Origin of the sequence: Mucilaginibacter sp. Bleaf8, from assembly GCF_018390515.1 — a bacterium.
In the GTDB taxonomy this organism is placed as follows: Bacteria; Bacteroidota; Bacteroidia; order Sphingobacteriales; family Sphingobacteriaceae; genus Mucilaginibacter.
In genome coordinates this window covers 1-57,671 of sequence record NZ_JAHBBK010000007.1, presented here as the reverse complement: position 1 = coordinate 57,671, position 57,671 = coordinate 1, and the positions used below count along the sequence as shown (strand labels likewise).

Below are 57,671 nucleotides of genomic sequence, written 5' to 3'. Positions count from 1 at the left end.
AAGCGGTGGATTGCAAAGCATCACGGCTTGATGAACTGATGATGCGCTTAGCGCCCGGGCGTACAAATTTGGAGAAATGGCCCAGATAATAATACATGTTGGTATAAATAAGCTGTTTGGTTTTGGTGTTGTAATGTACCGGCGCATAACAGAAATTGCCTACGTGGTTGGGGCCGCCCTGCTCATCTAGCAAAATGTTCCAGTCCGTCCATCCAACAGTCCCGTTATTAAAATCGTTGATAAGAGAGTTGCCGTAGCGTTCGCCGAGTGCCCAGCTGCCAATACTGTCTAACTTAAAGCTTTCCACACAACCCTCGGTAAACATCAGGTTAGTATTCGGGAATGCTTCTTTTACGAGCTTTTCATTTTCAAAACGCATAGCGCCGCCGGTCCAGGTTTCGTACCAGTGGTAACCTATGCCCCAAACGTATTTAGCAGCTTCAGGATCTTCCAATACGGTGCTTGCCCGCTGGTACATCAAATCGCGGTTGTGATCCCAGGCAATCAGCTTTTTGCCGGCCATACCTTCTTTTGTCAATGTTGGACCTAAATACTGTTTAATGAAATCACGTTCTTCTTCGGCGGTAAAGATGCACGATTCCCAGGTCTGCTTAGCCATAGGCTCATTTTGTACAGACAATCCCCAGATAGGAATGTTAAGCGCCTCATAAGCTTTAATAAACTTGATGGTGTGGTTGGCCCAAGACTGGCGGTATTGCGGCAGCAACTTACCTCCGCCCACCAGTTTGCCATTGTCTTTCATCCAGGCCGGTGGCGACCATGGCGACACAAACATGGTCAGCTTACCGCCCGCAGCAGCTATAGCAGCTTTAATAAACGGGATACGGTACTTCTTATCGTGATCGATGTTAAACGTTTTCAGCGCTGCATCATTTTCAGCAATGTAGCCGTAACTAGCGCTTGAAAAATCGCAACTGGCAATATTGGTACGACCAAGCGTATAGCCTATACCTTTTTGCGGATTGTAATATGCTGTTAAAAACTCCTGTTGCTGCGCCTTGGTCATTTTGGCAAAAACCTCGGCCGATGCATCAGTCAGGGCGCCGCCTATACCGAGCAGCGTCTGGAACTGTTTATCTGGGTCAACAAACACACTTACTTCCGATTCAACAGGCTGACTGTAATTTTTAAAGTCGATAGAACCCGTTTCAGAAAGGCGATATTCAGTATTTTGGGCTGTGGTGTAAACTTTCACTTGTTTGTTACCTGCATCAAAACTCTTTTTTACGGTAGTTTGTGCGGTGCTAACAAGGCTGCACGCAGTAAGCAATGCAAAGGTTAAATAGGTAATTTTCATCTCTCTATAAGTATCAATCTTTTATTACCAAACAAAGGTGGCCACAGCACCGGCAGGCAATGCAGGGCTTACTTGTTTGCCGTTAAATTTTATATTGAAGTTTTGGGTTGAAGATCCGCTGTTCAGCACAATCAGTACCTTTTTACCATCCGGATTTTTAAAGGCAACATTAGGCAGGCTACCGGTCAGGTTGGAAGCAATGCGCACAGAACCTGGTCTTACAAATTTAGAAGCATGGGCTATGATGTAATAAGCCACATTACGGGTAACTGAATTGCTGATGGTTAACGCACCTAAACAGTTGCTACAGCCCCCTTCGGTATGCGGGTTATAATTCGGGTCGGCTGCTAAGTTCCACTCCAGCACGTTACGGCTCCAGTTGCGGGTAGCGCCAATAATCAGGTTATTGACATGCCATTGCAAATCGCCGCCGAAATTGCCCGGGCCACCTACCCATTGCTCTGTAAAATAAACATTTTTGGCAGGGAAAGCATTGTGCACTTGCGACAAGGCGGATATATCGCCGGCATATAAATGGAAGGCCGAACCATCCACATAAGCATTAGCATCAGCATCACCCAGGATACTTAGCGGGTAATCAACACGGTCGGTATTGTGATCGTACAAAATAATTTTGGTATTGATACCAGCAGCCTTGAACTTTGGCCCCAGGTAACCTTTTATAAAAGAGCCCTGCTCGGCCGGCAGCATTAACATGCTTGGATTGTTGCCCGGGTGCAGCGGCTCATTTTGTGGCGTAATGGCATCAATGGTAATGCCTTCGGCCTTCATAGCCTGTATATATTTTACAAAATAGTTGGCGTATGCTTCATAATATTCAGGCTTTAAACTGCCGCCTTTGTAACTGCCATTGGTTTTCATCCAGATTGGTGCCGTCCAGGGGCAGGCCAGTACTTTTATATTCGGATTGATAGCTAATATCTTTTTCAGAACCGGGAGCAAATCTGTTCTTTCTTTATCTATGCTAAAGCTTTGCAGATTGATATCCGTTGCGGCAGTAGTCTCGTCATAAGTAAATGGAGCCGCGCTTAAATCGGATGCGCCAATACTTATACGGATGTAGCTTACGCCAATGTGGGTGCTATCCGTTGCAAAAAGCTCTTTAAGCAAGGCATCTTTGGTAGCGGCATTTAGGCCATTGATTAAAGTAGCGCTGCCACCGGTAAGGGTATAACCAAATCCATCAATGCTTTGGAAAGTTTGAGTGGTATCCACCTCAATAACCGGATTATTATTGTTTCCGGCGCTAAAGTTTAAAGCCACGTTCTGCTTCTGAAAAAGCACCGACTTATCGGAAGTAGTAAGCCAGTACGCAACCTCAGATTTTACAGGCGCGGTAACCACTGGATCAACAATTGGCAAAGATGGATCTGTTTTCTTTGAACTGCAATTTACAGCTGCTAAAGCTGCAAGCGGAACAAGTAATTTGAATACACTATTCATAGGGGATTTGAGTAGAGGAAATTTTAAAGCAAGTGGGCGTATGATAGCTTTATAAGCCTAAACTTGGTGTAGTGCAAAGCAATCAAAGATGGCCTTAAAAATAAAAGCCCTGCTCCCGATGATAAGGAGCAGGGCTTTATTAGGCTAAATTAATAGCCAGGATTTTGTACTAATTTAGTATTGTTAATATCTGCCAGCGGTATTGGTAATATTTCATGCTTACCTGCCTGAAAACCTTTAAAAGATAAAACAGATGCAGCACGTCCGGTTCTTACCAAATCGAACCAGCGATGGCCTTCGGTTGCCAGCTCTAAGCGACGCTCGTTATAAATATTATCTAAGGTTGCCGCTACACCAGGCAAGCCAACACGCGCACGTACAGCATTCAACAGTTGCCCGGCACGAGCTTGATCAGTACCCACCTGTACAAGGGCCTCAGCCTCCATCAAGTAAGTATCTGCTAAACGTATCTCAATATAATTATTAGGATAATTAAGCGCACTTTCACCAGTAGTTGACCTGTATTTCAGCAATGGGGCATACTTTTTAATGAAGTAACCTGTGTTTTGATAACTTGGATTATATTTTAAATTGTTTGCCTTTGTTAAGCTATCCATATTAACTACGGTATACCCATAACGAGGATCATTTTTTAAAGCATCTGCCAGTTGAGTTGTTACTGGATTAAAGCCCCAGCCACCGGCAAATACAGGTCCGCTATAATCTCTCGCACCAACCATATTTACATATAGGTTCGACTTGTATTGGTTCCAGTTACCCCAACCATAACCCTGATTACCAGTATGTGACAGTTCAAAAATTGACTCGCTGTTGAACTTATTATCTGGGCTAAAAATATTTCCAAAATTAGCTTGGAGCTTGTGGTTATATGGCCCGGCGCTTCCTGGAGTTTCTCCGTTTACTAATTTGAATTGAGCAGCCGCCTCAGCCCATTTCTTTTCATAAAGAAATACTTTACCTAATAGAGCAATTGCAGCAGGCTTTGTAGCTCGGCCATTCTCAGCAGCTACAACTGTTGCAGGCAAAACTTCAACTGCTGCTTTCAAGTCTGCTTCAATTAAAGCGTAAACTTCTTCTGGCTTTGCTTGTGTTTTTACATATACCTCGTCAACGCTAACTGGTTGGGTAAAAAGCGGTACATTTTTAAACAAACGTACTAAGTCGAAATAATAATGAGCTCTTAAAAACTGAGCTTCGGCAGTGTAGCGTTTCTGATCCGCCTCGGTTAAACCTGGTACATTTGGAAGTTTGGAAAGGATGGTATTGCAGCGGCTAACCCCCTTAAAGTTACTGCTCCAAAAGCCACCTTGAGGCCCAATGGCCGAATTTAAGCTATAATTATTCCAGTTCTGCCATGTTGGTACGTCATTAGGGCCCCCGCCGCCAGCAAAACAATCGTCAGATGCAGAGTTTAATGGCCCCAAAATGCCAGTATAGGCATTATTAATGCCGCCTGTCTCTGTAACCAGCGGATCATAAGCGGCAACCAAACCAGCAAATGCTTCAGATGGATTTGAATAGTAACTTTCTTCGAGTGCGCCGCCTGCCGGTTGCAACTCCAGGAATGACTTTTTACACGATACAAAACCAGCCACACCGGTTATAAGCAACGCTATGCCAAAATTAATATATCTTTTTTTCATGATAATCTTTCTTAAAACTTGTTTTACAGTGTAATATCAAGACCTACAAGGAATGAACGAGACTGTGGATATATACCTCTGTCTATACCGCCTACAATTTCCGGATCATAACCATTATATTTTGTAAATGTAGCCAGGTTATTGCTGCTCAAATAAACTCTTACACGCTGTATATCAAGCTTATTTAAAATATTTTTAGGCACTGTATAACCTATCTGCAAAGTTTTGATACGGAAATAAGCACCGCTTTGTAAATAAAAATCTGAAGTTGTTGAATAATTTTTATTTGGATCCTGATCGGTTACCCTTGGATAATTAGCACCTGTGTTAGTTGGGGTCCAACCATTTAATGCCTCAACAGGGTAGTTAGCCCCAGCTATATCCAAGCGTCTGTAACCCTGAAATATTTTGTTACCCCATGCACCCTGACCAAAAATTTTAAAATCAAATGCTTTATAGCTTGCACCAATGGTTGTACCATAAGTCCATGATGGTAATTGAGAACCTAAGAATTGGCGATCTGCTTCATCAATAACACCATTGTTATTAGTATCCTGAAACTTGATATCACCAGGCTTAGCATTAGGTTGAATTTTGTTACCATTTAAAGCATATGCATCAATCTCAGCCTGCGAATGGAAAATTCCCTGTGTTTTATAGCCGTAAAAAGATGCAACTGGTTGGCCAACCTGAGTTCTGAAAATTTCAGGAGCAATGTTTTGGAAACTACCGGTGTTTAAAAAAGGAGTAACCCCTAAAGCTTTAACTTCGTTATGGTTGTAGCCCATGTTAAATCCAAAATTGGTCTTCACATCGCCAAAGTTCTTGTTATAGCTTAGCTCGACCTCAATACCTTTGTTTTCTAAATCGCCAACGTTGGCACGCAAGTCACTATTATAACCTGCATAAACCGGCAGAGGTACGTTTTGCAGCATATCCTTTGTATACTTCCGGTATAAATCAACAGTTACGTTCAGACTTTTGAACAGTACCGCATCGAAACCGATATCAGTTGTTCTTGTTGATTCCCATTTCAAATTAGGGTTTGACGGCGAATTAGGGCTGTTACCAATTACTAACTGATTATTGCCAAAAACGGCGTTGTAACCGCTACCAATTACTGAAGTATACTGAAAATAGTCAAGTGATTGCTCATTACCCACTACGCCATAAGATGCACGAATCTTTAAGAAATCAACAAAACTGTTTTTAGGGAAGAAATCCTCACGTGTAACTACCCAGCCCAGCTGTGCTGTAGGGAAGGTTCCGTATAGATTATTTGAACCGAACTTTGATGAACCGTCACGTCTAACAATACCTGTGAACAAATACTTTTGATCATAATCATAAGTTAAACGGCCAAAGTAAGAGAACACGTGATAAGGTTGTGAATCACTTGAAAAACCAAAGCGTTGTTCTTGCGGAAGATTATAATTGAACGACAGCATAGTGTAATCAGATACCGGAATATTATTATAAGTAACACTCTGCTCCAGACCCTTTTGTTCGAAAGCACTGGTACCTGCTAAAACAGTGAAGTTATGCTTATCTATCGCGCGGCTATATGATATAGTATTATCCCAGTTCCAAGTTAGGTTACGATTGCTTGCTCTATAAGCACTTGGATTAGCCAAGTTATTAGCCTGATTGGCCAAATAGAACAAAGGAGAGTAAGACTGGCTGCCATAAAATGCTTGTTTACCGTTAATCTGAGTTCTTATTTTTAGTCCCTCAATAGGTGAAATTTCAGCGTATGCATTACCTAAAATATTGTGCGACCATCCGTAATTACCTCTCACCGTTTCCTGGTAGGCAATTGGATTAGAAATTTCCTGATTTACATAAGGAGAAACGCCATAAAACTGTCCGGCTGCATTTTTTACCAATGGGTTGTTACTTGCGTAAATTCCTGTGATTGGACCTGTATATATAACGGGCGTAATAGGGTCTAAATTCAATGATGAACTTAACGGACCTCCATACTCATTGTTGGTGTTGAAATTATTTTGGTCCCGAGTATAAGAATAATTAAAGTTTTCGCCGATAGTTAACCACTTTTTAACTTTAGAACTGCTGTTAACAACAAAATTATATCGCTTATAATTAGATAAATCCGGTAAAACTGTACCCTTTTGATTTAAATAAGCGAATGAGGTATATAATGTTGATTTTTCAGTACCAGCCTGAACGCTTAAACTATGGTTCTGAATCATTGCATTCTTAAAAATTTGATCCTGCCAATTAGTACCTACACCATAAGATGCAGGATCAGCAAAAGGTAATGTGGTGGAACCATCATTTGTAGCTGCCTGATTTCTTAAGGCAGCATATTGCGCCGCATTGGCAACTTTAACACGAGAAACCGGTTGTTGGAAACCGATATAACTGTTATAAGATAATACTGGAGCGCCTGACTTTCCTTTTTTGGTAGTAATTAAAATTACTCCGTTAGATGCACGTGAACCATAAATAGCAGCAGATGCGTCTTTTAATACCTCAAATGATTCTATATCATTCGGGTTAATATTCTCAATACCTCCGTTCAAAACCACAGCACCGTCCACTACGTACAAAGGCTCAGAGTTATTGATAGAGTTAACACCACGTATTCTGATTTGTGCACTTGCACCAGGAGCACCGGAGCTGTTTACTACAGTAACACCAGATGTTCTGCCTTGTAAAGCTTGGTTAACATTGATGACCTGTTGATCTTGAATATCTGATGCTTTTACCCGAGATATTGCTCCGGTAATCACACTCTTTTTCTGTGTACCGAAACCTACTACCACTACATCATTCAGGTTGTTGGTTTCTTCAGTTAATGTGATGTTAATTACACTACGATCACCTACTGCTATGGTTTGACCTGCAAAACCTACATAGGTAACTATTAGGCTTCCGTTGGGCTGTGCACTAATTGTATATTCACCACCTGCTCCAGTTACTGTACCCGTAGTAGTACCCTGAACTTTAATAGATACGCCAGGAAGTGGCTGGCCAGCCTTGTCTGTCACTTTGCCTTTTACAAGCCCTTGGGCAATGGCAAAGCTGATAGTACATAAGAGGAAAGAAATTAATAAAGTAAGTTTTTTTCTCATAAAATTTCAATTATTTGATATGGATGCGTTTTGGCCGGTAAACTGCATTGCAGCCGGCAATTCATATACGGACAACTGCACCGAGTTACCCGGACGGTAAATAAAGGTATATGTTCATGGTTATTTGTTAGGTTTAAATAAAGCCTATGGTTAAGCCCTATTTAATTGGTGCGGTAAAGTTAGGTAACAAACCCATATACAAACAAGAAAATTATTTATAACCTACTGATTTTTAACTAATTGAACAGTATTTGAAACGCTTTAAAAACAAGTTGCGATATAGCTATGTATACTGATAATCAATGAGTAAAGACACTTTCAACCTAAGCAAAAATTATTTTTGATACGCTATACTCCTCAATCACTTACAAACAACAAATGGCTATAAATGGGCAATAATAAAGCTAAATGCTGTAAATTCTTGTAATACAAAAAGGCTCTCAACAGCATAAAATGATAATATAATATATACATCTGGTAAATTTGAGCAGGAAAAGATGTGGTTATATTTTGTAAACCATATAGAGGTAAATCTTATTAAAAGCAGCCTCCCTCATACTATTTTAGCCTTTGTTTAGCGTATTGGCTTACCAAGCTACAAACAGTAAAAAATTATCCTTATTAATTCATTGTCAGCTTAATACGTATAGCCCTGTTTGCTGGCCAAGCGTATCAACACAAGCACAACAAATTGTATACGAGCAACTTAGCAGCCATCATACTTGCTTAATACAGCTTTTTTGAGCTAACTTTATCCCACATTAACCAATAACAACTTACTATATGCGTAAAAAAGCTTTACCTGCACTGCTATTTATATTATCGTGCAGTGGGTCTGTTTTTGCCCAACAAAATACTGGTGCTACAGATCCTATCGCACAAAAAGTAGAAGCCTTAATGGCTAAGATGACGCTGGAAGAAAAAATAGGTCAGCTAAATCAATATACCAGCGACAGGCTGGCAACCGGTCCGCTTACTCCTAACAGCAGCAAATACCAGGAAATAAAAGACGGTAAAGTAGGCTCTATGCTGAATGTTAAAGGCGCTAAAGAAACCCGCATGATCCAAGAAATGGCCATGCAATCGCGTCTCAAAATTCCCCTGCTGTTTGGCTTGGATGTAATACACGGTTACCGGGTTACCTTCCCTATTCCGCTGGCCGAAGCTGCTAGCTGGGATCTGAACGCTATTGAACTTTCAGCCCGTGTAGCCGGTAAAGAATCAGCCGCAGCAGGTGTGCACTGGACATTTGCCCCTATGGTTGATATTGCCCGCGACCCTCGCTGGGGCCGGGTAATGGAGGGTGCCGGCGAAGACACTTACTTAGGCTCACTCATTGCCAAAGCCCGCGTACGCGGCTTTCAGGGTAAAGGTTTGGGTAATTTAGATGCTATTATGGCCTGCGCCAAACACTTTGCGGCTTACGGTGCAGCCATTGCCGGCCGCGACTATAATACCGTTGATATGAGCGACCGCCAGCTTTGGGAAACCTACCTGCCGCCCTTTAAAGCCGCTGTAGATGCAGGCGCAGCAACCTTCATGAACTCTTTTAACGATCTGAACGGCATACCGGCCACCGGCAACGCCTACCTGCAACGTGATATTTTAAAAGACAAATGGAACTACCAGGGCTTTGTAGTGAGCGATTGGGGATCTATCAGTGAAATGGTTGCACACGGCTTTGCTAAAGACAACAAGGATGCTGCACGCCTGGCTATTCTGGCTGGCAGTGATATGGATATGGAGGGCCATGCTTATCTACCTAACTTAGTACAACTGGTGCAAGAAAAAAAGATTGATGTTGCCTTAATTAATGATGCGGTAAGACGTATTCTGCGCAAAAAGTTTGAGTTAGGCCTGTTTGATGATCCGTACCGTTTCAGTAACGAGAGCCGCGAAAAGAAGGTACTTAATGCAGCCGAGAACCGCAAAGCAGCACGTGAGGTAGCCGAAAAAAGTATCGTACTGCTGAAAAATGACAATCAACTATTGCCTTTGTCCAAATCCACTAAAAAAATTGCAGTGATTGGTCCGCTGGGTAAGTCCAGTGCAGACATGAAAGGCTTTTGGTCAGTAACCTGGGATAACGATCATCTGGTATCATTGTACGAAGGCTTACAAAATAAATTGGGTAAGCAAACGGAGCTACTGTACAGCGAGGGTTGTGGGATTAAAGACACCTCCCGTCAGCACTTTGCTGAGGCTGTGGCTACCGCCAAACAGGCCGACGTGGTAATTATGGCCGTAGGCGAAGCCTTTGATATGAGCGGTGAAGCCAAAAGCCGGTCGAACATTCACTTGCCTGGTGTACAGGAAGAGTTGATCAAAGCGGTACAAGCTACCGGCAAACCTGTAGTGGTACTGGTAATGGCAGGCCGCCCGCTTATATTTAACTGGACTGCCGATAATGCTAACGCTATTTTATATACCTGGTGGCTGGGCAGCGAGGCCGGTAATGCAATGGCTGATGTACTGTTTGGTGATTACAACCCTGCCGGTAAACTGCCTATGTCATTCCCGAGAGCAGAAGGCCAGATACCGGTATTTTATGCCAGCAAGAGCACAGGCCGCCCTGCACTGGATGAAAAAAATACCAACTACCGTTCTGCCTATCTGGATTTGCCTAACAGCCCACGTTATGCTTTTGGTTACGGTTTAAGCTATAGTAACTTTGATTTCAGTGATTTAAAGCTGAACAAAAGCAAGCTATCACAAAATGAAACGCTGCAAGTAAGCTTTACCTTAAAAAATACTGGCAAATATGCAGGTGAGGAAGTAGCTCAATTATACTTACAAGATGTGGCAGCCAGCGTTACACGCCCGGTTAAAGAGCTGAAAGACTTTCAAAAAGTGTTCTTAAAACCGGGTGAAAGCAAAACCATTAGCTTCACCATTGATAAAGAGAAGCTTTCTTTTTACGACCAGAAAATGACCTGGGGTGCCGAAGCTGGTGAGTTTAAACTCATGATCGGCAACTCATCCGACCATATACTGTTACAGGATAAGTTTGAGCTGGTTGATTAAAAATCCTACAATTCATCATTCTATATGCTAAGCAGGGGCACCGTTGGTGCTTCTGCTTTTTTTATGACATTTGGCCGTATCAAATTATCTATCTTTGTATGGTAACCGTAATAATAAATGTCATTATAATTGGTTATGATATTAAACAAGGCTTATATAGCTTAAAACAGTATTAAAACTGATGATCAAAAAGCTGAGCATATTACTATTGCTGGTGTTATACCTGGGTGTATCCACAGGTGCAACATTGCATTTCCAGTACTGCATGGGCAGGCTGGTTAAAGTAAGTATTGCGCACCATCATGATCTTAAATGCCACAAATGCGGCATGGCTAAAAAGGCTGCCAGCAAAAAGAAATGCTGCAGCGACCAGCATCAGCAGCTTAAAACTGATCAAAGCAGCCAGTTGGTAAAAGCCACTCTTAATTTTTCGGCGCCTGTAGTGCTGATTAACCATACCGGCTATCTCAATAATCAGATTTATAAGTATACGGCTCCTGCGCCGCATCCGGTTAGTCAGGCCCCGCCTTACACAACGGCCGTACCTGCATTTATTCGCAACTGCACCTTCCGGATCTGAATACAATATTTATATAATTGCCTGCCTCCTGTAAGGCAAGGCATTAAGCTATCCGTTTAATTTATTATATAACCACATTGCCTGCTGTATGCGGCAAACATTATTGTATTCAGAAAAATCATGAAAAATTTAAAATCTATACTGACTGCCTTATTCATCATGGCAGCAGCCATCACATCATACGCACAAACCTCAGCCGTTAATCAAGCCCTAACTGCTTATTACGAAGTTAAAAACAGCCTGTTTGCCGGCAACGCAGCCAAAGCGCATGATAAGTCTGCCGAACTGCTGACTGCTTTAAAAGTGGTTAATGCAAGCCAGTTAAGCACAGACGAAAAAACCACCTGGACCTCTTACGCCGGTAAGCTTGAAGCCGATGCCAAATTTATTTCCGAAAGCAATAATCTCAGCCAGCAGCGTGAGCACTTTTCTACCTTATCAAAAAACTTAATTGAGGTGGTAAAAAAGGTACATCCAAGCCAGGCAGCTGTTTATCAGCAATACTGCCCCATGAAAAAGGCTTACTGGCTTAATGAGGTAGCCACCATTCAAAACCCGTATTACGGTAGCCAGATGCCTACCTGCGGTAAAGTTGCCGAGGTTATTACCCCATCCAACTAATTGTTTAACGGCTTACCAGAGAGATTCCGGCAACATTCCATTTATGAAAGTTTTATTCTATCTGCTGGCATTTATGCTGGCTTTCCAGATATCCTTTGCGCAGCATGGGCATGGTAGCGGTGCCATGTCTATGCACAGCAAAGATAAACGTATGCCTTTCTTTACAGATAAAGGCCATACCAAAATCTATCATCTCTATGTGAACGATACCACGGTTAACTATACCGGTAAAACACGACCGGCTATGGCTATTAACGGCACCATTCCGGCGCCAACGCTCACTTTTACTGAGGGAGATACGGCCGTGATATACGTACATAACCTAATGATGATGGAAACCTCCATCCACTGGCACGGGCTTATTTTGCCCAACCGCTATGATGGCGTATCATACCTTACTACTACGCCTATTAAAGCGGGCGAAACGCATTTGTTTAAGTTTCCGCTGGTACAGCATGGCACCTACTGGTACCACTCACATACCATGACGCAGGAACAAAGCGGCATGTACGGCGCCTTCATCATCAAAGAAAAGCAGGAGCCGCCCATGAAAAGTTACACGCTGTTACTAAGCGACTGGACGGATGAAAACCCTGAACAAACGCAACGCTCGCTACACAATGCTACCGATTGGTATGGCATTCGCAAAGGTAGTACGCAAAACTACCTTCAGGCACTGCAAACCGGCCACCTCAAAACCAAACTGACTAATGAATGGAAACGGATGACCGCCATGGATGTAAGTGATGTGTACTACGACCGCTTTTTTACAAACGGTAAGGTTGAGGATGCCGCGCCGCAGTTCAAACCTGGCGAAAAGGTAAGATTGCGGGTAATTAACGGCAGCTCGTCTACCTACTTTTGGTTGCACTACGCAGGCGGCAAGCTTACTGCCGTAGCTAATGATGGGGAAGATGTGCAACCTGTAAGCGCCGACCGCATGATTATTGCCGTTGCCGAAACTTACGATGTAGTGGTTACCATACCGCGGGATGGCAGCTTTGAGTTTGTGGCTACTGCCGAAGACCGCACCAAGTATACCTCCGTGTGGCTGGGCAGCGGCCAGCGCCATGCGGCAACCAAGCTGCCCCGGCTTAAGTATTTTGAGGGCATGAAGATGATGAACGACATGATGGACATGCAGGGCAACATGAAAGAAATGGAAGGCATGGAAATGCACGACCAGATTATGGACATGAACACCGTAATGTATCCTGAAATAAACTATAGCATCACTACCCTTAAATATACCATGTTAAAGGCCGTTAAGCCTACCACACTACCAGCGGGGCCAACCAAGCTGCTAAATTTTGAACTGACCGGTAACATGAACCGCTATGTATGGAGCATCAACAACAAAACGGTATCCGAGTCGGATAAGATACTGATCAAAAAAGGAGAGAATGTACGCATCATATTGTATAACAATACTATGATGCGGCACCCTATGCACCTGCATGGTCACTACTTTAGGGTACTGAATGGGCAGGGCAAATACTCACCGCTAAAGAATACGCTTGATATTATGCCTATGGAGCGTGATACCATTGAATTTAGGGCGACAGAAAGCGGCGACTGGCTTTTCCATTGCCATATATTATACCACATGATGAGTGGTATGGGACGGGTATTTAGTTATGAAAACTCACCGCCCAACCCTGAGGTGCCCGACCCGGCCAAGGCTTACCGTATGGTACAGGCTGATGACCGCCACTTTTATGCCTCGGCTAAAATCGGGATTGAAAGCAACGGCAGCGATGGTACCGCCGCACTGGCCAACACCCGCTGGAAATTTTCGACTCTTTGGCATCTGGGCCTTAACAGTGCCGATGGCTACGAAAGCGAAACTATGGCTGGCCGTTACTTTGGCCGCATGCAGTGGCTGTATGGTTACGTGGGTTTTGATGTACACTACCGCCGCAATCACGAAGAAGAAAAGAATATGTTTGGGCAGATCAGCAACAAAAACAACCGTAAAACAGTAGTTGCCGGTATTGCTTACACTTTACCTATGCTACTAGTAGCCGATGCCCGTATTGACGGTAACGGCAAGGTAAGGCTGCAACTGGGCCGCGAAGATATACCGCTAACCAGCAGGCTGCGCTTAAACCTGATGGGCAACACTGATAAAGAATATGCTGCGGGTTTAAGGTACGCCCTAACCAAGTATATATCCGCATCGAGCCATTATGATAGTGATATGGGCCTGGGCGCAGGGTTAACCATCACCTACTAAAATGAAACAAAAATGGCTTCAGGAATATCCCTGAAGCCATTTTTGTTTAGAATTCTGTTTAGCTTATTGATGTAGCTTTTTAGCTTTCAAATACTCCAGCATCTGTTTCGGGCGATCTGTTTGCAGAATGGTTGCCCCATGTGCAATAAGCCAGTCCCAGCTATCTTTTTTGTTACCTTCTTCTACAGCCTTATCATCATCATGCCCGGCATTAAGCGAGGCCCACAATGAATTGAGCCATACTTTGGAACCGGTTTTGGTGATAAACTTATTATCGGCCAGTATGCTTGATGTATCCTGTTTAAAGTTCAGCTCAAATGCATAGGGCTTCATATTTTTCAGGTAATCTGTAATGATCTGCTTTGCATCGGGTTTATCCAAATTAACAATAGGCATGTAAGTAATGCGACCTATCAGTTCAGGATACTTTTCTTTTAGCTCTGCGTAGGTTGCCTCAGCTTTGAAAATAGCTTGATTAAGGGTGCCTGTTTCCTGCAAGATGGCAAAAGCTTCATGGTAATAATCATAACTTTTATCCAGATTCACTTTCACACCGGTGCCTTTAAGGGCCAGCATTACTTCTTTCAAGGTAGGGATATGATTGTTGGTTACACGGCCCAGGCCATTGCGTAAGCCAAACTTTTCAATCTCTTCAAATGTAAAGTCGGATGGCTTGCCATTGCCATTGGTGGTACGATCAATAGTACGATCGTGCATAATCACAATGACGCCATCTTTAGTTTTGCCTAAATCCAATTCAACAATATCAACACCCATAGCTGCTGCGTTTTTAAATGCCCATAAAGAATTTTCGGGTGCATTGCGCCAATCGCCGCGGTGGGCTGCTACCATTACCTTGTTTTGTGCTATCGTGATACTTGTTAAGGCCTGTAAAAGCAGCGCTGTAAATATTAGCTTTTTCATGTTTTAATTTTAATTGGGTTTAATTCATATCCATATTGGATATCCATTGATTTTGCGTTCCCCAAAGCTTATCAGGTTGTTCGGACGTAGTAATTACCAGCGTACCACCTTTCATAATCTCCTGGTGAGTAAGCCAGTTACGGGTGAGCGGTTTATTATTTAAAGTTACCGATTTGATGTACCGCCGGTTTTTAGCATAGTTGGCTACCTTGATGGTAAAATTTTTGCTACCCCAATCCAGCTTTACCTCCTCAAACAACGGTACGCTTAAATAATATACCGGCCAGCCGGTACAGGCCGGGAACAGGCCGGTTGCAGCAAACGTAAACCAGCCCGCCATAGCACCGGCATCATCATCCATGGTGCGTACGTAGGTATCGGGTTTATTTTGGTAAATCACATCTACAAAAGGATCTATACCACGGCTATTGTCATTGAAGTAATACTGCACCACGGTGTCTACCGCATACTTTTGCACCAAATACTGCGATTTCCAGGGCTGGGTGGTAGTGTTATACATCAGTGGCGCCTGTATATCGGGCTCATTGGCATGGTTATAATAATCATTGTCAAAAAATTCATCGAGCTGCTTGCGGTAGGTTTCCTCACCGCCGGTTAGTTCCATTAACCCTTTTAAATCAAAAGGCACCAGCCAACGATATTGCCATACAGTCCCCTGGTACATACCCCGGGCCGATACCTGGTCAACATCACGTTTGGTCAGGTCTTTAAAATCCTTGTTCCAGTATGATTTATAGTTAAGCGCTTTTTGCTTGTAACGGTTAGCAAGTTCCTTTTTACCCATGATACCGTAAATCTGCGACAAGGCCCAGGTATCATAGCTCGATTCGAGCGCTTTATCAGGATGTGAAAAATCCAGGCGATCAACCTCGGCCTGCAGCGAGTCGGCTATGCTTTTGAAATCAACCGGAAAACCCTTTCGGTAAGCATCCAGCAATACCACTATGGCATGCTCGGTGCGTACGGTATTGGATGGTTCGTGCTGGGTAGCATAATCTTTTTTACCGTACTTGTACAAATTGGCAATAGAGGTAGTAATATCCCTATAACGCTCGGGGTAAAGCACGGCCAGCATAGGGAGTTGCGTACGATAATTGTCCCAAATGGCCCAGCCATTGTACACACTGCTGCTGGTATGGGCAAGCTGGCCATTAGTTGCCCGGAAGCTGCCATCTTTTTCGGATACTACGTAAGGCGATTGCACTACACGGTACAGCAGTGAGTAAAACAACTTTTCGCGCTCTGCATCACCCTTCACTTTAATGCGGCCCAACACATCGTTCCAGCTGCGCTGGTTTTCTGCTTTCAGCTGATTAAGACTATTTGCATTTAAGTTTGCTTTGGCATGCGGCACATCAACCGACGAGAATGCGACATTAATTTGTACTTGCTCCACATTATCAGCAACCTGAGCCAGCAGGTGGTGATCGGCCGATGAGTGCAGTTGCACGGGCTTATCAAACCGGATGGCATAATACACACGGTAGGTGCCTACATTACATGTAGTACGTGAGTCTATCCAGCCGCTTAAGCCTTCGGCGTCAGTTTGGTGTTCTTCGGCCACAAAGCGGTTGGCCAGCGTATGGCTCAGGTCAATAAAGAAGCCTTTGTTTCCATTAGGAAAGGTGTATTGTTCTGCACCGGCATTGCCATTTACAACTATAGCTACTTTGATGCCGTTACTAAAATTTACGTTATAGTATCCGACACCCGCATTCTCGCTTGTTTTGCTTAATGTAGATGCCTGAGAATCGGCGCCGGTAAAAGGTTTTATCAATATATTACCGCCACTGCCCTGGCAGCCTACGCCCTCAAAACGGTTGTGCGTAAAACCTAAAAACGTTTTGGCTTTATATTCATATCCCATATGCAGCTTTGGGTAAGTATGCGGCCCTATACTAAGCATACTGAACGGCGACGAAGCAGCAGGCGACATTTGCCCATGATCGCCGGACGAGCCTAAAAATACATTAACCTTGCCGGCTGGCTGTGCTGCCAGATAACCACAGGTGCAAAGCATTAAAAATGTAAGCAGAAATTTCATGCAACGAAGAAAAGAAAAAAGGAGGAACTTACCGTTCCTCCATATATTGTATTCTGATTAATATCCTGGATTTTGGTACATTCTCTCGGGATTGAGCTTGTACTCATCAAACGGAATCGGGAAATAACGATCTTTCGATGTAAAGTTTGTCAGGCGTGCAATACCGAAATCAGCCTGATTTTTACTTCTGAAATAATTTACCAACTCATCGGTAGTGAAGGTACGCAGCAAATCAAACCAGCGATGATGCTCAAACGCAAGTTCTACGCGGCGCTCATGCAAAATGGCTAAGCGTAAGGTAGGATATTTACTGCTATAGGCAGAATTTTTCATTGATTCCGCATAACCTGGCATACCTGCACGGGCGCGTACCATATCCAAGTATTGGATGGCTGCACCATTATCACCTAAATAGTTGTGAACCTCAGCCAGCATTAATATTACATCGGCATAACGGATCAGTATCCAGTCGTTACCACCGTAACCCAGATTAGACGCTGCGGCACTGGCATCCCTAAATTTGGTAATGAAGTAATCTTTTACAACCGTATTATTAGCATATTTTACCGAAAAATCCATCCGTGAGTCGCCAGTTTCATAATCTTTTATCAGATCGGGCGTAACGTTAGCGCCAACGCCTGAAGCAGGTTTCAGTGAATTGATAGTTTCACCCTGTGCCTGGTTATTAGCCGCAATAGATGAGCTGTAATTGGGATCGCCCTGCTTATTCACAATCTGGAAGATCAGTTCCGGGCAGGTTGACTTTTTAGCTACATCAAATACATCTGTATACGGTATGCTGCTCAGCTCTCCAAACGTTCTCATATTATAGGCAGCAAGCAGATACGTTTTGGCATTGTTCAGGTTAACTTGGCTGTTGTTATCATTCAACGTTCTGGCCATAGTCAGGTAAACCTGCCCCAAGGTAGCGTTGATTGCAGCTTTTGATGTTCTACCTATCCCTGCACCAGTTTGCAGATTGGGCAGATTACTGTTCAGCGCATCCTTCAAATCGGCAACAATCTGGGCATAGATTGTTGCTTGTTTTTCGCGATATGTACTTGCAGCAACACCTTCAAGTGATAAGTAGTTGGTTACCAAAGGCACATCTCCCCAGGTGCGTACCAGATGAAAATACATCAGTGCCCGCAAAAACTTAGCTTCGGCAGCATACTGCTGTTTTTGGGCAGGGTCGGTAAAAGGAACCTTATCAATGTTATCCAGTACAATATTTGCCCGTGATATGGTATTATACAAAGAGGCCCAATGGCTTTTCAGATAAGTATTGCTTGGCAATATCGAAAAATCATTAAACTGAAAAGGCTCGCCGGCATTAGATTGGTTATCATTGCGTCCGGTATCATCAGAGCGCTCATCAGTCCATAAACCGCTGCTCTCGCCAATATTGTTGCTGCTGCGCAATGACTGATAAATGCCGTTAACAGCAGTTAATACATCATTAGGCGAACGAAAACTTTCAGTTACTACCAGGTTATTAGCCGGCTTTTGCTCCAAAAAGGATTTTTTACAAGAAGCGGCCAGTAAACCGGCTGTCAGGCATGTAATAGTTATAATTCTCTTGTTCATTTGTAATATCTTTATTTCTTATCAGAAAGCAACTCTTAAACCCAGGTTATATGAACGCACCAACGGGTATACACCATAATCGATACCGGGAGCCAGGTTAGTTGGCTGGGTGCTGTTTGATCCACCGGATGAGAAGTTGTAATCTACTTCGGGATTATACCCTTTATACTTTGTTATAGTAAAGGCATTTACTACGGTAGCAAAAATACGGGCGTTGCTAATGCCCAACTTACCATTCAGCACCTTAGGCAGGGTATAACCTAATGTGATGTTGTTACAGCGCAAAAACGAACCATTTTGTAAGTAGAAGGTAGATAAACGTGTACTGTTGCTTTGCGTACCGGCACGTGATGCACGGTAAACCTGGCCGTTTCCTGGCTGTGCCGCATTGCGGTAGCGGTTTACCACATCGGCATACTGGTTACCCGAGCCCTCCATGTTGTATAGATAATAGTCCTGCCCATCGAGCACATCATTACCTTGTGAACCATTGAATGAAGCATTAAAATCAATGTGCTTGTAAGTAGCATTGATAGCAAAGCCATAAGTAAAATCAGGATACGGGTTACCAATGGCCGTTTTATCTTTATCGTTCACAATACCGTCGCCATTGGTATCTTCAAAATACAAATCTCCTACCCGCAGTTTGTTCGATTGCGAGGCTGATGGCGGTACCTGGTTAATATTCTCAGGAGTAACCATACCAGCCACCTTAAAGCCATAAAACATACCTACCGGCTGCCCTTGCTGGGTAATGTTGGTTTGGTATGATCGCTCTGCACCACTTACAATAATGGTGTTATCGCCGCTTAGCTTAGTAACCTTATTGCGGTTGATAGAAATATTACCGCTTAAATTAAAGGTAAAATCTTTAATGCTGACAACGCGTCCGTCTGCCTGAAAATCAAACCCGGTGTTGCGTATTTGAGAATTGTACAGGTTGGTAAGTACCGAAGTGTTGCCCGAGATGGCAGAGATAGGCTGTGTGTACAATATATCACTTGAATTACTCAAGTAGTAATTGGCAATTAAAGATAACCTTCCTTTGAGCAAACCGATATCAGCACCAATATTGTATTGTGAGGTTGATTCCCAGCTTAAGCGCTCATCAGCAATGCCGGCCGAATAGGTACCAGAAGCAACGGTACCATTGTTACCAAATACTACGCCGGTAGGGCTTGCCAGTAACTGCAGGTAGTTATAGTTACCAATGTTATAGTTACCACTTTTACCCCAGCTTGCACGTAATTTAACGGTAGACTGCTCGCCGAGCCAGTTGTGATAAAATGGCTCTTCTGAAAGTGTCCAGCCAGCTGCTACAGACGGGAAGTAACCATATTTATTTTTAGGGCCAAAACGAGATGAACCATCTGTACGGAATGAGCCGGTCAGAAAATATTTGCCTGCATAATTATAGTTTATACGACCTAAATAAGAGAGCAGGGTAAAGGCTGACTTGCCAGTTGGCAAAAGCCCTGTAGTGCCGGTTCCAATGCCTATACCATTATTTGCGGTATACAGGCGGAAGAAAGCCGGATCAGCACCTTTAGCTGTAATTTCCGGAATATAATCGTTCTGGAAACCGGTAGCAATTACACTCACAATATCACTGGTGTTTTTTTGCGCCGTATAGCCGCCTAATACATCCAGGTGATGCTTGCCAAAATCTTTGTTATAGTTCAGTGTAAACTCAGCCAACTGATCTACATTGGATGTGTTTTGTGCTGCGGCTGTTGCTGCGGCAATAGCCTGCGGCGACCCTGGCGCATTGGCACCGCTACTTAAATTAGTTGGCAGATAATAATCATACTTTTCATTATAAGTAATGGTACCCAGGTTTACCTTAAAGCTCAGTTCAGGTAAAATTTTGTAACTGGCATTGGCATTGATGCTGGTACGGTAACCACGACGGTTTATCTTAGTGCGGGTAGCCAGTGCAACCGGGTTTTCAATACTTTGAAAGCCATAAGCCGCCGATTGTGAAGCCGCCGCATTGGTAGCCAAACTGCCATCTGCATTATAAGCCGGGAAGAATGGCATATAAATTAATGCACCCAATATGGGTCCGTGGTCAAAACGACCTTCCTGAATTTCGCGGTTATAGTTTTGAGTATAAGATACGTTTGCACCTACACGCAGCTTTTTGCTCACATCAGCATCAACGTTACCCCTAAAATTATAACGCTCCTGGCCTGAACTCAGAATGATACCGCCTTGGTTTTGGTAACCACCGCTCAGGTAATAACGCACGCCGTTAGCACCACCCGAAAATGACAGGGTATGGCGTTGGGTTATTGCATTACGGTACAGCTCGTCCTGCCAGTCGGTATTTACCGTTTGCGGAATAAGCGATTGGTTAGCGAAGTTGTACAGGTAGGTGGGGATGCTTACGCTACCTGCACTACCCACGTTGGTAACACGTTTGGCATTGTCGTCAGAAAACATGGCATCGTTCCAGGTATTCCCTTTATTTTCCCATAAATCGCGGTAGGCATTGTTACGGCCATCTATCACCAGTTGTGCAAACTCGTTTGAGTTTAACAGTTTTACTTTCTTGCCTAACTGGTTAATGCCGGTTTGCACATCATACTCAAACTTGCTCTTGCCTTCTTTACCCCGCTTGGTGGTGATAATTACCACACCGCCTGATGCACGCGAACCGTAAATGGCTGCCGATGCGGCATCTTTCAAAATGTCGATCGACTCAATATCTTCCGGGTTGATGAAAACATCGTTATTATTAACCGGATAACCGTCAATCACATATAACGGATCGGAGCTGGCGATAAATGACCCCACACCGCGTACGCGTATTTTGGTTGACTGGTATGGCGCACCGCTGGTTTGCGATACCTGCACACCTGCAACTTTACCTACCAGCGCCTGGCCCAGAGTAGGCGCAGCCAAATTCAGTTCACTGGCTTTTACGCTTGATATAGCACCGGTAACATCGCTTTTACGCATGGTTTGGTAACCTACGGCTACCACCTCGTTCAGTATGTTATACTGAGGTTTTAATTTAATATTCAGTTGTGCGTCGCCAACTGAAACTTCCTGGGCCATGTAGCCAACGAATGAGAATACCAGCGTAGCGCCTTTCTCGGCTCTGATGGTATACTTACCATTAATATCAGTTACGGCGCCAATAGTTGTGTTTTTGATGTGAACAGCAACGCCTGGTAATGGCTGGTTATTTTCGTCGGTTACAGTACCCGACACCGTTTGAGGCTGATTTGCAATAATGAGTCTGCCTGCTGCACGGGTGGTGATAGTTGTTGTTAATGGCGCAATAAAAATGAGGCCGTAACAGAAACTTTTGAAAAGATTAGTAGTAATCTTTTTGTTCATACTTTAAGAATTGATTATTAAAAATGATGCATGTAATTACGTTGACAATCACTACTTCAACAGGTATGTTGAATTGCTGAAGACTTCATTGCCAATAGATGAAAAACAGGATGGCTTTTTGCTACATAGGCGGGTATTTAACTTAATGAGCATGCTTGATTAATAACACTTTTATAAAAAATAGCACCATGTTTTAATCATATTCAAACAAACAACACGGCACTTTGCTATAATGGCAACAAAGCTAATGGTGCTATCTTAATCAAACTGTACACTTAAGGTTAACTTTATATGAATAAAAAAGGGTATAACATGTAATGTTATACCCTTCCCTCTTGTAATCAATATGAGCTTACCAATTGACGCTTATATAGTTAGTATTCTTTTTGTGTGAAGATGTAACTGCTATCCCCTTGTTCATTTTACCTAAAAAGGCAAACCCTTCCAATTCATCGGGCCGGCTATCCTCATTTATTTCTTTAACCGACACCATTGTGCCATTTTCGATGGATTTGGCCAGATCAACATAAGTGAATCGCCATTTGCGGCCCTCTATCTGGTTTTGGATGAGCATAAGCATGCCTTTATCAGCAACCCAATGCAAGTTCTGTACCCAGGGCGAGCACCTAAACTTTTTAAACATCACCCCCGGCTCTGAGGTACGCTTGCAAGTACGCAGCTTCTGCGGATCATATAACCTCACCTCATTACCATTATTACCATAATCGGCTGTGGCTACATACCATTTATTTTGGTATTGTACATATTCGGGGCGTATACCTTGTATGCAAGCATCGTCTTCAATGGTATTTAACAAATTACCGTCAAGCGTACCGGTTTTTAACAGGCCATTCCAATCCAGACAATAAATCATGGCTTTCCAACGGGTACCTTCGGCATTAAGCCGTACTGAATTCCCCATAAACACCAGTCCTGTGCCATGCCAGGCTATTCCTGTAGGGTGTCCAATCACATCTTGTCCGTTTTGGGTGAGCTTATACTCTTTATGAAGATATAGCAGGCTATCCTTTTCCATTTTGTATTCCCGTATCATACCTACCTCTCGGTCGCCATACAGAAACACCCGGCCCTTTTGGTAGGATATGCCCTGGCAAGCACCCAATGAGTCAACCGTTGATTCGCGCGTAATTGACATCTGTACCGAGCCATTTAGGAAAGCGGTTAAGCTCAACAGCAATACCGGTATCAGCAATCTCATCTTTTTCATAAATTTTAATTTACGCTCCATTAAGGGTCCATTGGCTCATCCGCATCGATTTGCAGCGATTCAATAGCGGGATAAAATTCCAATGCCGTTTCAGATAAGCGCTTGCCCAACTTGTAAGGCATGTAACCAAGCTCTTTTTGACAGCGGTTAGCCATATTGGTAATAAAATCGTTCTGGTATTTATCCGTAACAATCAGGCCGGGCTTGGTAAAAGGCATGCCGTACCTAAATACCATACGGGCATCATTGCGGATGTTGGTTGTAGTATGCCGGGCATGAGGCTCAATCATCACCGCATTTGTGGGGATATGCAAAACATCAATCATGTAATCCCTCATTTCCTTAGCCTCGTTGTATTTAGTTTTATAAGGATGTACATTACCTCCTGATACCACGACGAAAGGGGCAACACCCAAACGGTACTGCCTTGCAGCCGCTTTGCAACGTAGCATACCTTCACCGCTCAGGGGCGTACCCCGATCTTCGGGACCAGCGCCGGGTACCAGAATATGTGTGTAAGGATAGTTTGCCCACTTGATTTGTTTAACACGATCAGCCGCCAATTTATTAGCTGTGGTAAGCATTGGCTCAAACTGTGCAGCATCCCGACGCTCATTTACTTCCAGGTAAAGTAAAGCAGCCTGCAAAGCTGGTTCAAAGAACAGCGTTGTACCCTTAGTACTTTCTGCTACCTCGGCCGAGCAATCATACATCAGGGTATAGTACCCTCTGGCCTTGGTGTTAAAGCTAATAGAATCAATAGCCGGGTAGTTAGGCTTAAGGCCTTCTGCATAAACACTGATGGTATGGTTAACGGCAGCGGCATCTTGCTCCCACGCTTTCACAAGCAGATCGGCCGAGGTTGTCGCTTTGTATATTATATAAGCACCCGATGGTATAAGCTGGGTTGTAACCAGTTTATCAAGCGTACTACCGGGCTTACATAGCGCATTTAACCGGGCACTTACTATATGTATCTCATCGTCGGTAAACTTAATTTGAGCCGGCAGGCACAAAGCATCTTTGCAATTGCGAAGTGAGGCTTGCAGGGCATTAGCTTTAGCCTGAGCCAATTTGTTAAGCTCGGCGTCGCTTTTAAGTAAAGCATTCGCAGCCCGATCCTGCTCCAGTAAGGTAAGCAAGTAATAGTTTTTAGCTTTTACCCAGTCGCCGCCAGAAATAAGCTTATATGTTGGGCTGGCATTTTGTGCTTTCAAAGTATAAGCACTGAAGCACAGCAGCAGGAGTAGTAATACACTTTTTTTCATACAGAATATAAATAGCTGCAAAAAACACACTTTAATGTTAAATACATATTAATAAGGCATTACAATGCCTTATTAATTGACCGCACAACCTGCCATAGATTTTGTCTATTTAAACCGAACATTGTATAGATTATAACTTACACAACACAGCGATAATATTTATCTTTAATTACTCAAGGCCGCTTATTTCATTGCTCAGCAAGGTACAGTTGTTATATTAGCATTCTAATGAACAGCAACTCGTAGCCTTTCTGATTGTACACTTGAAAACTATTTATTCTTCATCCGGCGAGTATCTTTTAGGTATCAAAGCCATGCACGAAGACGTACTGTGCATACCTGCACAATACGCCGAATACGCTATATTTTTCATCCCGGAAGGGTCGGGCACTTTCCATGCCGACTTTGGCACGTTTGCTTTTACCGGCCCCGTACTGTTATTTGCTACCCCGCTACAGGTGCTGTATATGGAAGATTGCCAAACGCTCAAATGCACCATGCTGCAGTTTCATGGCGATTTTTATTGTATAGAATATCATCGCAAAGAAGTAGCCTGCAACGGGTTGTTGTTTAACAATATTTATATAGACCCGGTAGTACATCTTACAGATAAAGAAGCAAGCAGGTTTGCAGCTATTTTAAATGATATTGCCGAAGAAGCCGATCAGGATGTACCCTCAGAAATTGTTTTACGCTCTTACCTGCAACTTTTCCTGGCTAAATCGAGCAGTATCAAGCTAAAGGCCATTGATGAACACACGGACCGGCCTCAAAAAGACGAACAGATGGAGCGCTTCAGGCAATTATTGGATGAGCTTTACCTTACGTTGCACAAACCATCTGATTATGCCGGGTTGCTGGCCATGTCGGCCGATAACCTGACCAGGCGCTGTAATAAGTATTTTAAAAAGAACCCAACCCAGCTTATTCAGGAGCGCATCATCCTGGAAGCCAAAAAACAACTGCATTTAACTCGGCAAAGCATTAAGGAGATTGCCTACAATCTGCAGTTTCAGGACGAATTCTATTTCAGCCGCTTTTTCAAAAAGATTACCAAAGTATCACCTCAGGCTTTTCGCGATAAAACAGGCATTTCCATCGTAGCGGATTTGTACAAGGAATAGCCTTTTTTGTCCATGTTGGGGCGTAACCCCATGCTGTAGTTTTGATAAAAAAACAACAGCATGGAAAATTCAATCCTAACCACTATAGCCAGCCTGGACCAACTGGGTAAAAAAGCAGTACGTTTTGGTATTGTTGTGGTATTCTTATGGATCGGCGGCCTTAAATTCTTTACTTATGAAGCTGATGGCATTGTTCCCTTTGTAGCCAATAGCCCATTCATGTCTTTCTTTTATGAGCATCCTGCCGAATACAAGCAGCATATCAACAAAGAAGGAGAACTGATTCCGGCTAACCATGAATGGCATATTCGAAATAACACTTACGGCTTTTCAAAAGGACTGGGCGTAATACTGATTGCCATGGCTATCCTGGTTGCCCTGCACAAGGTAGCGCCACTGCCCAGCATGATAGGCAGTATCATGATCTTCATCATAACTTTGGGCACGCTGTCATTCCTGGTAACCACGCCCGAAAGCTGGGTGCCGCATTTAACCGACCATCAATGGGGATTTCCTTACTTATCTGCACGCGGCCGGCTGGTTATTAAAGACATCGTAATACTGGGTGGCGCTATTATTACCATGAGCGAATCTGCCCGCCTTTACCTAAGCCGTCACACTAACATCAATCAACAGTAATTCAATAAATTTTCAAATCATATCATCATGAAAACTATCACAGTACCTGCCAAAGAGCAGGTTAGTACCGAATCACAGGCTATTTTTGATCAGATTCAAAAACGCATGGGCAAAGTGCCTAACCTATATGCCACCATCGGATATTCCGCACACGCTTTAAAAGGCATGCTTGAGTTTGAAGGTACTTTAACCACCGGCAGTACGTTTTCTGCCAGAGAAAGAGAAGCCGTTAACTTAATTGTATCACAGGTAAACTTATGTGATTACTGTTTAGCCGCCCACACCGCACTGGCACAAATGAAAGGCTTTACCAAAGAAGATACCATTGCCATCAGAAAAGGGGAGGTTAGCGATGCCAGGCTTAGCCCTATTATATTGCTGGCTCAATCCATTACCCAAAACAAAGGTAAAGCTGATAAATCTATTTTGAACCGTTTTTTTGAAGCCGGTTACCATGAAGACGCTTTGATGGAACTGATAGGCCTTATTACTGTCAGAATATTTACCAACTATGTATATGCCGCTACCGAAGTCCCTATCGATTTCCCAGCAGCCGAACCGTTAAATTAAATACAGTAAGATCGTGGGCAAGGTTGTCTTTTTGCTTATGAAAAGACAACCTTTGCTTTTTAATAGAAGTGAGGATAATGGCTTTTTAGTAGCTTAACACGTTTCGGATTCAAACAATGCTTTGGCAGTTCTTCATCCGGATATTTAAGAACGCTTGCCTGTTTAAACCTCTGCATTAATCTTTTCCCGTGCCAATTCCTTATCCTCCACAGTAACATCGAGTTCCTCGTTTTTGGGACGGGCAGAAGGATCATACTGTAAGTTTACACACATAGGGAAGTGATCTGAATCACAGTGGTCCATCCGGTTGATGGTGGTCAGACTAAAATCCGAAGAACAGAAGATATGATCCAGGGGAAATCTCAGGAAGAAGTACTTTGCGTTAAAGCTGTTATAAAAGCCCCGGCCACGTCTTGGATCAAGCAAGCTGCTAATCTTGCAAAACAGCTCGGTAGTGTAACTCCAGGCCACATCGTTCAAATCACCCATTACCAATACAGGCAAATCGGAGTTCTTCGCTTTTTCGGCTACCAGCAATATTTCCTTATCCCGCTCGGTCGACCTCGGATTTTCTTGCGGTACAGGTGGCTTAGGATGCAGGCAGTACAGTTTCACCAATTGTCCTGATTTAAGTTTTACATTCGTTTCAATAGAAGGTATATCATCCTCAACTAAAAAGTTGACGGCTCCGTTTACCAGTTCCAAGCGAGAGTAAAGCAACATGCCATAAGTGTTATCTAAGGGCATTTTGATCTGGTACGGATAGTTTGCTTCGATAGAAGACATTTGTTTTTCCCACCAACGATCTGTTTCTACCATCAGAATAACATCAGGATCACATTTTGAAATAAGCTTACGATACTTATCAGCACGCTTGTTATACTGATATACATTAGCAATAAGTACCGTTATATTATTATTCCCTGCGGGTTTAGTACTGGCGGTCAATTGTTTTTTTCCCAAAAAAGTGAACGGCATTACCAGGTAGCAGAGGTAAATTAAGTTGATGCCCAGCCCTAACATAACAGCGCTATCAAATAGCGTGTACGGAAAGTTAACGGTGCATACCATTACAATAATGAGCACGATATTCAGGAGCAGCTTTTGTAACCGGGGGTATTCAAAAACTCTGAATATCCAATAATCGTTACGGATAAGAGGAATAAGGCTCGCCAGCATAATGAACAGGCTGGTATATCGGATAAAATTCAAAACGATCAATTACAGGTTGTTTATATTAACAAAGCAACCGCTAATATCAACATTATACCCAACATGTGCCTATCAAATATTTAAGCCTTTAATTTCACTATAAAAAGAAAGCAACAGCTCAATGCCTTTATGTTGATAAGCTAAGGTGGCCACTCATTGAGATTTACGCCAAACACCATTTACCTTACCTGCGCTCAAAGACAGCCACAAACCCGTCACCAGAGTTTAATGCTATAGCTATATTGCTTTTACCGCTAATTGCTTTGCCGCTTATACGGCTTGTGATAACTTTATCGCCCAGAGGCTGACAGCTAAAGCTTTTTGTTCCCAAAAATGACAGTGGAACAGATATCTTTTTAGCTTGCTTATTATTTAACACAGCTAAAAACCATTTGGTACCACTGCGCCTGGCCATAACGCATACTTCGCCTATGGCACTTGGCGGCAACACAACCGTTTTATCCCAAACGCTTGGTATAGTGCGTACAAAGGGTAAAGCCTCGCTCTTTAAAAGATCGCCTGGGTCTACTCCTAAACATAAAAAAGGCGAAGTAAAGGTTATCATAGTAGCAACCTGATGAGCAAGTGTAGTAGACGATACAAACTTAGCCGTACTGAGCGGTGTATAATCGCCATGCCCAGCCAGGTAACGGGTAAACGGAATTATAGTATTATGAGTAGGCCAGTCAGTGTCATCGCTGTATTCCAATCCACGTACAGCCTCTCTCGATAATTCGTTGGGCCAGGTACGGCTTTGCCCGGATGGTTTACTGGCACCATGAAAATCGATCATGAGTTGCTGCAGGGCTGCCTCACGGCTAGCCCGGTTGTAAAATTCCACCATACTTTGCGATTCGCTACTCATAAAATCTATTTTTACACCAGCTACGCCTGTTTCCCGGCATTTCTTAAAAAAGCTGAGCAGATAAACAGAATCTTTTAACCCCCGTATGCCGTTGTTATCGGGGTAAGCAGCCCAAACCCATATCTTTACATTTTTTGCAGCCGAGTAATCAACCAGTTCTTTCAATATCTGCCATTCATCCTTGCCCGGCTCCCGCCATTTTCCCCAACCATCGTCTACCAAATTATACGGAATATCGCACCGGGCTGCCATATCTGAAAACTTACGCATATTCTCCGGGGTTACCGCCCGGTTAGCCGTCATCCATGACCATACACTTTTGCCCGGTTTTATCCATTCCGTATCAAAGCCCTTAGGAAATAAGGCCGGGTCGGGCTTTGGCGAAAGGGCGGCAATCATATCATTATTCACTAAGGCATTCAAGTCCTGCCCGATGCTGATTATGCGCCACGGCGTTTTCATATTGCCTGTTAACGTAACGTCGCCATCGAGGGTTGTTTGAAATGTATTACTCCCGGTAGCCTGCAGGTGCATCCCGGCATAATTGTTTACATCAGCTTCTGCAATGGCAGCATAACCTTGCTTTTGTGGCAGAACCAAAGTAAAGGGTAGCCCTACAGGCTGACCTTTTTTTATTGCTGATGGCTTACTCTTAGTGTATTCACCTTCATAGTTTTGAATGTCGCCCTGCCACCATGCCTCCGACTGACCGGGAACTGTGAACGACGTAAGCTCGCGTGTAACTGTAGCGGTACCGCGATGAGGGATAATATACCGGAAAGCCACCCCTTCATCGAATACCTGAACATCTATCGTCCAGTCGTTGCCAGCATATTTACCACCAACTTTAACAGTTGCTGATGTTGCATGGTAACTTGCTACATTATGCACGCCGCGCCAGGCAAAGCGCTTTTGAATATTTGTGATTTTGGAAGGAAACAATGCCCCGCTGCGTCCGTATTCAACACTATCAACCAGCAAGCCCATACGTGAGGGTTCAATTACAGTTTGCCCTTTATTCAATACTTTGTATTGCAGCACCCCTTTACTCATGAAAATTGTTGCAGCAACTTTTTGGTCCGGACTTTTAATAGTAAAACTATTTACTTGTGCCTTAAGGCCACTATTGCCCAAGATAAAGACAATAAGAAGCAAGGAACGTAATAATAGTGCTGGGGTCATCGTGCTTGGTGATTTTAAATTAAATGGTTCTGCTCCGGCAATTGCATAATTATAGCGCAGCCAAACTGTTACAATAGGATGGAATATAGAAGGAATAAATTGTTTTAGCAAAAATTTGTTCATTGCTTAGCACGGCCGGTGATATGAGCTCTTAGACCCACACACCGCTTCTTAATGCCCAAAGTACTATGATTTACTTTATAATAGGATCATTGGCGGGCAGAGGCTTGACTCTTCCATGTGTTCGGTAATACTTACCACCGTGTTGAAGTTCTCACTTCCATCCAGCACATAAACGACAGGATAATTTCCTCTGTCCTTCGTTTTATCACCTCCGTTGCTATTAGGGATATGGACCCAAATTTTACGAGGCTGCCCCAGTATCTTTGAAGGAATTGTTTCCTCGAAACCCGTCCTAAATGGGTTGTCTTTTTGCGCATAGGCGCAGAAAGAAGCGCCGAAAAGAACGATTAAACAGCAGAAGTATCTTGCAAAGTTTTTCTGATTAGGAGCAAGTAAATAGTATTTCATGAATGTTATAAGTGATAAGCATACAAAAGTACTGTTACTTGACGACTTTCAAATCTTGAAATTTTGTGTGTATGTATGTAAAGGTTATTTTTCAAGCTAAAAGCTTAACATGTACCTGGAGTAACGAAAATATTTTATTATTACGGTTTGTAACAGCACTACAAACTCAACTTACCGGTCAAATTAAGGTAACAAAACACGGTGAAAAATTCAGCTAAAAATTAATGGCGCTTTTATATTACATTTTATGCCCAAAGTTTAGTTTTGATAGCAACGTTGGGAACAATAAAGCAATTCAACACTTTCATTACTATTATTCTCTTCTGATTATTGCGTATCATATATCATTTCAGCACTTAACAATGCAATAACGGAGCCGATGATATCATACCTATCCTGCTTGACCCTGTTCACTTTCCGAGCCCATACTAAGGCATGCATAATAAAAACACCACGATATACAGCGTATACTCTGACTAAGCTTGCTGTTTGTAAGGTAGCGACAATTCCATACAAAAGTGGCTTCCCTTTTTAATTGCTGAAACAGGTAGCGGCCCCGGTATTCACAAAAACCGGCAACATTAAAAGAAAATTAATTTAAGTAGACATACCGTGCGCTGAATTTAGAAAATGTACTACAACTTTATTCTTTGTATCCGCACCGCATTCAAAATAGCAAGTAACGCTACACCAACGTCTGCAATTACTGCTTCCCAAAGATTGGCTACGCCTCCCGCGCCTAAAACCAATACAATCACTTTCACCAGCATGGCAATCGTGATGTTTTGCCAAACGACACGACTGGTAATGTTGCCTATTCGTATAGCAGTGGTTATCTTAGATGGCTGGTCATTTTGAATTACGATATCTGCGGTTTCAATCGTGGCATCACTGCCCAAGCCGCCCATGGCAATACCGGCATCGGCTAGGGCTACAACCGGTGCATCATTCACACCATCGCCCACAAATGCAATGCGGCTGCCTGCATCTTTAAAACCCTGTACTTTCGCCACCTTACCGTCTGGTAGCAGGTCGCCATAAGCTTCATCAATGCCTAAGGATTTCGCCACTTTTTCTACCACTGCCTGCTTATCGCCCGACAGCATCACCGTTTGTAGTTTCAGGCTGTGCATCCGCTCAATAGCTTCTTTCGCATCTTCCTTGATCTCGTCCGCAATGGTGATATAGCCCGCATACTGATTGTCCACAGCCAGCACAACCACCGTGTCTACCAAATTATCTACTTCACCAGGATAGGCGATACTAAACTTTTTGAGAAGCTTAGCATTTCCGGCCAGCACCGTTTTACCGTTTATCGTACCTTTTAAACCATGCCCGGATATTTCTTCTACGTTTTCCGCTTTTAAATCTTCCAGCTTATGACCTGCATATTCTACAACGGCTTTGGCTATGGGGTGCGTGGAGCTTGCTTCGATGGCTGCGGCCATTTGCATCAGCTCCTCACTGCTCAAACTAACAGTCTTCACCTGCTGCACTTTAAACACGCCTTTAGTCAGCGTACCTGTTTTATCCATGATGACGGTGTTGATTTTTGTCATTACGTCCAGAAAGTTAGAGCCTTTAAACAGTATGCCATTTCGCGAAGCCAGCCCGATGCCACCAAAATAGCCCAGCGGAATAGATACAACTAACGCACAAGGGCAGCTAATCACCAAAAATACCAACGCCCTGTAAAACCACTGGTGAAAGTTATAGGTGTCTACAAAAAAGTATGGCGCAAAACAAACCAACAGGGCTAAAGCAAAAACAATAGGGGTATAGATTTTAGCAAAGCGGCTGATAAAAAGCTGCGTTTGAGACTTGCGCGCAGTAGCGTCCTGCACCATTTCAAGTATCTGGCTCAGCTTACTGTCCTTGAATAAAGCTTTAACCTGTACTTCGCTTACTCTATCCAGGTTAATCATCCCGGCAAGTACCTTTTCACCTTTACGTTTAGTGTCAGGTTTGCTCTCACCAGTCAGCGCTGCAGTATTAAAACTGGCGGCATTAGAATAAAGCTCGCCGTCCAGCGCTACCTTTTCACCGGCTTTCACCTGGATAATCTCGTTCAGCTGTACCGTCTTTGGATCCACTTCACTGCTCTGCCCGTTGCGTATTACTGTAACCTTATCCGGCCGGATATCCAACAGCGCCTTGATGCTTTTCTTCGCGCGGTTGACAGCTGCATCCTGGAACCATTCACCAATTGAGTAGAATACCATAACGGCTACACCTTCGCTGTACGAACCGATGCTGAACGCACCGATCGTGGCTACGCTCATGAGGAAAAACTCGTTAAAGAAATCAAAATGCTTCGCCTTGCGCCAGGCCATACCCAATACATTATAACCAGACAAGCCAAAAGCAATTAAAAAGACAATCAGGTTTACCGGGAAATCCGGCTGGTATTTAAAACCATATTCCAGTGTCAGCATGATTACCAATATCAGTAAGGCGGTGAGCAGTGGCCAGTGACTGAGCCAGCTTTCTGCTTCCTCGGGGGCTTCCGTCAGATTGAGCGTTTCGTCTTCCTCGTCATGATCATGGCGATGTTCACCTGCTGCATGCTGATCGGCCTTGTGTACCTCTTCGTTGTTAAGTTTCTTCCCGATATCTTTATGATCTGTGTTTTCCATTATCTTGTTTTAAGTAGTTGTTTGCATATTGTTTTTTGTTTCCTGCTTCATTAAGTTAGGCTTCGGATATCATTATAAAAGACAAAAGCCAGAATTCCCATCATCAGTAAAAAGCCGATAACCTGCAGCATTTGCAAAGTTTCCGGTTTCATGGGCTTGCCCCGTATACCTTCGATGGAAACCAGCAGCACCTGCCCGCCATCCAGAGCAGGTATCGGCAGTATATTGATAAAGCCAATACCGATGGAAAGCAGGGCAATCAGGCTCCAAAACCGTTTCCATTCCATGTGCTCGCCAAACATCGTGGCAATCTTCACGGGTCCGTTCAGAGCTTCCTTAACTTTCACCTCGCCCGAGAGCATCTGTCCGAACCCTTTTGCGTTATCCGATATGGCGTTTAAGGTGCGCGTGGTACCGGTAGCAATGGAAGCTCCTACACTAACCGGCTGAGGCTGGTAAGCTGGCTTCTTGCTGCGCAAACTAAAGCCGATATGCCCGTCTTTGTCACGGTGCGCTTTCAGCTGCATGACCTGCCCATCATGAATAACAGTGACAAAAAGTTCCCGCGCCTTGTTTTCCTGGAGCTTAATCAGAAATTCCTCATAAGAATGAATAGAATCGCCGCTCATAGTAAATATCCCGGTATGCTTGAACTCTTTGGTACCATATAGATTGAGGTTACTCAAGACGGAATCGGCCTTGTAGTCCGCATTGACTGAAAAGAAATCGGTCATCCCTTCATCGGCAATGGTCTGCATGACCTGCGGGGGTATGGCAATATGCAGGTGTACCCGTTCCTTACCTTTTGACCGGACTACGGAAAGTACGGTCTTTCCACGTATCAGTCGGCTGCTCGTGAGTTCTTCTTCATCCACCAGCGGCTCATCGTCAACGGCTACCAGACGGTCGCCTGCCTCGAGACCCGCCAGCTTACCCAGTTTGCCGGGGTCAAGACGGTATTCCTGTCCCAATGAAGCCATATACCCTTTGCCATACCGGACTGTGAGACCGGAAAAAACGATAACCGCTAGCACGAGGTTCATCAAGATACCGCTCAGCATCACGATAATTCGTTGCCATACCGGTTTGTTATGGTACCTACGGTGGGCAAACGAGCCTTCATTGCGCTCTTCATCGTCATGATTACTAAGCATGCCCGCCATTTTTACATAGCCGCCCAGCGGCAGCCAGCCTATGCCATATTCCGTGCCTTTATAATTAAGCCGGAACAGCCTTAGCCCCCAGGCATCAAAAAACAGGTAAAACTTTCTTACGCGTATACCAAAAGCCTTTGCGGCAACAAAGTGGCCGAACTCGTGCACGAGCACCAGCAGTGACATGCCGGCCATGAACTGCCCTATCATCACTAATATCTTCATCTTCCTACCATTTGAATTTATTCTTCTTCGTCACCAGTGGCATTTTCAGACGAAAGAATGTAAAAAGCTCCCTTCGTGACGATCTTGATATCTGCCGGTAAAGCCTTCACTAATTTGATTTCGGTGTACCCCAGGTCGGTCACTCCGGTCACCACTTCGGCTTTTTTAAATACATAAGATTTGCCTGATGTACCTTCCCCAGCCTTTGTATGGTTGTCGGTGCCCATTTTTGCCAGGTAATAGATATACTCTTTACCACCCATTTTAACAACGGCTTCCGTTGGAACTGCGGTGGCTAACTGCTGGCCGACATCAATCAGGGCAGATACATACATACCCTGAATTAAGTTGTTTTTTGCCGCCTGCTCAATCACCGCGTGGGCAATGATGGCTTTGCTTTCGTTTTCAAAAGACTGGTTCACCCCATAGATTTTACCGGTGATTTCCCGGTTATTCTGATTGGTGAGAGTAAAGTACACCTGCTGGCCTGCTTTCACTTTGAACAGATCCTTTTCATAAACTACTAAATCGCAATGCACTTTGGAGTTATCAATAATGTTCATCAGCGGCCTTGCCGGTTCGGCATAAGAACCCGTTTGAATCACAATTTTGCCAATAGTACCGCTGATTGGGGCGTATACCGGTATTTGGGTAATGAAACGGCCATGCGCCGCACTTTGCGGACTAACGCCAACCTGCCGGAGCTGGCGGCTCAAAGCCGACACCTTAGCCTGCTCACTGCGTAATGCCGTTTGTGACTGTTCGTATATCTTGCCGGTTCCGGCGTTTGCGGCATTTAGTTCGCGTTGCCGCTCGTACTCTTTGCTGGCATAAGCCAAATTGGAAAGAGCCGACATATAATCCTGCTGCAACTGAATGAGCTGGTTATTTTCGATAGTGGCCAGTTTTTGTCCTTTGAATACATGCTGGCCTTCCAGTACGAAAACCTGGTTCACCACACCGCCCATCAGCAGGGTTACTTCAGCTTTATTTTGTGGCGGTACTTCGAGCTGGCCGCTGGCCTTAACCACTGACTTTAGGTTTTTTTCTTCCAGGCTTCCCATACGGATACCTACTGCATCCAGTTGGCTTTGTATGAGTGTAACACCTTCTGCTGCGAACCTAGGCTTTTCAGTTCGGGCTTCTTCTTTTTCTTCAGTTTTAGGCTGCTGCGAACAGGAAGCCAATAGCGTGCCTGCTGCCAAAAGCAACATCAGCCATGATTTGATGATATATAGATTCGGTAAAGTCATGTTCATTTTCCTCCGGTGGTTAGGTAAGTAAGTTCAATTACGGTTTGGTTGTAGTTGCGCAAGGCAGCCAGGTAATTCAGGCGTATGTTCATCGCCTGCGCCATGTTTTGAATAAACTCCACATACCCGATCTCGCCTTTGCTGTAGGCAAACTGGGCAATGCGGATTTGCTCCGCTGCCTGCTTGAGTCCGGCTTCCTCATAATAGCGAAGCGCTTCGTCGTACTTGGCCAGTTCCTGCAAACCCTGGTTGTATTGCTTACGCAGTAACAGCGCTGCATTCTGATGCTCGGCCTGGGCAATCTGCTGGCCAGCCTGCGCTGCTTTAACCCTGCTGTTCTGCGCGCCGAAGAACAGCGGAACAGCAACACCTACTTCTACACCGCCAACACGGGTACCCGGATAATAATTACGGTTGGTGTTGGCCGGATTAAACGCCCCAACCAGTAACTGCTGCCGATAGCCCAAAGTCAGATCAGGCAGATACCTGCTTTTTTCAGCTTTAAGCTGCGCGTTTGCCAATGCCGTGCGCTGCTGATAGTAACCTAACTGTGGATGCTGACCAACTGCAGCGCTGTCTTTAGGGATAAAAAGTAGTTTTTCAAGTGAGCTAGTTTCAATGACAGGCAGAGTATTAACGCCTAAGAGTTGCTGCAATTCCTGCCTGGCGATCAGTACATCTGCTTCCGCCTGCTTCTTGATTACACCGATTTCCCGGTAAGCGTTCACGGCTGAAAGCTGCTCGAGGTACGAGGTCTCTCCGGTTTTATAGCGAAGTGCCGCCCGCTCATAAAAGCGTTTGTATAAACTATCCTGGCTATTAAGCTGCTGCAGCTTATTTTGTGCATACCGTAACTGGTAGTAAGCCTGGGTTACTTGCTTCACCAGTTCGCTTTCGGTAATGGCTCTGGCTTTTTCGCTCAGTGCGGTTTGTGCTTTGAGTACTTTGCCTTGCGCATGGTAAACAGTAGGAAAAGCAAAAGTCTGCGTGATGCCCAAACTGTTGTCAATATTACCGCCCGACGTAGGATCCTGGGTCAGTGTAAAATCCGTTTTGGCGGGATCAAAGGCGGTACCCTGCAATGCCTTATTCCGGCTTACCTCAAGGGCCGACCTCCTAAGGTTGGGATTATTCACTATGGCCGTTTGCACTGCCTCTTTCAGCGTCAGTGATTTAGTCTGTTGCGCGTGAACAGGAATGCCTGTGAGTAAACCGCCTGTTAGCAGTATTAAAATGATGAATGATTTTAAAGGTATTGACATAGCCGAACCGGCTTTGGGTGGATGATTTTTAGAAAATAAGATATACAATACCGGCAGTACCAGTAAAGTAAGTAAAGTGGCTGATATCAGGCCGCCAATTACCACTGTGGCCAGCGGCCTTTGTACCTCGGCACCGGCGGTTGTCGATATCGCCATCGGCAAAAAGCCTAAAGAAGCAACGGAAGCGGTCATGATGACCGGTCTTAATCTTACTTGGGTGCCTTTTTTGACACGTTCGACAATATCGTTGATACCATCCGCTTCCAGCTGGTTAAAGTAGCCGATCAGTACAATGCCGTTCAATACGGCAACGCCGAATAAAGCGATGAAGCCTACGCCTGCACTGATACTGAAAGGCATATCCCTGAGGTACAGCGCAGCAACGCCACCTACCGCAGACAGCGGCACTGCCGAAAAGATCAGCAGCGTTTCCCTGATGGAGCGGAACGTAAAGAATAACAGCATCAAGATGAGCAATAGGGCAACAGGCACGGCAACCCCTAGTCGGCCTTTGGCCTCCTGCAAGTTCTGGAACTGACCGCCATAAGTGGTATAATATCCGGCCGGCATTTTCAGCTTCTGGTTCAGCAACAGCTGAATTTCTTTCACCGTACTCTCCACGTCGCGGCCACGGACATTAAAGCCTACATAAATTCTGCGCTTACCATCCTCCCGGCTGATCTGTGACGGAGCATCTTCAATTTTAATGGTTGCCACCTGGCTCAGTGGCACCTTGCTGCCGCTGGGTAGTGGAATGTACAGGTTTTCAATATTGCTGATATCTGCACGAAGTTCCCGGCTTAAGCGAAGTACGATCTCAAAGCGCTTTTCGCCCTCGAATGCCATCCCAGCCACACGGCCGGCAAAGGCCGTACTCAGCGCCGTGTTCACGTCTTGTATGTTCAGCCCGTATTGCGCTATCTTGTGCCGGTCGTACGTAACAGCCACCTGCGGCAAGCCGCTTACTGTTTCAACAATGGGTTCACGGACACCTTTTACACTGCTGATCAGCCCGGCTGTTTTGTCAGCCTGTGCGGAAAGGACGTCCAAGTCATCGCCAAAGATCTTAATGGCAACATCCTGACGAATGCCGGTCATGAGCTCATTAAAGCGCATCTGCATGGGCTGCGTTACTTCAACGTTGATGCCCGGAATGTTTTTAAGCGTCTGCTCGATTTTTTCCATCATTTCCGCCCGGTCACCGGCCGACGTCCACTCGTCTTTCGGCTTCATTGATAGCATCATATCGCCCCGCTCAAACGGCATAGGGTCAGTGGGCACCTCCGCGCTGCCAATTCGGGTAACTGCCTGTTTTATCTCCGGAAACTTTTGCTTCAGCAGTCGCTCGGCCTTGCCGAACGTTTCCACCACCTGGCTAAGCGAAGTGCCCTGCATCATCGCAATTTCAACCGTCAGGTCGCCTTCTTCAAGGGTGGGTATAAACTCACCGCCCATTTTGGCAAAAGCCCAAACCGCTGAGGCCAGTAATACAGCAGAAAGAAAAACTGTTACTTTCTTTGCCCGGAGTACGGCGTTCAAAACTGGTGTATAGATACGGTGGATACGGTCAATAATGCGGTCAGAGATATTACGCTTATGGTGTGTTTTTTTACTTAAAAACAAAGCGCTTGCCATCGGCACGTAAGTGAGCGACAGGATAAAAGCACCCAGAATGGCGAAAGCAACCGTTTCCGCCATAGGGCGGAACATCTTTCCCTCAATGCCAACCAGCGCAAACAGCGGCAGGTAAACGATCAGGATAATGATCTCGCCAAAGGCCGCACTATGACGAATCTGCGAGGCGGCCTCGTAAACCTCTCCGTCCATTTCCTTTTGGTTGATGGCTTCCCGATCCTGAAACTTGTTAGTTTCAGTGATCCGGTGAACAATTGCTTCCACGATGATAACGGCTCCGTCTACGATGAGGCCAAAGTCGATAGCACCCAAACTCATGAGGTTACCCGATACGCCAAAGAGGTACATCAGGGTTATTGCGAACAGCATAGCCAGCGGAATAACCGAAGCCACCACCAGCCCGGCCCGCCAGTTGCCCAACAGCAGTACCAGCACAAATACGACGATCAGGCCGCCTTCAATGAGGTTTCTTTCGACAGTTCCCATAGCTCTGCCCACCAGCTCGGTTCGGTCAATAAATGGTTCGATGACCACGCCTTCGGGCAGAGACTGCTGCACCTTTGCCATACGCTCTTTAACGCGCTTATTAACCTCGTTGAAGTTTTCACCTTTTAACATCAGGACAACGCCAGCGACCACTTCACCCTGCCCGTTGCGGGTTACGGCCCCATAGCGGTTGGCACTACCGAATTGCACTTTTGCAATATCACCGATTACCACCGGTGCGCCTTCACGGTTTTTCACCACGATGTGCTCAATATCATCGAGGGATTTAACCTGACCAAGCCCCCGAATGAAGTAAGCGTTGCTGCGCTGCTCGATATAGGAGCCTCCAGTGTTTTGATTATTTTTTTCCAGTGCTGTATAAATATCACTGATGGTGATGTTCAGGCTGTTCAGCCTTTCGTTATCAATGGCAATTTCGTATTGCTTCACGTAGCCACCCCAGCCGCTGATCTCGGCAATGCCGGGTGTACCGGCCAGTTGCCTGCGCACAATCCAGTCCTGCATGGTGCGCAAATCGGTTGCCGAATATTTGTTTTCATAGCCCGGTTTGGTGTGGATCACATACTGGTAGATTTCCCCCAAGCCGGTGGTGATGGGTGCTAGGGAAGGTTCGCCGGTGTCTTTAGGTATTTGTGCTTCGGCTTCTTTTAAGCCTTCGCTGATCTGCTGGCGTGCCCAGTAGATATCTGCGTTATCCTCAAACACAACAGTAATTACTGAAAGGCCGGAACGGGATATGGACCGTTTTTCAATAACTTTCGGCACGTTGGCTATGGCCAGCTCGATCGGTGCGGTGATATACTGCTCCACTTCCTGTGCACCCAACGTGGGTGCCTGGGTAATGATCTGAACCTGGTTATTTGTAATATCGGGCTGGGCATCAATAGGCAGGCGTATCAGCGAATAAATGCCGCCTGCCACGAGTAATAGGATGAATGCACCCACAACCAGCTTATTGCTGATTGAGAATGCAATGATTTTATCAAACATGAATTTCTCGGATTAATACGTAACATTTCCTCCAAGGAGCATAGCTTTAGCTAAACTCTCTGACAAGGAATTAAAAATTGATATAACGTATTAAGCGAGCCGGGGCGGTTGCCAGATCGAAATGCTCTGCTCCCTGATGGCCGGAACGGGTGTTTGGGCATAAGTTCGGGAAACAGGCTGAACAAAGATGGTGATAAAAGAAAGCTGTGGCGTCAGCGTTCTGACGGTTGAACAGCAGGCACAGGTGCAAAACGGCGGACAGCTTTCCTGCCCGGCCTTTTCGTCTGCGGTATGGCTTTTTTGAATGGAGGTATAAGACTTGCCCATATCTGCAAAATCATCCCTGTCCCGGCATGGTAGCACGGCCAGGATGATCATGTATATGCTGAATAGGAGAGCCAGATACTTCATTCGGTAGCAAAAGTATTATTAAAACGGATTATAGCAAGAATTAGTGTTATTTATGACGGGAGATTTGCAGTGATAACAACAGGCTGGTAGTAATCCAGTAAACTGTTGTTACCTATACTTTACATATTGCACTCTATATAAGAAACATTTCGATACTTAATACCTTCTATAGCAATCTATAGCAATGCTCGGATTTATCAATCTAAATTGATTTTAGAAAATTAGTTAAGCCTACCAGCGTTCGACCTTTTCACTATATTTAACTAAATATGCTCTTGCCCTAAAACTCATCAAAACACTTGTAATCTATTTGGCACTTATATGTGAATGGCAATAAGATTTAAAAATGCGCAGCGTCCTTCTTAAACAAGATAATTTTAGTTGTATAAGAAATAACCAAACAGGACTCAAAATCTAACTTGGTTTATGAGAATTGTAAATTCCAGAGCATATAAGATAGGAAAGTAACAAGAGGCCCATGATTTTCATCAGAGGCCTCTTTTATATCCCCAATCGAACTAAAATCGAACCAATTAGAGGAAGACTTAAACGTATAGCCTGTAAATTCAGAATATTACACCCTTAGATTTTAACAGTTGAAGCACTGATTGTAAGCTAAACTAACGTACTTAATTTTTAGTCCCTTTTATAAAAATTTATCTGATAAATAAACATTCATCAATCTCAATTATATAATCCGTTTAACTCCCGGCAGCAATAGAATTAAGGTTGCCAGTAAAAAGCTGCAGATAAGCCCCAGCGGGGCAACGAACAGCAGTTTTATGGCTGGATCAACAGTCCAGCTGCGAAAGGTAAGTGATAAGGCGATGAGGGTAAGCGGATGAAAAATGTAAACGGCAAATGCATGCCGTGAAAAATAGCGTAGCATTAAAGATGCCGCATTCCAATGCCGCTTACCTATGGCGAGAAATGCGGTGATAATAGCCAAGCCTATACATTGCTCCCAAACGGCATATAACAGGGATAGCCCATTAAATCCTCCCGAGTACCATTCAACCGGCATATGGAGCTTTATTCTGATCAGGTAAAATAATGGAAAAAATAAAAGCAGCAAAAGTGCAATGCTGAACACTTGCTTGCCCGTCCGGTAGGAGAGCTTCTCCAGCCAGTTATTTTTGGCAGCCAGTAAGCCAGCTACGAACAAGGTTAAGTATTGTGTAAAGTGTCCTAATTGAAATCCTAATGGTTTAAGTACCCAGCCCACCGGGAACATAATCCTGACAATGAAGCTGGTTAAGCCAATCAATAATGCAGTTAATAAAATAGTTTTTGTTCCTGGCACGGATAGAGATTCTTGTGTACATGTGCTGAGAACTTTCCGGCCAAACACATAAATGAGCGTAAACAATAACAAGGCAGCCACAAACCATAACACGCCGAAATCCACCCAATTATCGAAACCGCTCAGATATTGCAAGTAGCTTACCCGGTGCCTCTTGCCATACCGGTATATTAGAAAGCTAAGGAAAGGGGAAAAAACAAAGGAGTAGAACAACAGCGGAATGCCAAGCCGTACCAGCCTCTCCGTTATAAACTGCCTTAGCCCCTTCCTGTGAAAGGACGAGTAAGTAAAAAAGCCAGCCAATAGGAAAAAGAAACCCATGAAAAAAGACTGGTTAACACTCACAAAGATCGTCATTGGAATCAGTGCTTCCATGCGGGATGTCGCCTCCTTGTAATACCATCCGCCAGAAGCACCATAAGTAATAAAGGCATGATGCAAAATTACGAGTAAGGTTAGGACAACCCTGATGTTGTCAATGTAAAACAACTTTTCAGATTTACGCGGTGTTGCGGTTAAAGGTTGAATGGACACTTGCATAGTTCGGTATTTATAACTCTCCTGATGTTTTCTGACAGAGACTCTTGCCTCGCTTTCAGAAACCCATGGCAAACCTACTAAGCTAAAAAAGGTAAAAAAAGCCCTTTGTGACCAATAGCAAGGCTTTGTGATGAGCAACAATTAGACAGTGGCGGTACCCGTTAAATGTTCATAGTGGTTATTAAACATTTCTAACTGCGTTCGGGAAACCAGTACGTTTTGTTCAGTCAGGTTAAGCGTAAGTGTGTACCCCTGCGCATTTCCTGAGACCTTTTTGATCTGCTGTAAATTGACCAGGTAAGCTCGGTGACACCTAAACAAAAATGGGTAATCAGTAAGTTGTACTTCGAATTGTTTAAGAGATATCCTTTTTAAAGTGGTGCTCACTCGGTTGTTTATACCAAGTGTAACCTCAATGTAATTACCCTCTGCTTTGGCAAATAGCAGATGAGCCGGGTTGAAGGAAAAATCATCCTGCTGTACCTGGGTTTTGATAAACACCTCTGTATTAGTGCTGGCTAAATTCTCGAGATGTAATTCTGAATCAGTAAGAATTGCCTGCGTTACATCCGGCGATTTTGTTGATCGGAAATATGCACCTGCAAAGAGCAAAATAAAATAGAAAAGAATACCCGCGAGATAACAGTTGAGGATTTCTTCAGCCAGATAATGCCATGACCAGTTGTCCGGATTGTTATAAATAAAGCTTCGGAGTAAAAAGCTCGCGATCCCTGTTAAGAAGAAAACAATAGTGAGATGCGCATACTCTCTTAATAAGGTCCAGCTTTTAAGCCCGGAGGTATGTTCGTATACATAGCCCAAACAATAGAAGTAGGCATAGATAATGACCGCTGGAGAAAGGGCGTGCAGGAAGCAGATCAGGACGTAATTCACCCGGTACTCCGGCGCATATGTACCAAAAGGTTTAAACAGCAATAAGAAAACGAAAAGCAGGACAAACTGAATAGATACCGTCTTCAATAGAACGCTTCGTTGATACCTTAGTGGGTATTCAGTTGCCTTAAAGAAATATTTTTCTACTAATGAAGTCTGCATGGCTAAGCTTACAAAAACTATAAGTTTCAAAATCAGAATAAAGTATGTCTTAATTTAACAGGTTCCTGGTTAAATGCTTTTTAATGTTGAAAATAATTGATTAAAAAGCTTGTAACGAAATCATTCTATTTTACTGGTTGTCACAGCATGACTAAAATTAAGTTATAGTAACGAAACCTTTAATATTTAAAGTAAAATATACGTAATTTCTACAAGCATCTTCCTTTTGGAGAGGCAACTAACGTGCATTGAAAATCATTTTAGGACTGATCCTAGCTAAAAACTATAGTTTAAATCGGTTGATCCGGCTATGCTTTAAGGTTTGATAATCTTTTCGGTAAGACAACAGAATTCGAACCAAAAACACCTGTTGTTTACTTAAATTTCAAAGATAAGGAAACTTAAAAATAAAAAAGCGCCTTTCCGATTAAGAAAGGCGCCTGGGTAGCGGGAGCAGGACTCATAAGTTCCGTTTTTTATTGGAAAGAAGCAAGTATGAAACTAATGATGTTACTACCAACAAAATGCCTATTATGAGGTAAGCCCTATTGTTTGTAATTGCATGCATGCGCCTATCTCCAGTGTACATCGTAATAGCCAACATGCCTACAACCAACCCTATCGAACAACATATTTTTGCAAATTTCATAAAATAGTAGTTGTGCATTTTGGCAATAAAAAAGCCCCTGATTTTCATCAGAGGCTTCTTGGGTAGCGGGAGCAGGACTATATTTTACTTTCACGAAACAATTTCTTATGTTTGTTTACGGGCATAAGTGACTGATAATCAGTTAAAAATAAGAGAAACAGCTTTTCTCTATTTTCCCATAAATAAATTAGAAAGAAAGTTTTTGCACCGCAACGTTTACGGATCGATGGGAATCAGAAGAAGATTTGGAAGGTTTTATTTAGACTCAAAACCTGACCTTTTAGGACAACTGCCGCTGATGTATGAATATACTTACGGAGGCTATTATGATGAGAACGGCAAGCATGTTCGTTACCGGATACGACACTACACCGGCTTTAAAATACCTGGCAAAAAAATCACCACCAAGAAGGGGACAAAGTTTGCCTACTGGGATGATTTACAACAGTACGCCAAAGGCTTTATAGATGCCGAGGAAATCAATGGCTATGTTATGGCACTTATCAACCGGGTATCTAAATATGTTCGTCACAAAAAAGAGAATTTCGAGCCCGTTGATATCTCGGAAGTGAAGCGGCTTATCACCGTCAACCATTCGGTAAGCCATGAGAACGTGGTGAGTTACTGTGAAGCTTATCTTAACCGGTATAATAAGCCAGGGCAGGAAAGCACCAAGCGCAATTTGAATACAATGGTTTCTTCCCTGAAAGAATACACCGAAAACAGGCCTCCGCTTTTGGCGAATGTGGGCAAAGAGTTTCTGGAGAATTTCATTTCCTATCTTATCATCACCAAAAAGAATAACAATACGACCGTTGAGAAAAAGTTGTCGATGCTGCAGCAGATATTGCGTGAGGCCTATAAGCAGGGATTGCTCACCAACAAGAGTGCATTAGAGGAAGTAAAAATATCACGTGGCAGCACAGATATTATCTTCCTAAAAGAAGATGAATTGCAACACCTTGAGTCATTTAAACCTAAAAGCGAACGGCTAGAAAAAGTCAAAGATGTATTTCTCTTTGGATGTTATACAGGTTTAAGGTACAGTGATTTGGAGCAGCTCAATCAGGCACATTATTCGAAGAAGAAATTAAAGGGCGAGCAGTACCACATTTTAAGCTTTGTCATTAAAAAGACGAGGAGAACCCATGAAATAGCACTGCCCCCAAAAGCAGTTACCATCGTCAATAAGTATTGGGACAAACAGGAAAACAAAAGATTGCTGCCAGTTCCAACGAACCAAAAAATTAATGATTATATAAAAGAACTCTGCGAAGACGCCGATATTGACACCGAAATTGAAATTACGGCCCAATTTGGTAGCGAAGTCCGGACGGAGATCAAAAAGAAGTTTGAAATTATTTCCTGTCATTCTGCACGGCATACCTAGGCTATACTGAGTTTGGAACATGGGATGCGGCCAGAGGTCCTGCAACGTAATCTGGGACATTCGAAACTATCACAAACTATGGAGTATGTGACGATCTTAGATAATGTTCGTCATTTTGAAACGCTTAAGGCTTTCGCCGTTTAAATTATAATGCATTTAGATCGTTACTACACGGTAACTGAAGATTATCAGGAATATGAATTCTTCAGCGAGGGACCGAAAGGCAGAATAAAGAAATCCGTAAGGTTTATTAAGATTAACGATGATCCTATTGTTTACAATCTCGCTTTTGGTGACGTTGATCCGGCTACAGGAAAAGTAAGTGATTTGACCACAACAGATAATAAAGACAGAGAAAAGGTGCTAGCTACTGTAGCGGGTACAATCCATACGTTCTGTAATCATTATGGCAATCATTATATCTATGCAGAGGGCAGCACATCAGCAAGGACGAGACTATATCAAATGAGCATAGCGAGATTATGGGATGATATTAGCAAAGATTTTGTTGTATATGGAATTAAAAATGGGTTGCCTTACGAATTCGAACTTAACGTGAATTATGAAGGGTTCTTGGTGAAACGGCGATGAAAACGTATATTTGATATAAAGGAGGTGTTAATATGGCAGCAATTAAAAAAGAAGAGAAAAAAGGATATCAGGATACGGTTATAGTTGGCCGTATTGAAAGTCATGCAAATGATCCCTTCTTTGTTGAAAAAGCTGAAAAGGCCAAAGAAGCGATAAAGAAGATTACATTTCCGGAACAGTTGAAGAAATAATTAATTGTTCTGTTATATCAATGAAAGGCTGAAAAATTCAGCCTTTTTCTTTTTTAAGATTAATCCACAATAGGGCGCAGGCTGAATAGTTGTTTATCAACAGTGAATGCTTGTATAGTATATCAATGTTTTATGTCAGCAGAAAAAAAAACTAAACACAAGATTCTGCTCCAGGCAGATGAGATTAGGATAGATTCAAACAGTTATGCCAATGACCCTTTCTTTGTTAAAAAGGCGGAAAAAGCAAAAGAGTTCCTAAGGCTGCATCCAATCCCGGAGCACATTTTGAGAGCACGGGAAGATTAATAAAAGAGATCAGCGGAAAATTGTGTATTGCTCTCGGGAAAAAGGATTAAAAACCAATATTAGTCTCTTAGAATAGTGATCTATTTCTAAGACAAATACTAATTTTTCTTAGAACATTCTAAGAATCTCCCAAAAACATTGCGTTTACTATTTGAAATAGTATCATCAATACCCCTGCTTTTCAAGGTCATTTTTATTTGACTCAGATTCGGAAAACTTTGATCTGTCATTTCAAAAGCCTATCTAAAAGCCTCCAAATGTATTATAAGACCCACTTTTTATTTGACTGGTCTTATAGCACGAAACAAATTCTTATCTTGTTATGGTATATGCCTACTCTATGGATAAAAAGGATTTCAATGATGTTGCTCTCTTTGATAAAATCAAATCCACTCACCTTTATTTTTATCAGATTGCATACCAGGAACAAAAGCCTATCAGATCAGCCTTACACTGGGATGTTCCGAAAGATTTTAACTATGCTCTTCAAAACCATTATTGTGTAACACTAATTGAATGCCCCTTTACTTTCAACTTTGAAGCACTGCTCAATCATTTTGCCTGGTGCTGCCGTTTCATGTTCTTTAACTTTTCTGAGACTACTATCCAGTTTGATATTCTCAAACGATTAAGAGAGAAGGCAATCTCACGGGAAGAAACATTGATACTGCTGAAAATATTAGAGGAAAACCCCGAGCCTTACGCTTACCCATTAGACGCTTACGAAGGAGAAACAAAGTTCGCGCTGATTAAAAGGCATACTATGGACAAGAAGGGAAACTCGAGAGAGTTTCTGAGTAGGGATAAACACTTCAGAAAAGTATTAAATGAAACCTTAAGGAGCCTTCACGCAAATATAAATCAGAATCAAAACGACACTGTAATTAATACTCGTAAGTACGAGCCTTCTATTTACGGTTATCTGCGGTTTAGTGATGTGCTGACTATCGAACAGCAGGAAAAGGTAATCGAGTTTTTATTTGAAATCTTGAAAGATTTGTTCAAAGCCGAATATAGCTACAAAGAGTTCTACCAATTATTTAATAACGAAACCAGTAAGCCCGTTGAATTAGATATTTCAAAAGAAAATAAAAGCTTTCTAGATGCACAAAAGCTGCACCTGCTTTTTCGTAAGTTAAAGGATAGGATACTGGTGGCATCCTGGGATATTATCCGTCAAAAAATCATTGTCTATAACCAAACCGGTGACGTGGTTACATCAGTTTACCAGCTTAGCAGTAGTAAAATTTCTTCTGATAAATTAAGACAGGTAAACAGATTACTACAACCAGTTCTAAACTTGTTGCCAGAGCAGCCCTGATTAAAGTAAACAGGCGTAATTAAATAAAAATTTCTTTCCAGTATTGCTTCCGGTTTCCATTAATCGCCCTTTTAGTGGAACAACCTTGCTTTTCCTTTGCCCAAAACGAAAAGTATGGAACAACAAATTCAATTCGTAGGCTTTTCCTACCAGGAAGCAGAAAAATTCCTAAAATCCATTGTCACTCGCTGTATTGAAGAGCAACAGTCCCGCCAGCGGGGACAACCTGCAGAAGCGCCTTTAACACCTTTACAGGCGAGCCAGGTACTAAAAGTATCCTTGCCTACCCTGCGCAGGTATGTGCAACTGGGTTTAGTACGCAGGCATGATCTGGGGCCACGCCGTAAAGTATTCTACCTGTCCGAACTGGAGGCGGATGTAAAAAAGGTTCAGGCTTCCATCTTAACCTTTAGGTAACATATGGAAAGTGCAGATCAATATATCCGAATCGGTACCAGCTATTACAAGATGGTGAAAAAGCCGCTGGCCTCCGGTGACTTCATGGTCATGCTACTGCCCTGGTCGGTGGAATGCATCAAGCAGGATCATGGCAAGTCCTTTTTGTCCGGCATTTCCAAGTTTGATGGTTTCTGCTTTGTACCCAGTCACCTCAGCTACCAGCGGATCATTGGCAACTTCTACAACCGCTATTACCCGTTCATGCATCAGCCGAAAGAAGGCAAACCGGATAGGACACTGGCTTACCTGGCGCACATCTTTGGCGAGCAACTGGAATATGGACTGGACTATCTGAAAATCTTGCTGGAAATGCCCATGCAGATGCTGCCCATTTTGTGCCTGGTTAGTGCGGAGCGGAACACCGGCAAGACGACTTTTCTAAACCTGTTAAAAGCGGTATTCGGAGACAATATGACCATCAATACCAATGAGGATTTCCGGTCAAACTTCAATGCGGAATGGGCGCATAAAGTTATCATCGGCGTAGACGAAACGTTCTTGGAACGAAGAGAAGACTCCGAACGGTTAAAGAACCTCAGTACCGCCAGCTTTTACAAGGCAGAGGCCAAGGGCCAGGACCGGCAGGAAATCGAGTTCTTTGGTAAATTCATTTTGTGCAGCAACAACGAAGACAACTTTGTGCTGGTTGACCCCGGTGAGACCCGTTACTGGGTACGTAAAGTGCCAGTGCTTCAAACGGATAATCAGGGCTTACTTTCCGAGTTGAAAAAGGAAATACCTTTTCTCATTCACTACTTGGTCAGCCGCAAGCTGAGCACCACCAAGCAAAGCCGGATGTGGTTTACGCCGCAGCAGATTGCCACACCTGCCCTCAAGAAAGTCATCCGCCAGAACCGGAATAAACTGGAGGTCGAGATTGCAGGCATCATGCTCGCTATCATCGATGATAAAGATTTATCCGAACTCCGGTTCTGCGTAGGTGACGTGCAGGACTGGCTCAACCGGAAAGGCTTTCGCAACCATGATACGGCAGCCATCCGCAGGGTATTGCAAAACGTCTGGAACCTTAGGCCTGCCCCTAACTCCAATGCTTACAGTCAGTACCGGTTAGCCAGTGACGGCAGTATTTACGAGGCCGCACAAAAAGGCCGGTATTATACGCTGGATGCGGAAACCATTTTAAAGTTCAATGATACCGGATGATTTGATGACAAGCAGTATATCTGATTGTTAATCAATAAAATAAGATCATCAAAAGCGCATCAAAGCATCATCATTGGTAAGCTGCCGATGAAAATGAAAAGCAGCAGAAATGTGTTGATGAGCCTTTTAATGAAAGATTGATGATAATCTAAATAGCTGACAAACAATACAATAACTATTGCTCGCATCAGATCATCAGAAAATTAGCCCCATAGCGTATGAAAACCCTGAACTGTAATGAAGCCAGGCAAATCTCTATTGTCGATTACCTGGCAAAACTCGATATCAAACCGCAAAGCATCAAAGGTGACAATTATTGGTATTTATCACCCTTAAGAACAGAAAAGACACCCTCTTTTAAAGTCAATAACCGATTAAACATGTGGTACGACCACGGCACCAGCGAAGGTGGTAACTTCATTGATATAGCCATACGGCTACATAGCTGTACCGTCGAAGAGCTACTGGCCAGGTTGAGCAGTGACACTATGCCGCTTCCTTTTCATCGGCCATTAGCTGTTGAAGCACTTACGAATAGTCAGGCGCTCATAAAGGAAGAACCCAAACTGGTCATTGAATCCGTTCAGCCGCTGGAAAGTGCGGAGCTGATGCACTACCTGGCACAGCGTAGTATCAGTGCAGCCATAGCTACTTCTTATTGCAAGGAAGTCAGTTTCACCATAAACCACAACACTTATTCAGCGGTAGGCTTTGCCAACCGTTCAGGCGGGTACGAGCTGCGCAATAGCTGGTTCAAAGGTTCATCCTCTCCCAAGGACATTACCTTCCTAAATAACGGCTCCAAGTCGGTTTGCGTGCTGGAAGGGTTCATTGACTTTTTATCCTTATTAGAACTGGGCAGGCGGGACGAAGCTTATGTGAATTTTCTCGTGCTCAACTCCGTGGTCCTGGCACAAAAAAGCATCCCCTTGCTCAGGCAGCATGAAAATATTTTTCTACTACTGGACCGGGACGAAGCGGGAAAGGCAGCAACCCAGAAGCTGGAGCAGGCAGACATTAACACCATTGATGCCAGTCCGTTTTATGGCGGCTATAATGACTTGAACGAGTACCTGTTGCGCAGTCCGCAGCAGAGGCAGCAGCCCCGGCAAAGCCGTGGTCCGCGCAGGTAAAATCTATATCTCTGTATCAGCATGCGGGTCAGGGGAAGGCTTTGCCTTCCGTAAGGAGCAAGTTTGTGTTTTGGTTCCACCAAAACCTCCGCGAGGGGCTTCGCCCCGCGGCAAACTTGCCTTTTGCTCCCGCTGGTCTCAAAGGGAAAAAACAGCAATGACAACCCATATAATAACATCAGCAAAGTGAGGAGGACAACATGGAATCAGCACCAGAACCACAAGGACATCACCCCATCAGAAATACAGGCGGCAGACCGAAATCCCGGATCAAAAAGGACGATAACATCAAGGTCAGGGTCTCAGCCACGCAGCGGCTCCGGATAGCAGCGAAAGCCGAAAAGGCAGGCCTGAGCCTGAGTGAGTTCTTCAGGCAGGCGGCACTCAAAGCGGTCGTCAGACCCAGGATGAGTAAGGAAGAGGCAGCTCATTACCGGACGTTCGCAGGGGCTGCCAACAACTTCAATCAGTTCGTTAAGATGGCGCACCAAGCGGGCATCTTAACAATGACCAAGAAGGGATGGGAACTGCTACACGAGATTGAGAACATACTCAAACGCATCAAAGGCGATGATCGGGAAAGTTAAGACCGGCCGAAGCTTTGGCGGCTGCATTGGCTATGTAATCAGCAAGCACCAGGCGCAGATCCTGGAAGCGGTTGGGGTCCGGACTACCAACCGGCAGGACATCACGGATGATTTTAATGCCCAGCGTAAACTCAACCCTGCGCTGGGTCAGGCCGTCGGCCATATTGCCCTCAGCTGGAGCGTCCATGACAGAAGCAAGCTCACACCGGAGCTGATGATCGAAAGAGCTAAAGAGTACCTGGACAAGATGCAGATATGGGAAACGCAATACCTGATCGTACAGCATCAGGACAAGGAGCATCCGCATATCCATATCATTTATAACCGTGTGGACAACGAAGGCAGCACCATCTCCGATCGTTTTCAAAAGCAACGTAACGCCAAGGTTTGTAAGGAGCTGACGCTGAAGCACGGCTACCACATGGGAAGGGGTAAAGTGCAGGTCAACAGACAACGCCTAACCGGAGATGATAAAATCCGGTATGAACTGTATGATGCACTCACCAAGGCTGCCAAGCAGGCAACATGCTGGACGCAATTAGAGTGGCTGTTAGGTAAGTAGGGCATTGCCATTCACTACAAGTACCGAAGTGGCACAAACGAGGTACAAGGTGTTAGCTTCAGTAAGGATGGGTTGCAGTTTAAAGGCTCGAAGATTGATCGTTGTTTAAGCTTTGGCCATCTCAATAAGCAAATGGAAGATAACCAGATGCGGATGCTTGCAGCACCCCATGAAGGGGAGTTATCGTCTGTAGAACTGGTGGCAAAGCTTAAAGAGATTACAGGCCAGTCTATGCCAGTAGCAAAGCATCAGCCGGAGGAATCAGCATCGCTATTAGGCGGATTACTAGATGTCGCGCAGCATGGCTTTGCTGGCACACCGGCAGGGCCGAATGAGGAAGAATACAAGAGAAAGAAACGCAATTACATAAGGAGGTAAGTACATGAAGCAACTAGAAGAACGCCTGGACGGCATAGAAGAAGTGCTACAGATCTTTATAGATAAGCTTAATCCGATAGCAGCGGCAATTAGTGAGATGCAGTCAGCACCAGCGGTAGATTATATGCCGCAGTTTGATGAGCTTAAAACCTTATTAACCGAGCTTGTAGAATATCATAAAGACAATAAAGCAGATCATCAAAAGATATTGCAGCAGCTGGAACAGGCGAAACAAGTGCCACAGCCGATAACCAAACAATACCGCTTGCTGCTGTTTCCTGAGCACAATACAGAGTATTATTACAAGTTAACCTTTGGCAAGTTACTGCCCTGGGCAGCAGGCATCATTGCTGTCATAACTTTGGGTTCCTTAGGTAAGCAGTGGGTGAATGCCTGGCAGCAGGTTAAGGAGCAGGAAATAGAGACCAATATCAGCGCCAGAGCCTGGGATGATTTGTATAAGCATGCTAATAGCAGAGATAAACGCATACTGGAGCAGTACTGGCAGCGACATGTTCAGGGGAAATAAAACTAAGCTTTAATGGCAAAGCCAGCGGCTACAGCAGGTTGCTGCATTGCACCACGCGCTTTGCGTCGGGTTCCATTGCGCAGCCCGCCTCGCCGCCACACGCAGGCAAGTATTCGTCCCTCATACACGCCTGCCTTGCCTATAAATTAGAGAAAGAAGGTCACAGCACCGCCATCACAAAGGTAGCTACGCAGGAAAACCGTCAAGGGTATATAAACAACGGCTATCGCCGTTGCCCTTGACAGTTTATCTGCTTTTAGCTCCGGCTGTTTAAGCGATGCAATGACCACCAATGTTTGTATCCTATCCTAAGGGTATTATTAATAAATAAAGATGAACTAATTTCTTAGGTAACGTTTTCGCTATCCTTTAATTGGGAATATGAATTTCCATAAATTGCGGTATGAGAAGCATTATGTTAATGATTATCGGGCTATTCCTATTCTACCCATTTGCGAAGGCTCAGCAAAATCCTGCATCAATTTTGAAACGAGCTGTCGAAGTTGGAGAAAAGCCTCGCTTCATCAGCTATACTGCTACTACTGTAAACAAAAACATATTTAGTAATAACGATACCGCTGTTACCCGAATCAATGAAACTTTAAGCAGAAACGCTCAGCAAAAGATTGTAGCGCAAAACACGACCAATGCTGATCGTTTTGGACATCCGGTTTTTCGCGAAGTGTTCATTCACGACACGCTTTACACGCTTGATTTTAAAGATAGTGTTTACTCATTCCAAGTACACCCAAAAACAGTAACAGGCACCCTAGCCGATTATCTGGAACAACTTAAGTCTGTGCTTTCCAAAAATCATGTGGTTCATCAACGGCCTGATACTATAATTGAACATAAGCTTTGCTACAGTTTGTTTGTCAAAAGTTATGATACGGTTGAGAACAACAACCACGATTTTACTCATCTTTACTTCTACCTTGATAAAAAAACACTGTTGCCGGTTTATACCAAAGAGCTGGGTGCAGGTAGTGCCAGCAAGGGGGGTTACAGCCTTGGCAGGGTCAATGTCTTCAATGAACGGCGTTTCGCAAATTTCAAAATCGGCCAAGACCCTAACGCTGCTATATTTAAATTTGATAAGGTTGGTTTTGACGTGGAGAATAAGCATATGCTTGAAAATGGAAGCGTCGCTCCTTTGATCCAAGTATCTAATTTGACCGGTAAAAAACTTTCACCTGAAGAATTCAAAAACAAAATATTACTGATAGAATTCGGCTCCACCACTTGCGGCGCTAATCCTTTGGCTATTCCCATGTTAAACAGACTGGCTGAAAAGCACAAAGCATCTGAAGTTACAATTCTTAGTATTTATTCCGACGAAACGATTAAGCAGATCAGGGATTACGTAGACGCCAATAGCATTAAGTTTCCAATTTATAAAGGAAGCATTAAGCTCAAAAAGGGCTTTAAAACCGTCGGTACACCTAATTTCTACTTGATTGATAAAAATGGGATTATTGTAATGGCATTTGACGGTTACAGCAATAAAATGGAACAGGAACTGATATTGAGGATTGACAAACTTAAAGGCAACTAATAAGATTTCTGCAAAGCCAAATTACACGCATATAAACCTAATTTTGACTTCTGTTTTTCAGAAGCTCTACCTTTTCACGTTCGCTGGCCAACAATTGCTCATAAAGTTTTTTATTTTCTTCATAGACTTCAATCAACTTGTCGATAGGATTGAAAGTAGGATTATAATTGACAGCATTTAACATTGAAGTATCGTTAAACGTGTTTGAAATGATATTTACAGCCTTTTCTTCGTCAAAGTTTTTAATTGCTTCCACGGGTACTTTAAGTATAGCAGCTACCTGACCCAATATATCTTCTTCAATAATTTCTTTTGCTTCCAACAGAGATACTCTTTTTTGACTCCAATCATTACCTAATGCTAAAGCAAGCGCCTCTTGTTTCAAGCCAAGCATCTCGCGAAAACGTTTCACATTGCGGCCCTGATGAATATTTTTCGGTGTATCGGTAGCTGTACTCATGGCAAAAACGGTTGATTAAACAAATGTATGAAAATTTGAAGCTTTAAGTTACTCGTTTCTGGTAGGTTACACAAGGATAATTTATACGGCTGCATGACTTTATTAGAAAGCTGTAGAATAGGTTAGAAAGGTGCTCATGCAGTCATTTGTCTTGCTGGCAACAATGCGGCATATAGATTATGTATTTAGGTAACATAGCACCTTGGGAACAGTACCCCAAACATCTACGTTTCAGCGAGATTATAAATCCCTTAAAGGTCATCACCGATTTTTTCAGTTCGGGATGGCCAAGCGATCACCGTCAAGATTTAAAGGAATGGCGATACTATGTTTTAAATGCCAAGTTTTACAAAGACCGGCATGGTCCCGGTCATGTGCTGTTTATCTATGACCAAACCTTACAGCTGATTGAAGCAATGCACCTGTTATTACTTAAAAACAAGGATAGGTGGCCACGATTGCAAGATGTTACTGAAGAGCAGATAGAGCAGGAAATGAAGGACTGGATTTATTTTCCTAAGAACCTTTCTGCAAAAGAACTAGCTAACCCCTACGAAGCAGTAAAGAAGTGTTTCAAGAAGACCAGCCCGCAGGAGTACCGGGACTATCTGAAGGAATGGTTGAATGCGGCTTTGTACAAGAGTGCTGCTGATGAAACCCTAATGGCTGGTGAGATCATTGACGTGTATGATAATATCCGCAAGCTATATTCCGCCGCTTGGCTTATTCACCAGCGCGAGACCAGTAATACTTTTACGCATAAATCTTGGGGTCGGGACAAACTTGGCTCAAAGTCACCGGAAACAATTGTGAGCGAAGAGTTATCATCCTTGAAAGACCTGAATCCTGAATTAACCACAACTGAAAAGCTTGGCATGGAGGAGGTGAAAAAGGTTATTGTTGACCGAGTGCCTTCTGTGAGTATGATCTACTTGATGGGTACACATCCTAATCCTTTTACCTATTACGTATTGGTACTTGTAGAGGATAAAGAAAAAACGCCGGAACACGAGATTGCTAACAAAATAGAAGATAACTGCAGGTATCTAGCATTGGTTTTTGCCATCGTGCATAAGCTCGCTAGTGCCAAAGAAGCGTTAGCAAAGAACAAACGATTTTGGCACAACACCCTTTACAAAAGCATCAATATTTATAAGGCACCTAATGTCGAACTTACAGGTGCACATGCCATAGATGACAAAGTATGGCTGGAAAGAGCCCAACATGATTGGAACAGATGGGGCCTTCAGGGAAAAGAGTTTTTGAAAGGCGCAATCCGGTACATGGAAGATGGCAACTATAATTTGGCGTTATTTTCTTTACATCAAGCCGCTGAAAGTAGTTTAATAGCCATTATTAGGGCTGTTCTCGGCTATCGCTTATCCGTACATAATCTATCAAGAAAGATCAGGATAACATTGTTATTTACTGAGGAGATCAAGGCAGTGTTAGCGTTAGAAACACCTCAAGGTGTACTATTATTCAATTTGCTCCAAACCGCTTACTCAGAAGCAAGGTATAAAAGCGACTTTAAACCGGATGATGAGTCGGTAACGCTTTTGAAAGAAAGGGTAAGCTTGCTTTTACGAAAGATTGCGCAGGTGTATCTGCAATTCATTAAAGGTAAGGAAAGCGCTGCTCACCAGCCATTATAAGAAAAGGCAGGCGGTAGTAATTTTTTCATGCCGCCTTGCCTGTTAACATGAATTAAATTCTAAATTGAGTTAACATGTGAATGTTGATTTTCTGATCAATTCAACATGAATTGATAAAATATTACTCAATAATGGCCTAAACGCGTTACTTATAACTCAAGCTGAGCCACTACAATTGACTAATAGATTATCATACTCTTTCCTTAACAAAAGACGAGACTGTTAACCGATGTACACCGAGTATTCGACCTATTGCACTATAAGAAACTTTCCTCTCCAATAATTCCTTGATTCGCTTCTCTTGTCCTGTGAGCTTCGTTTTAGAAGATTTGCGCCCTTTAGGGCGACCTAATATAATACCTTCAGCTTTTTTACGTGCTAAGGCCTCCTTAGTACGTTGCGATATCAAATTGCGTTCAATTTCTGCTGAAAGACCGAAGGCAAAAGCAAGTACCTTCGAGTTTATATCACTTCCTAATCTATAATTATCCTTTATAGTCCAAACTTGAATATCTCTATTCATGCATTCATTAAGCACTCCCATAATCATTAAAAGATTCCTGCCGAGTCGTGAAAGCTCCGAGCATATCAGTATATCCCCTTTTTTCATGCGTTTCAATAATTTACCAAGTTTCCGCTCTTGAACACTTTTCGCACCAGAAATAGTTTCTTCAATCCACCTGTCTACAATTAAGGTATTCTTCTCACAAAAGTTATTAATCTCAAAGCGTTGATTTTCTATTGTCTGTTTATCTGTGCTTACGCGGATGTAGCCGTAGGTCATGATTTATAATGTTAATTTATTTCTATTAAGAACTGTTTAAATTAAACCAAATATGACTAAAATAAACCTATGCAATTTCTGTGGCTATTTTAGGAGCGGTTTTATTAGACATTCAACTGTTAAAATTTCGTTTAGAAATGCTGATAGTTGGATAATTGTATCCCCCATTGAACAACAAATTAGAGCTAAAACAGAGCGATTGAGCGTTCCACTTAAAAACTGGAATGTGAAAATTTATAGAGGTATTCTTACTGGTTACAATGATGCGTTTATCATTGATAGGACCAAGAGGGATGAACTCATTAAGGCTGATCCAAAATCAGCCGAAATAATACGACCCATTTTACGCGGCAGAGACATAAATAAGTACGGATACACTTTCTCAAATTTATGGCTTATAAATACACATAACGGTGTCAAAGAGAAAGGTGTAAAGC

Annotated in this window: 46 protein-coding genes (1 of these 46 running past the window's edge); 23 read left to right on the top strand and 23 right to left on the bottom strand. The window is 43.5% G+C overall.

Going from position 1 to position 57,671, the window contains the following annotated elements; all coding sequences use genetic code 11:
• The 4 genes from KHS38_RS20925 to KHS38_RS20910 form a co-directional block, all read right to left on the bottom strand.
• On the bottom strand, window positions 1-1,318 hold the 5' portion of the coding sequence (locus KHS38_RS20925; RefSeq protein ID WP_213490661.1) for a glycoside hydrolase family 30 protein. 137 nt of this gene lie to the left of the window's left edge; only the first 1,318 of its 1,455 coding nucleotides appear in the window; it begins with the start codon at window positions 1,316-1,318; the stop codon falls past the left edge of the window.
• Between the two features lie 24 nt (window positions 1,319-1,342).
• Window positions 1,343-2,782: a glycoside hydrolase family 30 protein gene (locus tag KHS38_RS20920; RefSeq protein ID WP_213490659.1), complete on the bottom strand. Its 1,440-nt coding sequence runs from the start codon at window positions 2,780-2,782 to the stop codon at window positions 1,343-1,345.
• A gap of 149 nt (window positions 2,783-2,931) precedes the next feature.
• Entirely contained in the window at window positions 2,932-4,293 is a 1,362-nt protein-coding gene (locus tag KHS38_RS20915) for a RagB/SusD family nutrient uptake outer membrane protein (RefSeq protein WP_213490657.1), read from the bottom strand.
• Window positions 4,294-4,469: 176 nt separating this feature from the next.
• Entirely contained in the window at window positions 4,470-7,544 is a 3,075-nt protein-coding gene (locus KHS38_RS20910) for a SusC/RagA family TonB-linked outer membrane protein (protein WP_213490655.1), read from the bottom strand.
• Between the two features lie 783 nt (window positions 7,545-8,327).
• On the opposite strand from KHS38_RS20910, the gene KHS38_RS20905 reads away from it, so the two are divergent.
• The 4 genes from KHS38_RS20905 to KHS38_RS20890 all read left to right on the top strand — a co-directional run bounded on the left by KHS38_RS20905 (window position 8,328) and on the right by KHS38_RS20890 (window position 14,005).
• Window positions 8,328-10,568: a glycoside hydrolase family 3 N-terminal domain-containing protein gene (locus tag KHS38_RS20905; protein WP_213490653.1), complete on the top strand. Its 2,241-nt coding sequence runs from the start codon at window positions 8,328-8,330 to the stop codon at window positions 10,566-10,568.
• Window positions 10,569-10,749: 181 nt separating this feature from the next.
• A complete protein-coding gene (locus tag KHS38_RS20900; protein WP_213490651.1) occupies window positions 10,750-11,148 on the top strand; it encodes an HYC_CC_PP family protein in 399 nt (132 codons plus the stop codon).
• Between the two features lie 120 nt (window positions 11,149-11,268).
• The gene (locus tag KHS38_RS20895) at window positions 11,269-11,769 is read left to right on the top strand and encodes a DUF3347 domain-containing protein (protein WP_213490649.1); all 501 of its coding nucleotides are present in this window, start codon (window positions 11,269-11,271) and stop codon (window positions 11,767-11,769) included.
• A gap of 43 nt (window positions 11,770-11,812) precedes the next feature.
• Window positions 11,813-14,005, top strand: coding sequence for a multicopper oxidase domain-containing protein (locus KHS38_RS20890; RefSeq protein WP_213490647.1), 2,193 nt, complete (start codon window positions 11,813-11,815; stop codon window positions 14,003-14,005).
• Window positions 14,006-14,068: 63 nt separating this feature from the next.
• Here the strand turns inward: KHS38_RS20890 and KHS38_RS20885 are convergent, their stop codons facing one another.
• The 6 genes from KHS38_RS20885 to KHS38_RS20860 form a co-directional block, all read right to left on the bottom strand.
• A complete protein-coding gene (locus tag KHS38_RS20885) occupies window positions 14,069-14,929 on the bottom strand; it encodes a glycerophosphodiester phosphodiesterase family protein (protein WP_213490646.1) in 861 nt (286 codons plus the stop codon).
• Window positions 14,930-14,948: 19 nt separating this feature from the next.
• Window positions 14,949-16,994, bottom strand: a complete 2,046-nt coding sequence (locus KHS38_RS20880) for a glycoside hydrolase domain-containing protein (RefSeq protein ID WP_213490644.1) — start codon at window positions 16,992-16,994, stop codon at window positions 14,949-14,951.
• A gap of 57 nt (window positions 16,995-17,051) precedes the next feature.
• The gene (locus KHS38_RS20875) at window positions 17,052-18,581 is read right to left on the bottom strand and encodes a RagB/SusD family nutrient uptake outer membrane protein (protein WP_213490642.1); all 1,530 of its coding nucleotides are present in this window, start codon (window positions 18,579-18,581) and stop codon (window positions 17,052-17,054) included.
• Between the two features lie 21 nt (window positions 18,582-18,602).
• Window positions 18,603-21,929 (bottom strand): SusC/RagA family TonB-linked outer membrane protein, encoded by a 3,327-nt coding sequence (locus KHS38_RS20870; RefSeq protein WP_213490641.1) that lies wholly within the window; start codon window positions 21,927-21,929, stop codon window positions 18,603-18,605.
• Window positions 21,930-22,281: 352 nt separating this feature from the next.
• Window positions 22,282-23,157: a hypothetical protein gene (locus KHS38_RS20865; protein ID WP_213490639.1), complete on the bottom strand. Its 876-nt coding sequence runs from the start codon at window positions 23,155-23,157 to the stop codon at window positions 22,282-22,284.
• A 20-nt stretch (window positions 23,158-23,177) separates the two neighbouring features.
• Complete coding sequence (locus KHS38_RS20860) at window positions 23,178-24,425, bottom strand: YdcF family protein (protein WP_213490637.1); 1,248 nt, start codon at window positions 24,423-24,425, stop codon at window positions 23,178-23,180.
• A 263-nt stretch (window positions 24,426-24,688) separates the two neighbouring features.
• Between KHS38_RS20860 and KHS38_RS20855 the strand changes: the two genes are divergently transcribed.
• The 3 genes from KHS38_RS20855 to KHS38_RS20845 are packed head-to-tail and all read left to right on the top strand — an operon-like array spanning window position 24,689 to window position 26,758.
• Window positions 24,689-25,549: a helix-turn-helix domain-containing protein gene (locus KHS38_RS20855; protein ID WP_213490635.1), complete on the top strand. Its 861-nt coding sequence runs from the start codon at window positions 24,689-24,691 to the stop codon at window positions 25,547-25,549.
• A 60-nt stretch (window positions 25,550-25,609) separates the two neighbouring features.
• On the top strand, window positions 25,610-26,188 hold the full coding sequence (locus KHS38_RS20850; protein WP_213490633.1) for a DUF417 family protein: 579 nt from the start codon (window positions 25,610-25,612) through the stop codon (window positions 26,186-26,188).
• A gap of 27 nt (window positions 26,189-26,215) precedes the next feature.
• Window positions 26,216-26,758, top strand: coding sequence for a carboxymuconolactone decarboxylase family protein (locus tag KHS38_RS20845; protein ID WP_213490631.1), 543 nt, complete (start codon window positions 26,216-26,218; stop codon window positions 26,756-26,758).
• A gap of 162 nt (window positions 26,759-26,920) precedes the next feature.
• Here the strand turns inward: KHS38_RS20845 and KHS38_RS20840 are convergent, their stop codons facing one another.
• On the bottom strand, window positions 26,921-27,970 hold the full coding sequence (locus KHS38_RS20840; protein WP_249665507.1) for an endonuclease/exonuclease/phosphatase family protein: 1,050 nt from the start codon (window positions 27,968-27,970) through the stop codon (window positions 26,921-26,923).
• A 184-nt stretch (window positions 27,971-28,154) separates the two neighbouring features.
• Window positions 28,155-29,888 carry a glycoside hydrolase family 97 protein gene (locus KHS38_RS20835; RefSeq protein ID WP_213490629.1) on the bottom strand — a complete coding sequence of 578 codons (1,734 nt, stop codon included), beginning with the start codon at window positions 29,886-29,888 and terminating at the stop codon, window positions 28,155-28,157.
• Between KHS38_RS20835 and KHS38_RS20830 the strand changes: the two genes are divergently transcribed.
• Complete coding sequence (locus tag KHS38_RS20830; RefSeq protein WP_213490627.1) at window positions 29,887-30,066, top strand: hypothetical protein; 180 nt, start codon at window positions 29,887-29,889, stop codon at window positions 30,064-30,066. The two genes, KHS38_RS20835 and KHS38_RS20830, sit on opposite strands and share 2 nt — an antisense overlap.
• A gap of 149 nt (window positions 30,067-30,215) precedes the next feature.
• Here the strand turns inward: KHS38_RS20830 and KHS38_RS20825 are convergent, their stop codons facing one another.
• The 9 genes from KHS38_RS20825 to KHS38_RS20785 all read right to left on the bottom strand — a co-directional run bounded on the left by KHS38_RS20825 (window position 30,216) and on the right by KHS38_RS20785 (window position 43,520).
• Window positions 30,216-30,548 carry an alpha/beta hydrolase gene (locus KHS38_RS20825; protein WP_213490625.1) on the bottom strand — a complete coding sequence of 111 codons (333 nt, stop codon included), beginning with the start codon at window positions 30,546-30,548 and terminating at the stop codon, window positions 30,216-30,218.
• A gap of 327 nt (window positions 30,549-30,875) precedes the next feature.
• On the bottom strand, window positions 30,876-31,064 hold the full coding sequence (locus KHS38_RS22555) for a YnfA family protein (protein WP_213490623.1): 189 nt from the start codon (window positions 31,062-31,064) through the stop codon (window positions 30,876-30,878).
• Between the two features lie 119 nt (window positions 31,065-31,183).
• Window positions 31,184-33,184, bottom strand: coding sequence for a heavy metal translocating P-type ATPase (locus tag KHS38_RS20815; RefSeq protein WP_213490621.1), 2,001 nt, complete (start codon window positions 33,182-33,184; stop codon window positions 31,184-31,186).
• Window positions 33,185-33,234: 50 nt separating this feature from the next.
• Entirely contained in the window at window positions 33,235-34,563 is a 1,329-nt protein-coding gene (gene rseP / locus KHS38_RS20810) for an RIP metalloprotease RseP (RefSeq protein WP_213490619.1), read from the bottom strand.
• A gap of 17 nt (window positions 34,564-34,580) precedes the next feature.
• Window positions 34,581-35,816, bottom strand: a complete 1,236-nt coding sequence (locus KHS38_RS20805; protein WP_213490617.1) for an efflux RND transporter periplasmic adaptor subunit — start codon at window positions 35,814-35,816, stop codon at window positions 34,581-34,583.
• Between the two features lie 2 nt (window positions 35,817-35,818).
• Window positions 35,819-40,210, bottom strand: coding sequence for a CusA/CzcA family heavy metal efflux RND transporter (locus tag KHS38_RS20800; protein WP_213490615.1), 4,392 nt, complete (start codon window positions 40,208-40,210; stop codon window positions 35,819-35,821).
• Window positions 40,211-40,300: 90 nt separating this feature from the next.
• Window positions 40,301-40,621: a DUF6660 family protein gene (locus KHS38_RS20795; RefSeq protein ID WP_213490612.1), complete on the bottom strand. Its 321-nt coding sequence runs from the start codon at window positions 40,619-40,621 to the stop codon at window positions 40,301-40,303.
• 688 nt (window positions 40,622-41,309) lie between these two features.
• Complete coding sequence (locus tag KHS38_RS20790; protein ID WP_213490610.1) at window positions 41,310-42,464, bottom strand: acyltransferase family protein; 1,155 nt, start codon at window positions 42,462-42,464, stop codon at window positions 41,310-41,312.
• 141 nt (window positions 42,465-42,605) lie between these two features.
• A complete protein-coding gene (locus KHS38_RS20785) occupies window positions 42,606-43,520 on the bottom strand; it encodes a LytTR family DNA-binding domain-containing protein (RefSeq protein ID WP_213490608.1) in 915 nt (304 codons plus the stop codon).
• Window positions 43,521-44,395: 875 nt separating this feature from the next.
• On the opposite strand from KHS38_RS20785, the gene KHS38_RS20780 reads away from it, so the two are divergent.
• From KHS38_RS20780 to KHS38_RS20720, 13 genes are all read left to right on the top strand, one after another.
• A complete protein-coding gene (locus KHS38_RS20780; protein ID WP_213490606.1) occupies window positions 44,396-45,559 on the top strand; it encodes a site-specific integrase in 1,164 nt (387 codons plus the stop codon).
• A gap of 150 nt (window positions 45,560-45,709) precedes the next feature.
• The gene (locus tag KHS38_RS20775) at window positions 45,710-46,150 is read left to right on the top strand and encodes a DUF6934 family protein (protein ID WP_213490605.1); all 441 of its coding nucleotides are present in this window, start codon (window positions 45,710-45,712) and stop codon (window positions 46,148-46,150) included.
• A gap of 32 nt (window positions 46,151-46,182) precedes the next feature.
• Entirely contained in the window at window positions 46,183-46,341 is a 159-nt protein-coding gene (locus KHS38_RS20770; protein WP_213490604.1) for a hypothetical protein, read from the top strand.
• A 132-nt stretch (window positions 46,342-46,473) separates the two neighbouring features.
• Window positions 46,474-46,647, top strand: a complete 174-nt coding sequence (locus KHS38_RS20765) for a hypothetical protein (protein WP_213490602.1) — start codon at window positions 46,474-46,476, stop codon at window positions 46,645-46,647.
• Window positions 46,648-46,987: 340 nt separating this feature from the next.
• Window positions 46,988-47,968, top strand: a complete 981-nt coding sequence (locus KHS38_RS20760) for a hypothetical protein (protein WP_213490600.1) — start codon at window positions 46,988-46,990, stop codon at window positions 47,966-47,968.
• A gap of 114 nt (window positions 47,969-48,082) precedes the next feature.
• Complete coding sequence (locus KHS38_RS20755; RefSeq protein ID WP_213490598.1) at window positions 48,083-48,385, top strand: MerR family transcriptional regulator; 303 nt, start codon at window positions 48,083-48,085, stop codon at window positions 48,383-48,385.
• Window positions 48,386-48,388: 3 nt separating this feature from the next.
• Complete coding sequence (locus KHS38_RS20750) at window positions 48,389-49,591, top strand: primase-helicase family protein (protein ID WP_213490596.1); 1,203 nt, start codon at window positions 48,389-48,391, stop codon at window positions 49,589-49,591.
• 218 nt (window positions 49,592-49,809) lie between these two features.
• A complete protein-coding gene (locus KHS38_RS20745) occupies window positions 49,810-50,724 on the top strand; it encodes a DUF8464 domain-containing protein (protein WP_213490594.1) in 915 nt (304 codons plus the stop codon).
• Window positions 50,725-50,924: 200 nt separating this feature from the next.
• On the top strand, window positions 50,925-51,311 hold the full coding sequence (locus tag KHS38_RS20740; RefSeq protein ID WP_213490592.1) for a plasmid mobilization protein: 387 nt from the start codon (window positions 50,925-50,927) through the stop codon (window positions 51,309-51,311).
• A complete protein-coding gene (locus KHS38_RS20735; RefSeq protein WP_213490590.1) occupies window positions 51,295-51,873 on the top strand; it encodes a relaxase/mobilization nuclease domain-containing protein in 579 nt (192 codons plus the stop codon). Before KHS38_RS20740 ends, KHS38_RS20735 begins: the two co-directional genes overlap by 17 nt.
• A gap of 132 nt (window positions 51,874-52,005) precedes the next feature.
• A complete protein-coding gene (locus KHS38_RS20730; RefSeq protein WP_213490588.1) occupies window positions 52,006-52,251 on the top strand; it encodes a hypothetical protein in 246 nt (81 codons plus the stop codon).
• Window positions 52,252-52,255: 4 nt separating this feature from the next.
• On the top strand, window positions 52,256-52,780 hold the full coding sequence (locus tag KHS38_RS20725; RefSeq protein WP_213490586.1) for a hypothetical protein: 525 nt from the start codon (window positions 52,256-52,258) through the stop codon (window positions 52,778-52,780).
• A gap of 403 nt (window positions 52,781-53,183) precedes the next feature.
• Entirely contained in the window at window positions 53,184-54,335 is a 1,152-nt protein-coding gene (locus tag KHS38_RS20720) for a TlpA family protein disulfide reductase (RefSeq protein WP_213490584.1), read from the top strand.
• 37 nt (window positions 54,336-54,372) lie between these two features.
• Here the strand turns inward: KHS38_RS20720 and KHS38_RS20715 are convergent, their stop codons facing one another.
• Window positions 54,373-54,795 carry a helix-turn-helix transcriptional regulator gene (locus KHS38_RS20715; protein WP_213490582.1) on the bottom strand — a complete coding sequence of 141 codons (423 nt, stop codon included), beginning with the start codon at window positions 54,793-54,795 and terminating at the stop codon, window positions 54,373-54,375.
• A 179-nt stretch (window positions 54,796-54,974) separates the two neighbouring features.
• Between KHS38_RS20715 and KHS38_RS20710 the strand changes: the two genes are divergently transcribed.
• Window positions 54,975-56,450: a HEPN domain-containing protein gene (locus tag KHS38_RS20710; RefSeq protein ID WP_213490580.1), complete on the top strand. Its 1,476-nt coding sequence runs from the start codon at window positions 54,975-54,977 to the stop codon at window positions 56,448-56,450.
• 190 nt (window positions 56,451-56,640) lie between these two features.
• Here KHS38_RS20710 and KHS38_RS20705 read toward each other — a convergent pair whose 3' ends face one another.
• Window positions 56,641-57,234, bottom strand: coding sequence for a master DNA invertase Mpi family serine-type recombinase (locus KHS38_RS20705; protein WP_213490578.1), 594 nt, complete (start codon window positions 57,232-57,234; stop codon window positions 56,641-56,643).
• A 52-nt stretch (window positions 57,235-57,286) separates the two neighbouring features.
• Here KHS38_RS20705 and KHS38_RS20700 point away from each other — a divergent pair.
• The coding region (locus tag KHS38_RS20700) for a hypothetical protein (protein ID WP_213490576.1) at window positions 57,287-57,671 on the top strand (385 nt) is incomplete at its 3' end.

Excerpts from the sequence above, each read along its gene's own strand:
- KHS38_RS20920 (WP_213490659.1), bottom strand. The coding sequence starts at position 2,782 with ATGAATAGTGTATTCAAATTACTTGTTCCGCTTGCAGCTTTAGCAGCT.
- KHS38_RS20910 (WP_213490655.1), bottom strand. The coding sequence starts at position 7,544 with ATGAGAAAAAAACTTACTTTATTAATTTCTTTCCTCTTATGTACTATC.
- KHS38_RS20905 (WP_213490653.1), top strand. The coding sequence starts at position 8,328 with ATGCGTAAAAAAGCTTTACCTGCACTGCTATTTATATTATCGTGCAGT.
- KHS38_RS20900 (WP_213490651.1), top strand. The coding sequence starts at position 10,750 with ATGATCAAAAAGCTGAGCATATTACTATTGCTGGTGTTATACCTGGGT.
- KHS38_RS20895 (WP_213490649.1), top strand. The coding sequence starts at position 11,269 with ATGAAAAATTTAAAATCTATACTGACTGCCTTATTCATCATGGCAGCA.
- KHS38_RS20890 (WP_213490647.1), top strand. The coding sequence starts at position 11,813 with ATGAAAGTTTTATTCTATCTGCTGGCATTTATGCTGGCTTTCCAGATA.
- KHS38_RS20885 (WP_213490646.1), bottom strand. The coding sequence starts at position 14,929 with ATGAAAAAGCTAATATTTACAGCGCTGCTTTTACAGGCCTTAACAAGT.
- KHS38_RS20880 (WP_213490644.1), bottom strand. The coding sequence starts at position 16,994 with ATGAAATTTCTGCTTACATTTTTAATGCTTTGCACCTGTGGTTATCTG.
- KHS38_RS20875 (WP_213490642.1), bottom strand. The coding sequence starts at position 18,581 with ATGAACAAGAGAATTATAACTATTACATGCCTGACAGCCGGTTTACTG.
- KHS38_RS20870 (WP_213490641.1), bottom strand. The coding sequence starts at position 21,929 with ATGAACAAAAAGATTACTACTAATCTTTTCAAAAGTTTCTGTTACGGC.
- KHS38_RS20865 (WP_213490639.1), bottom strand. The coding sequence starts at position 23,157 with ATGAAAAAGATGAGATTGCTGATACCGGTATTGCTGTTGAGCTTAACC.
- KHS38_RS20860 (WP_213490637.1), bottom strand. The coding sequence starts at position 24,425 with ATGAAAAAAAGTGTATTACTACTCCTGCTGCTGTGCTTCAGTGCTTAT.
- KHS38_RS20850 (WP_213490633.1), top strand. The coding sequence starts at position 25,610 with ATGGAAAATTCAATCCTAACCACTATAGCCAGCCTGGACCAACTGGGT.
- KHS38_RS20845 (WP_213490631.1), top strand. The coding sequence starts at position 26,216 with ATGAAAACTATCACAGTACCTGCCAAAGAGCAGGTTAGTACCGAATCA.
- KHS38_RS20830 (WP_213490627.1), top strand. The coding sequence starts at position 29,887 with ATGAAAATTGTTGCAGCAACTTTTTGGTCCGGACTTTTAATAGTAAAA.
- KHS38_RS20835 (WP_213490629.1), bottom strand. The coding sequence starts at position 29,888 with ATGAGTAAAGGGGTGCTGCAATACAAAGTATTGAATAAAGGGCAAACT.
- KHS38_RS20825 (WP_213490625.1), bottom strand. The coding sequence starts at position 30,548 with ATGAAATACTATTTACTTGCTCCTAATCAGAAAAACTTTGCAAGATAC.
- KHS38_RS20815 (WP_213490621.1), bottom strand. The coding sequence starts at position 33,184 with ATGGAAAACACAGATCATAAAGATATCGGGAAGAAACTTAACAACGAA.
- rseP (WP_213490619.1), bottom strand. The coding sequence starts at position 34,563 with ATGAAGATATTAGTGATGATAGGGCAGTTCATGGCCGGCATGTCACTG.
- KHS38_RS20805 (WP_213490617.1), bottom strand. The coding sequence starts at position 35,816 with ATGACTTTACCGAATCTATATATCATCAAATCATGGCTGATGTTGCTT.
- KHS38_RS20800 (WP_213490615.1), bottom strand. The coding sequence starts at position 40,210 with ATGTTTGATAAAATCATTGCATTCTCAATCAGCAATAAGCTGGTTGTG.
- KHS38_RS20795 (WP_213490612.1), bottom strand. The coding sequence starts at position 40,621 with ATGAAGTATCTGGCTCTCCTATTCAGCATATACATGATCATCCTGGCC.
- KHS38_RS20790 (WP_213490610.1), bottom strand. The coding sequence starts at position 42,464 with ATGCAAGTGTCCATTCAACCTTTAACCGCAACACCGCGTAAATCTGAA.
- KHS38_RS20785 (WP_213490608.1), bottom strand. The coding sequence starts at position 43,520 with ATGCAGACTTCATTAGTAGAAAAATATTTCTTTAAGGCAACTGAATAC.
- KHS38_RS20780 (WP_213490606.1), top strand. The coding sequence starts at position 44,396 with ATGGGAATCAGAAGAAGATTTGGAAGGTTTTATTTAGACTCAAAACCT.
- KHS38_RS20775 (WP_213490605.1), top strand. The coding sequence starts at position 45,710 with ATGCATTTAGATCGTTACTACACGGTAACTGAAGATTATCAGGAATAT.
- KHS38_RS20770 (WP_213490604.1), top strand. The coding sequence starts at position 46,183 with ATGGCAGCAATTAAAAAAGAAGAGAAAAAAGGATATCAGGATACGGTT.
- KHS38_RS20765 (WP_213490602.1), top strand. The coding sequence starts at position 46,474 with ATGTCAGCAGAAAAAAAAACTAAACACAAGATTCTGCTCCAGGCAGAT.
- KHS38_RS20760 (WP_213490600.1), top strand. The coding sequence starts at position 46,988 with ATGGATAAAAAGGATTTCAATGATGTTGCTCTCTTTGATAAAATCAAA.
- KHS38_RS20755 (WP_213490598.1), top strand. The coding sequence starts at position 48,083 with ATGGAACAACAAATTCAATTCGTAGGCTTTTCCTACCAGGAAGCAGAA.
- KHS38_RS20750 (WP_213490596.1), top strand. The coding sequence starts at position 48,389 with ATGGAAAGTGCAGATCAATATATCCGAATCGGTACCAGCTATTACAAG.
- KHS38_RS20745 (WP_213490594.1), top strand. The coding sequence starts at position 49,810 with ATGAAAACCCTGAACTGTAATGAAGCCAGGCAAATCTCTATTGTCGAT.
- KHS38_RS20740 (WP_213490592.1), top strand. The coding sequence starts at position 50,925 with ATGGAATCAGCACCAGAACCACAAGGACATCACCCCATCAGAAATACA.
- KHS38_RS20735 (WP_213490590.1), top strand. The coding sequence starts at position 51,295 with ATGATCGGGAAAGTTAAGACCGGCCGAAGCTTTGGCGGCTGCATTGGC.
- KHS38_RS20730 (WP_213490588.1), top strand. The coding sequence starts at position 52,006 with ATGGAAGATAACCAGATGCGGATGCTTGCAGCACCCCATGAAGGGGAG.
- KHS38_RS20725 (WP_213490586.1), top strand. The coding sequence starts at position 52,256 with ATGAAGCAACTAGAAGAACGCCTGGACGGCATAGAAGAAGTGCTACAG.
- KHS38_RS20720 (WP_213490584.1), top strand. The coding sequence starts at position 53,184 with ATGAGAAGCATTATGTTAATGATTATCGGGCTATTCCTATTCTACCCA.
- KHS38_RS20715 (WP_213490582.1), bottom strand. The coding sequence starts at position 54,795 with ATGAGTACAGCTACCGATACACCGAAAAATATTCATCAGGGCCGCAAT.
- KHS38_RS20710 (WP_213490580.1), top strand. The coding sequence starts at position 54,975 with ATGTATTTAGGTAACATAGCACCTTGGGAACAGTACCCCAAACATCTA.
- KHS38_RS20705 (WP_213490578.1), bottom strand. The coding sequence starts at position 57,234 with ATGACCTACGGCTACATCCGCGTAAGCACAGATAAACAGACAATAGAA.